Origin of the sequence: Streptomyces sp. NPDC059009 (genome assembly GCF_042740175.1) — a bacterium.
Classification (GTDB): Bacteria; Actinomycetota; Actinomycetes; order Streptomycetales; family Streptomycetaceae; genus Streptomyces.
On record NZ_JBHYJB010000063.1, the window covers coordinates 1 to 50,846 of the forward strand.

47 protein-coding genes and 2 pseudogenes are annotated in these 50,846 nt (G+C 68.4%); 19 read left to right on the plus strand and 30 right to left on the minus strand.

From position 1 onward, the window contains the following. Nucleotides 1-130: 130 nt before the first annotated feature. Nucleotides 131-421, plus strand: coding sequence for a toxin-antitoxin system HicB family antitoxin (locus ACFWYM_RS41270; RefSeq protein WP_384849669.1), 291 nt, complete (start codon nucleotides 131-133; stop codon nucleotides 419-421). Continuing rightward, the gene (locus tag ACFWYM_RS41275) at nucleotides 418-726 is read left to right on the plus strand and encodes a hypothetical protein (RefSeq protein ID WP_384849672.1); all 309 of its coding nucleotides are present in this window, start codon (nucleotides 418-420) and stop codon (nucleotides 724-726) included. Before ACFWYM_RS41270 ends, ACFWYM_RS41275 begins: the two co-directional genes overlap by 4 nt. A 152-nt stretch (nucleotides 727-878) precedes the next feature. Here ACFWYM_RS41275 and ACFWYM_RS41280 read toward each other — a convergent pair whose 3' ends face one another. Next, entirely contained in the window at nucleotides 879-1,184 is a 306-nt protein-coding gene (locus ACFWYM_RS41280; protein WP_384849674.1) for a hypothetical protein, read from the minus strand. A 131-nt stretch (nucleotides 1,185-1,315) separates the two neighbouring features. On the opposite strand from ACFWYM_RS41280, the gene ACFWYM_RS41285 reads away from it, so the two are divergent. After that, nucleotides 1,316-1,609: an RICIN domain-containing protein gene (locus ACFWYM_RS41285; protein ID WP_384849677.1), complete on the plus strand. Its 294-nt coding sequence runs from the start codon at nucleotides 1,316-1,318 to the stop codon at nucleotides 1,607-1,609. 245 nt (nucleotides 1,610-1,854) lie between these two features. On the opposite strand, the gene ACFWYM_RS41290 is transcribed toward ACFWYM_RS41285, so the two are convergent. From ACFWYM_RS41290 to ACFWYM_RS41340, 11 genes are all read right to left on the minus strand, one after another. Then, entirely contained in the window at nucleotides 1,855-2,406 is a 552-nt protein-coding gene (locus ACFWYM_RS41290) for a hypothetical protein (RefSeq protein ID WP_384849680.1), read from the minus strand. Nucleotides 2,407-2,523: 117 nt separating this feature from the next. Then, a complete protein-coding gene (locus ACFWYM_RS41295) occupies nucleotides 2,524-2,976 on the minus strand; it encodes a VOC family protein (protein WP_384849683.1) in 453 nt (150 codons plus the stop codon). A gap of 113 nt (nucleotides 2,977-3,089) precedes the next feature. Next, a complete protein-coding gene (locus ACFWYM_RS41300) occupies nucleotides 3,090-3,317 on the minus strand; it encodes a hypothetical protein (protein WP_384849686.1) in 228 nt (75 codons plus the stop codon). A 580-nt stretch (nucleotides 3,318-3,897) separates the two neighbouring features. Further along, nucleotides 3,898-4,581 (minus strand): transcriptional regulator, encoded by a 684-nt coding sequence (locus ACFWYM_RS41305; RefSeq protein WP_384849689.1) that lies wholly within the window; start codon nucleotides 4,579-4,581, stop codon nucleotides 3,898-3,900. A 140-nt stretch (nucleotides 4,582-4,721) separates the two neighbouring features. Further along, nucleotides 4,722-5,132: a hypothetical protein gene (locus ACFWYM_RS41310; protein ID WP_384849691.1), complete on the minus strand. Its 411-nt coding sequence runs from the start codon at nucleotides 5,130-5,132 to the stop codon at nucleotides 4,722-4,724. A 258-nt stretch (nucleotides 5,133-5,390) separates the two neighbouring features. After that, complete coding sequence (locus ACFWYM_RS41315) at nucleotides 5,391-6,257, minus strand: ABC transporter permease (protein WP_384849694.1); 867 nt, start codon at nucleotides 6,255-6,257, stop codon at nucleotides 5,391-5,393. Next, nucleotides 6,254-7,015 carry an ABC transporter ATP-binding protein gene (locus ACFWYM_RS41320; RefSeq protein WP_384849697.1) on the minus strand — a complete coding sequence of 254 codons (762 nt, stop codon included), beginning with the start codon at nucleotides 7,013-7,015 and terminating at the stop codon, nucleotides 6,254-6,256. The genes ACFWYM_RS41315 and ACFWYM_RS41320 overlap by 4 nt, the downstream gene beginning before the upstream one ends. Nucleotides 7,016-7,098: 83 nt before the next feature. After that, complete coding sequence (locus ACFWYM_RS41325) at nucleotides 7,099-7,884, minus strand: PIG-L deacetylase family protein (protein ID WP_384849700.1); 786 nt, start codon at nucleotides 7,882-7,884, stop codon at nucleotides 7,099-7,101. A gap of 42 nt (nucleotides 7,885-7,926) precedes the next feature. Next, nucleotides 7,927-8,565, minus strand: a complete 639-nt coding sequence (locus ACFWYM_RS41330; protein ID WP_384849702.1) for a papain-like cysteine peptidase — start codon at nucleotides 8,563-8,565, stop codon at nucleotides 7,927-7,929. An 85-nt stretch (nucleotides 8,566-8,650) separates the two neighbouring features. Further along, nucleotides 8,651-10,060: a glycoside hydrolase family 3 protein gene (locus ACFWYM_RS41335; protein ID WP_384849705.1), complete on the minus strand. Its 1,410-nt coding sequence runs from the start codon at nucleotides 10,058-10,060 to the stop codon at nucleotides 8,651-8,653. Nucleotides 10,061-10,221: 161 nt separating this feature from the next. After that, nucleotides 10,222-11,421, minus strand: a complete 1,200-nt coding sequence (locus tag ACFWYM_RS41340) for an SAM-dependent methyltransferase (protein ID WP_384849709.1) — start codon at nucleotides 11,419-11,421, stop codon at nucleotides 10,222-10,224. A gap of 672 nt (nucleotides 11,422-12,093) precedes the next feature. On the opposite strand from ACFWYM_RS41340, the gene ACFWYM_RS41345 reads away from it, so the two are divergent. Beyond that, nucleotides 12,094-12,555 carry a hypothetical protein gene (locus ACFWYM_RS41345; RefSeq protein ID WP_384849712.1) on the plus strand — a complete coding sequence of 154 codons (462 nt, stop codon included), beginning with the start codon at nucleotides 12,094-12,096 and terminating at the stop codon, nucleotides 12,553-12,555. Nucleotides 12,556-12,609: 54 nt separating this feature from the next. On the opposite strand, the gene ACFWYM_RS41350 is transcribed toward ACFWYM_RS41345, so the two are convergent. Next, the gene (locus ACFWYM_RS41350; protein WP_384849715.1) at nucleotides 12,610-13,695 is read right to left on the minus strand and encodes an RNA-guided endonuclease InsQ/TnpB family protein; all 1,086 of its coding nucleotides are present in this window, start codon (nucleotides 13,693-13,695) and stop codon (nucleotides 12,610-12,612) included. A gap of 91 nt (nucleotides 13,696-13,786) precedes the next feature. Further along, on the minus strand, nucleotides 13,787-14,251 hold the full coding sequence (locus ACFWYM_RS41355) for a helix-turn-helix domain-containing protein (protein WP_384849718.1): 465 nt from the start codon (nucleotides 14,249-14,251) through the stop codon (nucleotides 13,787-13,789). Nucleotides 14,252-14,666: 415 nt separating this feature from the next. On the opposite strand from ACFWYM_RS41355, the gene ACFWYM_RS41360 reads away from it, so the two are divergent. Continuing rightward, entirely contained in the window at nucleotides 14,667-14,843 is a 177-nt protein-coding gene (locus ACFWYM_RS41360) for a hypothetical protein (RefSeq protein WP_384849721.1), read from the plus strand. A gap of 114 nt (nucleotides 14,844-14,957) precedes the next feature. Beyond that, a complete protein-coding gene (locus ACFWYM_RS41365) occupies nucleotides 14,958-15,284 on the plus strand; it encodes a hypothetical protein (protein WP_384849724.1) in 327 nt (108 codons plus the stop codon). On the opposite strand, the gene ACFWYM_RS41370 is transcribed toward ACFWYM_RS41365, so the two are convergent. After that, complete coding sequence (locus ACFWYM_RS41370; RefSeq protein ID WP_384849727.1) at nucleotides 15,278-16,219, minus strand: MerR family transcriptional regulator; 942 nt, start codon at nucleotides 16,217-16,219, stop codon at nucleotides 15,278-15,280. The genes ACFWYM_RS41365 and ACFWYM_RS41370 overlap by 7 nt on opposite strands. Before the next feature lie 192 nt (nucleotides 16,220-16,411). Between ACFWYM_RS41370 and ACFWYM_RS41375 the strand changes: the two genes are divergently transcribed. Then, nucleotides 16,412-17,080 carry a molybdopterin-dependent oxidoreductase gene (locus ACFWYM_RS41375; RefSeq protein ID WP_384849730.1) on the plus strand — a complete coding sequence of 223 codons (669 nt, stop codon included), beginning with the start codon at nucleotides 16,412-16,414 and terminating at the stop codon, nucleotides 17,078-17,080. A 927-nt stretch (nucleotides 17,081-18,007) separates the two neighbouring features. Beyond that, nucleotides 18,008-18,424 carry a hypothetical protein gene (locus ACFWYM_RS41380; RefSeq protein WP_384849733.1) on the plus strand — a complete coding sequence of 139 codons (417 nt, stop codon included), beginning with the start codon at nucleotides 18,008-18,010 and terminating at the stop codon, nucleotides 18,422-18,424. Nucleotides 18,425-19,248: 824 nt separating this feature from the next. Here ACFWYM_RS41380 and ACFWYM_RS41385 read toward each other — a convergent pair. Then, the gene (locus ACFWYM_RS41385) at nucleotides 19,249-19,647 is read right to left on the minus strand and encodes an STAS domain-containing protein (RefSeq protein WP_384849736.1); all 399 of its coding nucleotides are present in this window, start codon (nucleotides 19,645-19,647) and stop codon (nucleotides 19,249-19,251) included. A 1,644-nt stretch (nucleotides 19,648-21,291) separates the two neighbouring features. Here ACFWYM_RS41385 and ACFWYM_RS41390 point away from each other — a divergent pair. Continuing rightward, nucleotides 21,292-22,449 carry a protoporphyrinogen/coproporphyrinogen oxidase gene (locus ACFWYM_RS41390; RefSeq protein ID WP_384849739.1) on the plus strand — a complete coding sequence of 386 codons (1,158 nt, stop codon included), beginning with the start codon at nucleotides 21,292-21,294 and terminating at the stop codon, nucleotides 22,447-22,449. Nucleotides 22,450-23,232: 783 nt separating this feature from the next. Beyond that, nucleotides 23,233-23,721: a hypothetical protein gene (locus ACFWYM_RS41395; protein ID WP_384849742.1), complete on the plus strand. Its 489-nt coding sequence runs from the start codon at nucleotides 23,233-23,235 to the stop codon at nucleotides 23,719-23,721. Nucleotides 23,722-24,988: 1,267 nt separating this feature from the next. Here ACFWYM_RS41395 and ACFWYM_RS41400 read toward each other — a convergent pair. Further along, nucleotides 24,989-25,190: pseudogene (locus ACFWYM_RS41400) on the minus strand (ATP-binding protein); the annotation flags it as partial. A gap of 783 nt (nucleotides 25,191-25,973) precedes the next feature. Here ACFWYM_RS41400 and ACFWYM_RS41405 point away from each other — a divergent pair. After that, entirely contained in the window at nucleotides 25,974-26,318 is a 345-nt protein-coding gene (locus tag ACFWYM_RS41405) for a transposase family protein (RefSeq protein ID WP_384849800.1), read from the plus strand. Here the strand turns inward: ACFWYM_RS41405 and ACFWYM_RS41410 are convergent. From ACFWYM_RS41410 to ACFWYM_RS41450, 9 genes are all read right to left on the minus strand, one after another. Further along, nucleotides 26,313-27,083 (minus strand): DUF1932 domain-containing protein, encoded by a 771-nt coding sequence (locus ACFWYM_RS41410; protein ID WP_384849745.1) that lies wholly within the window; start codon nucleotides 27,081-27,083, stop codon nucleotides 26,313-26,315. The two genes, ACFWYM_RS41405 and ACFWYM_RS41410, sit on opposite strands and share 6 nt — an antisense overlap. Nucleotides 27,084-27,256: 173 nt before the next feature. Further along, nucleotides 27,257-28,204: a branched-chain-amino-acid transaminase gene (gene ilvE, locus ACFWYM_RS41415; protein WP_384849748.1), complete on the minus strand. Its 948-nt coding sequence runs from the start codon at nucleotides 28,202-28,204 to the stop codon at nucleotides 27,257-27,259. Next, on the minus strand, nucleotides 28,197-29,120 hold the full coding sequence (locus tag ACFWYM_RS41420) for a DMT family transporter (protein WP_384849750.1): 924 nt from the start codon (nucleotides 29,118-29,120) through the stop codon (nucleotides 28,197-28,199). Before ACFWYM_RS41420 ends, ilvE begins: the two co-directional genes overlap by 8 nt. Further along, nucleotides 29,117-30,448, minus strand: a complete 1,332-nt coding sequence (locus tag ACFWYM_RS41425; RefSeq protein WP_384849753.1) for an acetyl-CoA carboxylase biotin carboxylase subunit family protein — start codon at nucleotides 30,446-30,448, stop codon at nucleotides 29,117-29,119. The genes ACFWYM_RS41420 and ACFWYM_RS41425 overlap by 4 nt, the downstream gene beginning before the upstream one ends. Further along, nucleotides 30,445-31,050, minus strand: a complete 606-nt coding sequence (locus tag ACFWYM_RS41430; RefSeq protein ID WP_384849756.1) for an HD domain-containing protein — start codon at nucleotides 31,048-31,050, stop codon at nucleotides 30,445-30,447. The genes ACFWYM_RS41425 and ACFWYM_RS41430 overlap by 4 nt, the downstream gene beginning before the upstream one ends. Beyond that, complete coding sequence (gene thiM / locus ACFWYM_RS41435; RefSeq protein ID WP_384849759.1) at nucleotides 31,047-31,868, minus strand: hydroxyethylthiazole kinase; 822 nt, start codon at nucleotides 31,866-31,868, stop codon at nucleotides 31,047-31,049. Before thiM ends, ACFWYM_RS41430 begins: the two co-directional genes overlap by 4 nt. Further along, nucleotides 31,865-33,109, minus strand: coding sequence for a glutamate-5-semialdehyde dehydrogenase (locus tag ACFWYM_RS41440; protein ID WP_384849762.1), 1,245 nt, complete (start codon nucleotides 33,107-33,109; stop codon nucleotides 31,865-31,867). The genes thiM and ACFWYM_RS41440 overlap by 4 nt, the downstream gene beginning before the upstream one ends. Then, nucleotides 33,106-34,317, minus strand: coding sequence for an aspartate aminotransferase family protein (locus ACFWYM_RS41445; protein WP_384849765.1), 1,212 nt, complete (start codon nucleotides 34,315-34,317; stop codon nucleotides 33,106-33,108). Before ACFWYM_RS41445 ends, ACFWYM_RS41440 begins: the two co-directional genes overlap by 4 nt. Next, the gene (locus tag ACFWYM_RS41450; RefSeq protein ID WP_384849768.1) at nucleotides 34,314-35,075 is read right to left on the minus strand and encodes a peptidase; all 762 of its coding nucleotides are present in this window, start codon (nucleotides 35,073-35,075) and stop codon (nucleotides 34,314-34,316) included. The genes ACFWYM_RS41445 and ACFWYM_RS41450 overlap by 4 nt, the downstream gene beginning before the upstream one ends. 447 nt (nucleotides 35,076-35,522) lie before the next feature. On the opposite strand from ACFWYM_RS41450, the gene ACFWYM_RS41455 reads away from it, so the two are divergent. Further along, nucleotides 35,523-36,635, plus strand: coding sequence for a transposase (locus ACFWYM_RS41455; RefSeq protein WP_384849771.1), 1,113 nt, complete (start codon nucleotides 35,523-35,525; stop codon nucleotides 36,633-36,635). Nucleotides 36,636-36,855: 220 nt separating this feature from the next. Here the strand turns inward: ACFWYM_RS41455 and ACFWYM_RS41460 are convergent, their stop codons facing one another. Continuing rightward, nucleotides 36,856-37,731, minus strand: coding sequence for a transporter substrate-binding domain-containing protein (locus ACFWYM_RS41460; RefSeq protein ID WP_384849774.1), 876 nt, complete (start codon nucleotides 37,729-37,731; stop codon nucleotides 36,856-36,858). 59 nt (nucleotides 37,732-37,790) lie between these two features. Next, a complete protein-coding gene (locus ACFWYM_RS41465) occupies nucleotides 37,791-38,549 on the minus strand; it encodes a hypothetical protein (protein ID WP_384849776.1) in 759 nt (252 codons plus the stop codon). 116 nt (nucleotides 38,550-38,665) lie between these two features. Between ACFWYM_RS41465 and ACFWYM_RS41470 the strand changes: the two are divergent. Then, nucleotides 38,666-38,865: pseudogene (locus tag ACFWYM_RS41470) on the plus strand (IS5/IS1182 family transposase); the annotation flags it as partial. 177 nt (nucleotides 38,866-39,042) lie between these two features. On the opposite strand, the gene ACFWYM_RS41475 reads toward ACFWYM_RS41470, so the two are convergent. Continuing rightward, nucleotides 39,043-39,975 (minus strand): LysR family transcriptional regulator, encoded by a 933-nt coding sequence (locus ACFWYM_RS41475; protein WP_384849779.1) that lies wholly within the window; start codon nucleotides 39,973-39,975, stop codon nucleotides 39,043-39,045. A gap of 126 nt (nucleotides 39,976-40,101) precedes the next feature. Between ACFWYM_RS41475 and ACFWYM_RS41480 the strand changes: the two genes are divergently transcribed. The 6 genes from ACFWYM_RS41480 (at nucleotide 40,102) to ACFWYM_RS41505 (ending at nucleotide 48,595) form a co-directional block, all read left to right on the plus strand. After that, nucleotides 40,102-40,947: an alpha/beta fold hydrolase gene (locus ACFWYM_RS41480; RefSeq protein WP_384849782.1), complete on the plus strand. Its 846-nt coding sequence runs from the start codon at nucleotides 40,102-40,104 to the stop codon at nucleotides 40,945-40,947. Between the two features lie 91 nt (nucleotides 40,948-41,038). Continuing rightward, the gene (locus ACFWYM_RS41485; protein WP_384849785.1) at nucleotides 41,039-41,170 is read left to right on the plus strand and encodes a hypothetical protein; all 132 of its coding nucleotides are present in this window, start codon (nucleotides 41,039-41,041) and stop codon (nucleotides 41,168-41,170) included. 1,146 nt (nucleotides 41,171-42,316) lie between these two features. Then, entirely contained in the window at nucleotides 42,317-42,775 is a 459-nt protein-coding gene (locus tag ACFWYM_RS41490; protein WP_384849787.1) for a pyridoxamine 5'-phosphate oxidase family protein, read from the plus strand. An 88-nt stretch (nucleotides 42,776-42,863) separates the two neighbouring features. Next, entirely contained in the window at nucleotides 42,864-46,055 is a 3,192-nt protein-coding gene (locus tag ACFWYM_RS41495; RefSeq protein WP_384849790.1) for an amino acid adenylation domain-containing protein, read from the plus strand. Next, entirely contained in the window at nucleotides 46,055-47,281 is a 1,227-nt protein-coding gene (locus tag ACFWYM_RS41500) for a cytochrome P450 (RefSeq protein WP_384849793.1), read from the plus strand. Before ACFWYM_RS41495 ends, ACFWYM_RS41500 begins: the two co-directional genes overlap by 1 nt. Before the next feature lie 63 nt (nucleotides 47,282-47,344). Then, nucleotides 47,345-48,595: a cytochrome P450 gene (locus tag ACFWYM_RS41505; RefSeq protein ID WP_384849796.1), complete on the plus strand. Its 1,251-nt coding sequence runs from the start codon at nucleotides 47,345-47,347 to the stop codon at nucleotides 48,593-48,595. A 1,293-nt stretch (nucleotides 48,596-49,888) separates the two neighbouring features. Here the strand turns inward: ACFWYM_RS41505 and ACFWYM_RS41510 are convergent. After that, nucleotides 49,889-50,434, minus strand: a complete 546-nt coding sequence (locus ACFWYM_RS41510; protein ID WP_384849799.1) for a hypothetical protein — start codon at nucleotides 50,432-50,434, stop codon at nucleotides 49,889-49,891. Between the last annotated feature and the right edge of the window lie 412 nt (nucleotides 50,435-50,846).

Genomic DNA, 50,846 nt, shown 5'->3' on the forward strand with positions numbered 1-50,846 from the left:
GTGAACCGCAGTGTGAAAGGGCTGCCCGGCCTGGGCAAGAGGGTCTGCCCCGCACCGGCCACCGTCGTACTCATCACCGGTCGAACCGGACCGGGTACGAGACCACCGGCTGCGGCGCCGGAGACGGGGCGTGCCAGCCCTCCCCGTCTCCGCGGGGACGGGCATCTGGCAGGAAACCTGCCACCATCTGACGCCACCGCATTCTGGTGTCTATTCTGGTGTCATGTCGATGACCACGATGACGCTCCGCGTCCCCGACGACCTCGCCCCTTCGATCAAGCAGGCGGCGAAGGCAGCCGGGCTGAGCGTGAACGCATACGTCGTCCGCGCCGCCCGCCGCGCCGCGACCCTGGACGCCGCACAACAGCTCGCCGCACTCGGCCTCGGACAGGACCTCGCGGGCGAGGGCGACACCCTGTGACCTCAGAGATCAAGCGGGGGGAGATCTGGGCCCTGCCCGATGGACGCGACGTCCTGGTCGTCTCCCTCACCGGCCTGGACGAGGCATACGGCGCCGTCCTCGCGATCGTGCTGCACCCGCCCGGCCGCTACCCCGACACCGCGATGTCCGTCGTCATCGACACCCCGATCGAGGCCACCGCCGTCGCCGTGAACCTCCAGCAGCTCCGCACCACGCGCTTCACCGACGCCACCCGCCGCGGCGACGTCGACCCCACCCTGATGTCCCGCGTCGACCAGGCCCTCCGTGCCGTCCTCGACCTCTGAGCCAACCGCTGCCAGAGACTGAAACAGCCAAGATCCGTGAGCGGATGGACCGCCCGCATCATCGCTTTCCATCTCCGCAGCCTGATGGCTGACCACATCAAGGGAACCCGAAACTGGCCCGAGGACCACGCACGCCAGGGTGTTGCGCCGCCCTAGCGAGGCCAGTCGAGGGTCTCGAATGTCTCTCGAGGGATAGGCCCGAGGATCACGTACGGCACGGTGACGCGGACCCCGAACGCCACCCCGCCATCGATCACCCCGGTACACACCGGCCCAAGCGGATCCAGCCGCTCAACGATTCCCTCCACGGCCGTGTCACGCACACTGCCCGCTTCCCGCAGCCGCGCACGAAGCTCCCGGTGATTGCTCCTGATCTCGACGCTGCCCTTCATCACGTGCGCTGCGATCTTCCTCTCCCGCACGACATCGCCATGCGCAAGCAGCACCACTGCGAACACGTCGCCCAGAATCCAGCCGCCCGACGTCACGGACTTGCAGACGTCGCTCTTCGCAACTGAAGCCGCTCGGGTTCGCGGATCCCCAACTCGGAGGGATCTACCACATCAGCCTGCCCGGCACCGACAAGTGCGTGGACGTGGACAACGGGCTGCGCGGGGGCCGCGGTGACTACCTCAACCTGTGGGAGTGCCATCCCGAGACCTGGCCGGGCAGCTCCCAGAACTTCACCATCAAGGTGCCCGACCCGCGCTTTCCGGACCAGATCGAGCTGATCAACTACCGGACCGGGCTGGCCGTCAACGTTCTGCGAGACCTCCCGGGCGACGACCGGTGGCTCGGCCTGTGGGACGACACGGGTGAGCGCAACGAACTGTTCCACCTGCACCCACCCACCCCCCAGTTGGAAAGCGCCGACAGGAAGTAGAGGCGGCTCTCACCGTTCCGCGCCAGCCAGCCCGCACCGTCAACACCGGTGCGGGCTGCTGAGCGACAGTCTCAGTCGCCACCGTCCACCCACCAGTTCGTCATCCCCGTCGACTCGATGGCCCCAGCATGAGAGCGGAGCGCGGCCGTCACCGGCCACACCCGGCCGGTCACCGACCCAGACGACCCGGCCGCCTTCGTGTGCTTGATCCGTGCGGTCAGCGCGCCTGGCCTCTTCCATCACCCTCACACGCCGAAACTCTGCCGCCAGTGGGACGACTTGTCGCGCAGCTCGGTCCATTCCGCGGTGCTCGCAGCTCCGGGCTCGAGGTGTTGCAGGACCTGGTCGACCGCGGCGAGCGCGGCGCGGCCGCGACGGCGCTGGACAGCGGTGCGCGCCTGGGTCAGGAGGCGCTCTCGCTCGTCGGCCGCCGCGGCCTTGCGGTGCAGGGCCGTGATCCGGGACATGCGCTCGGCCAGGATGCGCGTCAACTGCCGGTCGGCACAGGCCCGCACGACGGCGCGGCGGCCGAGGTGGAAGGCGAACAGGCCGCCCGTCATCCATGCAGGGACCATCACCGCGCGGATCACCGACGTCCCGGCCTGCGGAATCAGACCAGTGAGCACCAGGACGCCGTAGGGAATGAGCGGGCCCGCAACAACCATGATCCAGGTCAGGGGCTCGAGCCGGGACCAGCGCAGGCAGCCGTCCGCGAGGCGCACCATGGCCGCGACCATCACCATCCCGACCAGCATCAGCCACGCCACTTCCGCGGCGAGCGCTCGTACATCCTGCACCAGTTCTCTCCACCCTCACCCCAACTCCCTGGTTGAGCCCGGCCGTAACGCACCCTTGGCGACAGCGGCTCGCGGACTGTGTCACCGCAGGAGCGGGTTCGCTGGAGGTGCGCCCAGCTACTTTCCCCTCATGGGTGGCGGTTCCTCCCCGAACACCCAGGGAGCCAGGACGAGTTCGCGGCCGTCAGGGTCGAGGAAGGTGATCGCGTTGTTGAGGTCCCAGTACTGGTACTGCGCCGTCGGCTTGTAGCCGGCCTCGGTGATGCGGTGTGCCACGACATCACGGGCGGGCTCACCCGAGAAGTAGAGCACCAGCTCCTCATGCCGGTCGATTGCCACCGGTTCGAGGGCCTCGACCAGTTCGAAGGTCGCCCTTGTGCCGGGCAGGCCGAAGATGGCACAGCCGAAGTCGTCCGGACCGGTCTCGGCGAGATAGACGAGAGGCAGCCCTACCACGTCGTGATAGAAGGCTACGGATTCTTCGTACCGGTTACAGCGGCGGCCGATCCTCGTAGCCCCTACCGCCAAGCCATCCGGCCAACCTGGCCCCTCGTTCATGGACACCCCCATGGGAAACACCTCAGCATAGAAGTCTGGAGCTCTGCCCGACCGGAGGGTAGCCGCCCGCGGCGGCACTCTGTCACATGATCCCAACGTGCCATGTCGGCATCACAAGCAGGTACTCAGCCGTCGGGGGTAGCGGTGAACATCTGCGTGGTGGTGAGGTCGTAATGACGGTGACCGGTGAGGCCCGCATGTCCGAGGCACCATTCCTGGGCTTCTTGCGGAGATGTCCGTGGCGTGGAGTCCTGCCCGCATTCGGGGGTCCGGCACGCGCCGGTGAAGGTGAGCACATCGCGGTGGCCTATCAGCCGCCACATCGCCATCTGGTAGCGCGCCCGCACGGTCATCGTGACTCTCCGATGCCCGTGGCCCGCTCCGGCTCTGAAGCATCGGTGTTCTCGCCCCGCGCCCCTGGCGGACTCGCCTGCCGTCCCTCGACTCCGTCTGCCCTTTCCTCTTCTGTCTGTCGTGGACCTTGTACCGCTTCGAAGGCCGCGCGGAGTGTCATCGTCGTGGTGAAGCCTTGGTCGAAGGGGATGAGCCAGTACGGTCCGGGAGGGGTCGCACGGCCGTGGGGTGGCAGTACGACGTGGGCTGCTGTGCCGAGGGCCGTGGTCTGCGGAACTTCCCATGCCGAAGCGGTGCCCGCCGCCACGAAGAAGTAGAAGGTGGGCGCGCCGCCGGGGTCGACGGCAACGGCGCCCGGTTCGGCGATCCGCTCAAGCACCTGAAGGCCGAGGTACTGGGGGGGCTTTGATGAGGTCCCAGGCGATTCCGGCGGGCATGATCCGCATGCCTGCCGCGCTCGGGGTTCCGCTTTCGGTGGTGCTCATGTCTGCGTCCTTCACTGCCTGGTGTGCGGTGAAGGTAGCGCCGGGTGAACTCCGCGACCCGAACTGCCAGTTCGGGTGAACAACAGGCTCGGCTTCAGGCGATGTACAGCCGGTCAGCCAGGTCGGTGACCTGGCCTCGGAAGGTGGGGCGGACCCGCTTGCGCAGGCTTCTGATCATGTCTTGGGCAAGTGGGCTGCGCGCGAGGTCCTCCGGGGCGAGCTCCTCCAGCTGGAGGAGGTGGACGAGTACCGCGGCGTCCTCACGGCGCAGGTCGTGGCAGCGCGCGACTTCCAGGCAGGTGAACTGGCGTTCGCGGCTGGGCAGGTGGGTGGTGTCGATGTGGTCGGCGACCTTGAGGCCCGTCGCGGCTTGACCTGCCATCATCTCGATGCTCATGGCGTGCAGGCCGACGTTGGTCGGGCCGAACACGGTCCAGTGAGCATTGCCTTCTCCTACGGCGCGGGCGAGGGGTTCGGCCTTGGTGTGCAGGCGGTCGCGGGCCTGCTCGGGACGCCGGCGCCGGGCGTCGGCGACCACGGCCACCAGTTCCAGGGCTCCTTGTACGGCTCGGGCGTCCTTCGTGGGGGCGGGCTGGCGCCGCAGTTCGTCGACTGCCGCCAGCGCGACGTCCTTGGCCTCGTCGGCGGCGTCCAGGTCCGGGTGGGAGAGCAGGACGTGTCCGAGGTTCCAGCGGGCGGCCGCGATCCGCACCGGGTCGTCGGCATCCTGGGCAGCGCGGACGGCACGGTCGGCGACCAGCAGGGTCAAAAAGCCCACAAACTCGACGGCAGTGCCAAGTGCGAAACCAATCTGGTGCCAACTATCGCGCTCAGCACAGTGCGCCATCGCAGGCCAGGGCGTCACCGCAGTGCCATCTATCGCTCACAGTCACATGCGTGTGGTTCTGGAGGTAGCACCTAGCCCCACTGGTGGCAGTAGTACAGGTATCCCCTTTTCAAAAGGCAGACGCGGACCAAGACGGTATTGGTCTTGGTGAACGCAGTGGTTACCGTCTTGGCGGTCCCCTTCGGGCATGCTGGAGAATCGGAGATGTCCCAAACCTCTCCGTCGTTCCACACCTGGGCGACGACGCAGTAGCCATCGCCCTCCAAGTCCTCGATGTGGCCCTTGACCGTCCCCTTGTAGCCACCATGGCTGTCAGGGGAGTAGGTGACCCTCACGGACATATAGCCACCGGGTGAGGCGTCCGAGGTCTTCTGCGTGACGTTCCGCCCCGCCGCAACGTCGGCGGAGCTGGCCGGTGCTGCAAGACCTGCTACTAGAAGCGCGGCCAGTCCCGTGGCCGCGCTGAAGAGCTTGAGGCGCATACCTAACCCTCCGTTTGATGGCGGACGTTCAAGGCAATGCCCACGCTCACATGCCCTCAGGCGCGAGAGCGTCCACCCGGTGGTTGATACGAGGTAAACCCTCGCGGTATCGCCTAAAGCGTGTTGCACAACAACCGAACGGTCTTCGAGTACTGCCTCGCAGCGCCTTCCAGACTGGTAAAAACGGGTGCACTTACGGGCAGTTGACTTCGCCGCAGGCAGCCGGATCTGAGCATGATCGCAGTTGTGCAACACGCTTTAGGAGTAGCGCGTCACCAACCCCCGCCTGCGGAACGTCCGCAGCAGCCGGCGCAGCGCGTACACGCTGAGCACCAGGAGCAGCAGGGTGCCCGCCGCCGCCAGGGACAGCTCGCGCCAGGGCATGCCCCCTCCCCCGGCCAGAGCCCGCCCGGCCGCGAAGACATGGGTCGTGGGCAGGACTTCGGCGATCGGGCGCAGCGCGGCGGGGAGCGTGGAGACCGGGTAGAACACGCCGGACAGTGGCATCACCACGGACAGCGCGCCCCAGACCAGCGCCTCGGCCCCGCTGCCGTACCGCAGCACCAGGCCCACCACGAGCAGCGCCACCGACCAGCCGCAGGCGAGCAGCAGCGCGGCCACCGGGATCAGGCCGAGGCCGAGCGTGGTGACGTCGAAGGCGTACGCGGTGAAGGCGAGCACCGCGACGGCGCTCGTGCTGGCCGCCATGCGGACCAGGGCGAACAGGCCGACTCCGGCCAGGTACTCCCAGTCCCGCATGGGCGTGGCCATCAGGCCGAGCACATTGCGCGACCAGGTCTCCTCCAGGAACCCCGTGGCCAGTGAGATCTGCGTCTGGTGCACCAGGTGCCACAGCACGGTCCCGCTGAGCAGATAGACGGCGACGGTCGTGCCGGTGCCCGGGCTGCCTTTGGCGGACTGCGCCGCCTGCGCGGCGAACAGCCCGATCGAGCCGTACAAGAGGGTGTCGACCAGCGGCCACACCAGCACGTCGAAGAACCTGTGCGGGCTGCGTTTGAGGACCAGCCAGTGGCGGCGCGCGACCGCCAGGACCCGGTGCAGGGAGGCGGAGGCCGGGGTACGCAGGGCCGGGGGCGCCTCCACGGCGTTCGGAGGTGTTGTCATCGGGCCGCTGTCCCCTCCGCCGTACGGTCCGCGAGGTCCGCGCGGTCCGTACCGTCCTTGCTGTCCTTACCGACCGCCCGGCCCGCACGGTCGCGCTCCTCTGCCAGGTGCAGGAACACGCCCTCCAGGTCCTGCCGCCCGAAGCCGCGCGCCACCTCCTGCGGGGTGCCGTCGGCGGCCACGCGCCCGGCGTGCAGGAAGACGACCCGCTCGCACAGCCGCTCCACCTCCACCATGTCGTGGCTGGTGACCAGGAGGGCCGTGCCCTGCTCCCGCGACAGGGCGAGCAGCGCGGTACGTACGCGCAGCGCCACGTCCGGGTCGAGCGAGGCGGTCGGCTCGTCCAGGACCATCAGCCGCGGTCGGTGCAGGGCAGCTTTGGCGATGCCCACCAACGTGCGCTGTCCGCTGGAGAGTTCGGTGCCGATGGCGTGCGCCAGATGGTCGATGCCGAAGCGCTCCAGGGCCGCCTCGACGGCGGCGGCGGGCGCGGCGAGCCCGTACAGGTCGGCGTACAGGCGCAGGTACTCGCGCACCCGCACCCGGTCCGGCAGGGGCAGATACCCGGCGACGAACCCGACGCCCTCAAGGGCTCGCGCGCGGCGGGCGGGCAGCGGGTGTCCGAGGATCTCGACCGAGCCCTCGTCCGGCTCGACCACGCCGAGGCACATCAGCAGAGTGGTGGTCTTGCCCGCGCCGTTCGGGCCGAGCAGCCCAAGCCGCTCGCCCTCCCCCAAGATCAGGTCCACGCCGTCCACGGCCCGGCCCCTGCGGTACTCCTTGACGAGCCCTCTGGCCGCGAGGGCCGCAGGCGGGGAAACGGCACCAGGGTGGGCGGGGCTCAGCACGAGGCGCCCGAGGAGGCATCACGAAGGGCGCCAACAGGGCTGATCGACCAGGTGAGTTCGGAGCTGACTGGGCCGGTGCGGGCCAGGAACGCGCCGTGGTCGATGGAGACCGGCGCGAGCTGCGAGCCGTAGCAGAGCACGGCCGCGCGCTTGGCGGCCCACTGCTCGTCGTCGAGGGTCACCGCGTCGCGGACGGCGGTGCGGTATTCGTGCAGCATCCCCTGGTAGGCCGGTCCGTACGGCTCGCTGGTGGCCAGCGCCTCGCTCGCCTCCGGCCGGCCCCACTCGGGCAGATGGCCGGTGTAGGGCAGATCGGCGTACACGATCGGCAGCGGGGCGCCCAGGTCCGCGAGGACGCTCAGCGCGCGGCGACGTACAGCCTCGTGGTCGCGCTGATTGGTGCCGAGCGGGACATAGACGTCGGTGCCGAGCTCCAGCTTCGCCAAGTAGGCGTCCAACTCGGCGAGTTCGGAGCCGGGCGCGGCGTACGGCCCGTCGGGGTGGTCGAGCGCCACCTGACGGGCGCCGAGCAGCGCGCATGCGGCGGCGTCCTCGGCGAGCCGGACGCGGTGCGCCTCGTGCGCGGAGGAGAACCCGGAGGTGCTGTCCCACCAGGAGACGAGGGTGCCGGGCGCGGGCGCGCCGCCGTACACCGTGACGATGTCGACGGGCCCGGGCAGGCGCGCGATGAGCCCGCCGAGCGAGAGGGCGGCGTCGTCGAAGTGCGGGGACAGGACGACCGTGCGCGGGGCGGCGGTCTCGGAAGGATTCTGGGGCATGATGCGTGGTTCCTCAGATCTGATGCAGGGTCAGGTACGAGTTCAGGCGCGGGACTTGGTCGCGGGCGTGGCGCGGTGGCGCAGCGGCAGGGCTGACAGGACGCGGTCCCAGGCGAGGTCATCGCCCTCCCAGCGGCCCTCGACGAGGGGCACGGTGTCCCAGTGGACGCCGGGCGGCAGTCCGTCGACGTCCGGCGGCGGGGTGCGCCGTAGCCAGAGCAGTCCGAAGCGGTGGTCGGGGTGCTGCGCGGCGAGCACCTCACGCAGCCGCAGTACGTCGGACGCGCCGATCTCGTCGAAGGCGTCGTGGTGAACGTAGAGGACGTGCGCGGACGACGCGGTCATCGCGCGCCAACGCTCGGCGAGGTAGGTGAACTTCTCGCGTACGCGCGGAAGCTGGCGGTGGATGTCGGGCGGCGCGAGGGGCCGTCCCGGCTCGGCGTGGAAGTCGTGGAAGAAGCGGATGTTGGAGGGTCGGTCCAGGGCGCAGCGGCCGTCGCTGAAGGGCACGACCGGGCCGGTGCGCAGCACGTCCCGGAAGTCGCCGCGGATCGTGTCGACGACCGAGCCGAAGTCCAGGTCGAGCCAGTCGAAGAAGCGCGCGCGCTCGTCGCCTGTGTGGCGGCGCAGCTGATAGGTGGACTCGCAGTGGTAGCCGAGCCCGACGCAGAGGTCGTACACGGGATTTCCTTGAGGCTGTTGAGGCCGTTCAGGCGGTTGAAGTTCCTGACGTTGTGTGACGGGAGCGGATCCGGATGACTTGCCGTCATGGGCGCAGTGGGCCCAACCAGCTGTGTCCGGTGAGGAGTTCGGCGGCGGCCACGGCGTTGGCCAGGCCCGCGCCGCGCGTGTACAGGGCGGCGTCATCGCGGAGCGTCGCGTTCGGAGCATCTTCGTCGCGGGCCGCATGCAGGCCCATCTCGACGGCCACCAGGTCCGGCCTGCGCGCCCGCAGCGCATGGAGCGCCGTGCGCTGCCAGGGGTCGCGCGCCGCGTCCCGGACGACGACAGCGACCGGGCCGTCGGCGGGCAGGGAGACGGTGGTGGGGTCGGCGCCCGGTTCGACATCGGTGGCCGAGGCCAGCAGGCCGAGGCGGGCGAGGGGCTGCTCCAGGCCCCAAGGGGCCGTTCCCACCGCCATGTTGGCCTCGCTCAGCAGTCGTACGGTGTGCCAGGCCGTGCCCGGTGCGGGGGCCACGTCGCCCGTCGCGGCGAGGGCTCGGCGGGCGGCGTGCAGGCCGATGTCCGCCGACGCCCCCGACGTGGGGACGGCCGTGGCCCAGGCACGCAGCGCGGTGACCCGGGCGGCGGCCTCCTGGAGCCGCTCGACCGTCAACTCGCCCTTGCACAGGGCGGATTCCACGGCCGCGTACACCTCGGGCAGCGCCCGGTCGTCACCGCTCGGGCCGAGCAGGACCAGGTCCGTACCGGCCGCCCAGGCGAGGACGGCCGCGCCGCCGAAGCCCCAGCGGTCCCGTACGGGAGCCATCTCCAGGGCGTCGGTGATCACAACGCCGTCGTAGCCGAGCTGCTCGCGCAGCAGCCCGGTGACCACGCGGCGGCTGAGGGTCGCGGGGAGTTCCGCGAGGTGGGGCAGCCGGATGTGGCCGGTCATCACTGCCTTGGCGCCGGCCGCCGCACCGGCCGCGAACGGCGGCAGCTCCACGGCGTTCAGGGCGTCGAGGGGCCGGCCGATGTCGGGCAGCGCGTCGTGGGAGTCCACGCCGGTGTCGCCGTGCCCGGGGAAATGCTTGAGCGTGGCGGCGACGCGGTGTTCCTGCAGTCCCTCGACGAAGGCGGCCGTGTGCCGCGCGACGAGCGCGGGATCGGCGCCGAAGGAGCGTACGCCGATGATGGGGTTGTCCGGTTGGGAGTTGACGTCGGCGCAGGGCCCGAGGCACAGGTTGATCCCCTCGGCGACCAGGTCGGAGCCGATCGCCCCGGCCACCTCGCGAGTGAGCGCGGTGTCGTCGACGGCACCGAGGGCATGGTTGCCCGGGTAGGCGCTGCCGCGCTGGTAGTCGAGGCGGGTGACGTCGCCGCCCTCCTCGTCGAGGGCGATCAGGACATCGGGGCGTACGGCCCGCAGTGGCTCGGCTACGTCCTCGCGCAGCGAGCCGTGGGCGACGCCGTCGGCGGGCGTGAGGTTGGTGCCGAAGAGCCCCACGCCGGCCATGCCCTCGTCGAGGGCGCGCAGAAGCCAGGCGGGCGGTACGCGACCGGGGTAGGCAGGCGTTGACCAGGGCGGTGAGCTGGGCGGGTGAGGGCAGGGCGGAACGGCTCATGTGCGTGATCCTTTTGGTCCTCAGCGTCAGGTACTGCTGTACGGGCGGTGGTTCAGCGGGTCGCGCGGCGCAGGACCACGCCGGTGCTGCCGCGCTTGCGCAGATAGGCGCGGCCTCCGCAGACGCCCTCCAGCGCAGGCCGTACCAGGACCGTCTCGTCGACGGCCGACCACTGGGCGCTCTTGTCGAGCCAGGGACGCAGCCGGGTGTCCAGGGCCTCGGGTTCGAGGGCGACCAGGACGAGGTCGCCGGGAAGGGCGTCGAGCAGGTCCAGGTCCTGGCCGTAGTAGAGCATCTCGATCAGGAGGTACGCGGATCCAGGCACCCCCCGCTGCTCGGCCCCCACCCCAGCTCCGGCTTCAGCTCCGGCCAGTTGCTCCAAGGAGTGGTCGTAGAGGTCGAGTTGGGGCGAACCCGCGCCCAGATGCCGGTGCAGGCGCTCGCGGAAGACCGGGTTGGGTTCGGTGGCGGCGACTCGGAAGCCCTTGTCGACCAGGCGTGTGGTCAACGCACCCTCACAGGCGCCGACTTCCACGAGCGTCCCGTTGTCCGGGGAGACGGAGCGGGCGATCCAGGCGGTTGTGGCGTCCAGGCGCCGCTGTTCGTACGCCGAGGTGGCGAACTCCCAGGGGTCGGACACGGCCGCCGCCTCGTCGTCGAGGCTCGCCATCAGCGCGTACAGCCGCTCGCGCTCCTCGGCGCCGCCCGAGGCGAAGAACCGCTCGGTGGACGGCACTCGGCCGGTGTGGAGCATGTGCTGCGGTGACTCGGTGTCGAGGAGGTGCGCGCAGTGGTCGTTGACGAAGCGGAGCTTGTCGGCGCAGCCCTGGCGGTCAAGGGGCCGGTCCAGGTCGCTGACGAACTGAAGGAAGGGCGAGTAGCCGACGGCGTGCCGCACGGACAGCCCGAGCTCCTCGGCGGCGAGCCCGACGTCGCGCCCGACCCGGCCGCGGCTGCGCCGGGTGTCGGCGGCGGAGTGGGTCCACACCATCGTCCCGTTTCCGCCGCCCAGTTGGCGCAGGTGCGCCGCGAGGGCGTCGGGACCGGGCGAGGCGACGGACTCGTCCGCCAGGCGGACGCGGGCGGCGAGCGCCGCGAGGCGTTCGGCGGTACCGGTCCCGGGCGCGAACTCCAGTGCCTCACCGGTGTCGCAGAGCAGGACGTGGGTGGTGGCGGTGCCCGTCGGGGCGAGTACGGAGAGGAAGTCGACGACGGCGTCCTCGGCCCTGAGCACCACGAGGATGTTGTTCACGAGCGGGTCCTTCCAGGGGGCGAGCAGGCAGGGCGGATCGAAGGCGGGCAGGGGTGGGTGACGGGGAGGAAGATCCGGAGGTCGGCCTTGCAGCCGACCGAGCAGACCTGTGCGGATCTGCGCGGACCGGTGCGCTCCGTGGAGCGACGTTAGCCACTACTCGACGGTATGGTCTAGACCAGTATGTCGGCCATTGATCATCGGGTTCCAGCCACGCGGCGCGTACTCCTCGCCGCAGGCCATGCCGGTATGCAATCTCGCGCGCGGGCCGCCATCCGTTGTGGAGGTAGCGGAGCCAGCGTCGACGGCGGCGGTGAAGCGGGGCCGGATGCGATCGCCGAGCCGTGCGCGGGCAATGTCCAGGGCGACGGCTCGGCGTTACGCCGAGCCCGGTGTGCGGGGTCCTTGGGGCGGGCCTCGACCAGCCACAGCTGTCCGTCCCCTCGCAGCATGGAAGAACTCTGCTCTGTGCCCCGCCGGGTACCGCGAAAGTTGTACGGAACCTTGGCCATACCACGAAGGTTTCAGTTTCAGTCAACCCTGCGCTGACGACGCATGCCATGCATCCCTCTACGGTGATCAAGACGCAGCACCCGCTGCGAGTGTGCGCAGGACACAACCTGATCACCGGCTCTGCTGGGCCGGGGCCAAGAAGACAGACGGGGGAGCACTATGGCAATACGTGTGAAGGCCGCAGCGCTTGCTCTCGCGGCGGGAGCCGGACTGGCTCTCACCCAGAGCGGAACGGCTGCCGCGGCAGGCCACTGGGTACCCGGACTCCACCAGAGTCACGACCACTCCCGAGATGTGGACACCGGTATGAACGGAGTGGAGGTCCACGGCAGGATCTACTGGAGCGACATCTACAAAATCAGCATCGCCGGTGTAGTCCAGGACAACGCGCGCGACGGCAAGGGAGCAGTAGCCGAGGTCGGTTACTACTACCAAGGCTCCAACGGGTGGACCTGGACGACGCGTACCGCCGCAAAGGCATCAGGTGGCTACGGTTCCTCCACCCAGTTCAAAGCTCGGAACTACACCTCCGGCCTCCACAACGGCGTGTGGATGAAGGGCGTGAAGTTGCGTGCCTGCCTGGAGACCTCGCAGGCCCGCGTCTGTGGCGCCTGGAGGTAACCCGGGGCGCGTGGCAGGAGATCGCTGAGGAGCTGGCCAGCCCAGGGTCCGTCCCTACGTGAGAGGGGCGCGCCGCACCTCGCGGCGGAAGCGGCGCTGGAACTCCGGTCCGTCCCTACGTGCGAGGAGCGCGCCCTCGGCAACCTGCTGCTTCTCCGCGTGCATCGTCGCGGATTCCGCATTCGCGGGGACGGTCAGGAGATTGCTCTCACGAGGTGGCCCGGCCGGTACTGGGTCTTCCCGCTTCAACGCGGCCTGCCTTCCACCCTGTGGGGTGGTGGGTCTTGTGGCTGCTCCACGGGCGTTTTGCGTCTCCTCCGTACCGGGGGCGACGGTGCCGGGGACCGGCACGGGTATGGCGTGGGCGGCGATGTTCCGGGCTGCGTTGAGGTCTCGGTCGACCACCAAGTGGCACTGGGTGCAGGTGAATACGCGGTCGGCCAGGGTCAGGCGTGGGTTTTGCCACCCGCAGGCCGAGCACGTCTTGCTGGACGGGAACCACCGGTCGCACACGGCGAGCTGGGACCCGTACCAGAAGGACTTGTAGGTGAGTTGTCGCCGGATCTCTGCCGGGGATACATCAAGGATCGATCGGTTGAGTCCAGCCTTCTGTCGGACGTTCTTGCCCGAGTCGGCGAGGGTGCCGCGCGAGGATGCCGACATCCCGGCCACGTTGAGGTCTTCCACCGCGACCGTCGCGTACGTGGTGGCCAGGAGCTTGGTGACCGTGTGCAGATACGTGGCGCGTCGCTCCGCGACCCAGTGGTGAATCGCACCGAGGTGGCGGGCGGCCTTACGGCGCCGACGCGAGCCCTTGACCGTCCGCGAGAGGTTCCGCTGTGCTTTGGCCAGCCGTTTCGTATCGGCGGCAAGGTGCCGGGGGTTGGGCACCAGCAGACGGGGAGCCTGGCCGGGCATGGTGATCGGCGCGGACAGCGCGGCGGGCGTCTTGCCCCCCAGGTCGACCCCGACCGCACCTGCCCCCCGTTGCCGCCGCGAGGGCCGGTCCGGCAGGTCCTGCTCGACGCGGGCCAGGACGGAGGCGTACCAGTGGTGGCCGGCCCGGCTGATGGTGACCGACTGCACCGCCGCATGCCCCCGGTCCACCAGACGAGCGAGGCGCTTGGCGGAGTTGTGCACACGGACCGACCCCAGGCGCGGCACCTGGAGACGCCGCTATCCCGTGAGGCGAATCGTCGGCTTCTTCACGTCGTGGTGCAGACGGAATGAATCACGGCACCGGCCCTTCTTCTTGAACCGCGGGTGGCCGACTCTCCGGCCACCGCCCGGCCAGCGATTCCAGCCAGTTCGCCCACGCCCGATCCGCATCCCGAAAGGCCGATTGGAACGCGTACGTGGAGACCTCATGCCACCACGGACACGGCCGCTCCGGGCCATACGCATTCTCGGGCAGCCCTCCCGCCCGCGAATCCCCCTTGATCAGGTTCAGATGCTTCTGGACCGACGCCGCCGTCGGCACCGCCACCCGGACCCTCTTCCGCGCAAGAGACTCCGGCACCTCCCGGCCCACAAGCTCCTGCATCTGCGTGCGCCACTGCCGGTGCGCGGCCACCTTCATGCCCAGCGCGTGGTTGAACGCCCACCGGGCCGCACCCGCATGCCGCTCAAACGCCTCGACCTGCCCCGGGGTGGGATCAAGCGCGAACCGAAATGCTCGAAGAACTTCAGCCTGCACGACACCCACCTCCTTCAACTCGGCCTTGTGGACGTCCTGTTGAGAACATTAGAGGGTGCCACTGACAGTCACGGCCAAGACGGAATGCTCCCGGTCCTTCCCTGGCACAGGGGGCGTTCGCCAGGTCAGTCACCGCGGGCGTTCTTCGCGACGGCGTACCGGCACAGGCGCTGCCCGTAGAGGTCAAGGGCGTCGTCAGGGTCGTCGGCATAATGCTCAGCCACAGTCGGCCAATTGTCCCAGGACATTCGAGCAGCGGCCCGGTCCTCGTCCGTGCGACGTCGTGCGTCCACAGCCTCGGCCTCCAGGCGCTGCTTGGGCTCGACCCACGCCGCCCACTCGCCATGCTCATCGGTGCGGCGCCCTCGACGACGTCAGCGTTCTCCTCGAGGAGCTGCTCGTCGGACCGACTCCCGTGCGGGGCCAGGACCAGCTCTACGAGATCCGCCACGGCACCCACGTCAGCAACCGTGCGGGCGTGACACTGATGACGGACTGGCTGGACGAGTGGCTCGCCGGCCTCGACCACACCCACCTCACGGAGAAGACCTACCGCTCCCGCGTCGAGACCCACATACGCCCCTACTTCTAGTTCGCGCACAAGACCGTCGCGGAGATCGACGTCCTCGCCTACCGCTCCTTCGCGAAGCACGTCAGCAGGTCGGTCTCCAGGGGCACCGCACAGAACGTGATCATGGTCTTGCGGATGGCCCTCGACGACGCCGTGCCCCGGCTACTCAAGACCTCCCCCGCCGAACACAAGCAACGCCGCGGCTGCTACACACCCAAGCGCCCCGAACGCCTCTACCTGGTCCGGCATGGCCACAAGCAGTGGCTGGACGAAGACGGCCATCCCAGGATCGCGATCGAGGCCCGAATGGGGCACTGGCTGCCGGGGATGGAGGGCATCTACGGGAGTGTGACCGTTGCGATGGAACGAGCCATCATGGCGGCCCGGCAGCTGCGCTGGGAGCGGCTGCAGCAGAGGCTGCTCCAACGCAGATCTGTAAGGGCGCACTGCCAGGTTCACTGACCTTGCTGATCCCCTGCCACACCGGATGGATGCCGCTTCACCGCACCGTGTCCGTGCTCGGTGATCACCCCATCCACGAGCCAGCAGTGCGTCCTGCCCAGACTCGTCCCGGAGGCGGCGGTGAGCGCGTCCCGATGTTCCCAGTAGCGGCGGAACAGTGGAACGGTGGTCTGCATGTCCGCGGCCATGAACGCCCGGAAGCCGGGTGTGTCCTCCGTGTCATGGCCGCGAGCACAGGCGCGGCAAAAAGCGTCCAGCGCCTCGCACCCGTGCGGTGCACGGCCGGCTGCGACGTCGGGAATGGCAGCGTGCGAGGCGTCGAGCAACGCCGCGTACAACGATGCTTGGTCCTGGACGTGGGAGACGGCCCAGTAGCTCAAGAAGGCGGGTTGAGCGACGAGAAAGTGAAGCTCGGCATAGGCGAGCACCGATGCGGGTGTAGGTTCGCGCGGCACCTCGGGAACGGCCTGTGCGGTGATCGCCGCCGCCATGCGCGGCGGCAGGCTCACGGGCAGGACGCGCTGCCATGCACGGGTGAAGTCCCCCTCGGCCTGCTGCCGGAGCTGGACCTTGGCCAGCACCCGCAGCCGGCGTAGCCGCTCCTGACCCGAGCATTCCTCCAGTGCCTGTAACGCCGCTTCGCGCCAGCGGAGTTCCGCCAGCTCTGTCCGTGTGTTCTCCAAGAGCTTGGTCACCAGTTCGTCCAGGCGCCGGCCACCGGTGGCGACCTCGGTGATAGCCGCGATCGGCACGTCCAGCGCACGCAGCTGCCGTATCAGCTGCAACTGTTCCAGCGCCTGCGGCGGATAGCGTCGATGCCCTCCTTGGCTGCGCGAGACCGTCGGCAGCAGGCCGATGTCGGTGTAGTAGCGGATCGCCTTCACCGACACCCCAGAACGCGCGGCAAGTTCCCCGATCGTCCAAGTGACTTGCATCTCAGCCCCTTGAATCTCCCGTGCGGTGGAGGTCCTAGCGTACGAAGCACCAGCCCGAAGGGGCGAGGCGGGTCGCATGCCCGGCTGCGGTGAACCACGGGGCAGTTCACCGCGACCGGGCACAATCACCCCTCCCGTCCGCCCCGCACGGAACCGAAGGGCCAAGGGGCCCGTACCCATTGGAGGACCGACATGACGCTTCCCCCGGGCCAACGGGCCGTCGACGGATTCCCACGCTTCGGCACCCACATCCATCACCCGCCTCCGCCGCTCCCCAGCGACCCGGTGATCGAGATCGGCGGAGCGGTGACCCGGACCGTCCGCCTCTTCGTCGCTGACCTCGCGAAGCTGCCGCGCCGAGAGCTCCGCGCAGACTTCCATTGCGTCGCCGGATGGACGGCGACCGGCCTGCTGTGGGAGGGAGTCACCTTCGAGAGCCTCTACCGCGCCCAGGTCCAACCGCTGCTCGAGCCGGACGCGTCCATCAGCCACGTCGTCTTCGAAGGGCTCGACGCATACCGGTCGATCGTGTTGCTGGAGGACGCCTTGGGCGCTGACGTGTTGATCGCCGACCGCCTCAACGACCAGCCCCTCGACGGCGACCACGGCGCTCCGGTACGGCTGGTCAGCCCCAGCCAGTACGGCTTCATCAGCACGAAACACCTCTGCCGCATCGAGCTCCACGCAACCGAGCCCCCGACCCCCGACCGCTTCTCGCCCATCGCTGCGCATCGCAGGGCGCGGGTCTGGCAGGAGGAACGGCACCGCCGTCTTCCCGGGCGTGTGGTGCGTCCGGTCTACCGAACTCTGATCGGGCCAATCCGCGCGCTGAGCGCCCGAGGCAGTCACACAAGGCCATGATGATCCCACGCACCTGCCCATCCAGCAGGCGAGGAACCTCACCAACTGGCCCTGCCGACCTTGGCCACCACATACGACGAACTCCAGTTGGCCAGCAGGCCGCCTTGCTGAGCACGGTGCCGCAGAACGGGCAGAGAGGGCTACAGGCAATGCTCGTGTCCGGACACGAGGTGACGACGCTCGACAAGCCGGAGTCCGGGCAGTCTTTCCAAAAACTGAGTTTCGAGTCGTGGAATGCGTTCGATCAGGGTGACCAGCCAGCGGCTCTGCGCCTTCTGCATGGAGCGGTGCCAGCGATGGGACGGCAGTTCACCGATGCTGAGGCGCGCGGGTCGACAAGACGAACGGGGGGACCCTGACGATGGCCTTTGGGGTGAGGCATGCTCCGACTGCAGTGCCTCGGTGAGGGAATGCGAGCACTCCGTTCGGGGAGAGTGATCGAGACACCTAGGGACCACGACGAGTTCTGCATCCTGGTTTCCCAGCAGATGGAAAACGACGGTCCCGCTGAAGCAACCACTCGGTGACCGAAAGGTCGTGAGCGACGGCACTCGTGCCGCGTCAGGGTTAGGCCCTAGGAATTGCGACCTCACCAGGTAGGACGCGGTCTTCGCAGTGATTGAGATAGTCCCCCAGACAGCCCGTAGTGGGCAGCCTGGGGGACTGTCCTTGCGTTTCTGGGGCCCATAAGAAAGTAGTTGCGGTCCTCGCCATGGTGTCCACTTGCTGCGCCGCCGTTCCCCGATTGGGATGGCCAAGGCTGCACCGAACCGCCATTCAGGTGAGCGGCGACGACGCGTGGCGAAACCTTTGTGCTGAGGTGTGCGGGCCCCGTCTTCCAGGACGAACACGCCAGAAAGTCAGGTTCGTTTCATGCATCTTCCTCGTTCCCTCGTCGCCCTCGCAGCCTTTTCGACATGCCTTGGAATGGCCTCGCCCGCAGCCTCCGAAAGCGCACCGAAGCCGGACCCCTCCGCCAGAGCACGCACGCTGTGCGGTGGCGGCTATGAGTTGCGGCAGAGCCACCCCTTCACCGAGGACGGAGTCGTCGAAGCCACCACCTTCCTCGCCTACGACAAGGGCCGTGCCATGGCCTGCGCCGTCACCCTGCGCACGACCCCGGCCGCCCAGTACGCCGACGTGCCGTACATGAGCGCCTACATCCAGCCCGCCGGAACCTCTGCAGTGCGGAGCAGCGGCAACTACCGCAGCTACGCCGGCCCTGCTCGCGCCCATGACTCCGAAGGATGTCTGCGCTGGGGCGGCCGGTATCGCACCCAGGTCTGGCATGCCCAGACCCCCACCACGCCAGAGACACAAGCGTCCTGCCCTGCCACCAAGTAGCCGCCGCATCAGTGACGAGTCGTTGATCGCGTCCTGCGGAGTGGTGTGGTGGCTCGATCATGGCGCCGCTCTACGACTCCGACTGGCGCCGGAGCGGGCTACTGCGCACGGGTGGCTCGAGGACCCGCCATGTCGCCTCGATCGCTCCCCTGTCCGCGAGGAGGACCTCTCCCTGGGGCCTCGTTCGTCAGCAGCCGTGAGGGTCGGTGACGGACATGGATCGGCTTGTTGAAGTCGCTAAAGGTGAGGGTGAAGGTGTACGTCTTGGCTCCCTGCTGTGCCGCCATCTTGACCGGGTACGGCTTGCCCGCCGTTGCGACGTACGCCTGGCCCTCCATGTGGCTGTCCTTGAAGTTCAGTGTGACCACTCTGGTTCCGCCGACCGTGGTGGTAGCGCCCTTGGCCACGGTCTCCCCTCCGGCTGTCCCCGAGCCTCGGAATGTGCCGGCGTAGCCCTGGTGGACGTCTTGCACGGCCTGATTCGGTTGCGTCCGCCATCTTGTCGGGGCGCTGGGACGCTGTGCCCGGGACTGTCCCGTGCGCAGTCGGCGGCGATGCGGGACGGCGGGCTCTGGAGCAGTCACGTCAGAGTGCTGTGTGGGCCCTGACGGACTTGGCTCCTTTGCCCGCTCAGGGCCCACTCCTCGACGCGTGTTCAGAGAGAACCGGACGTACCCCTGCGCGTGCTGCCACGCCCCGAGGCCCCCTCCTCCCGTCTGCTTTACGGAATCAGGTCGGCCACACCGGCGGAAACAAGCCGTTCCGGTGACCTGAGGGGACGGAGTGCTTCGCGCAGCGGTCTGTGTCCGGTGGGTACCAGTTGTTCAGGGGTGAGGGTCGTTGGGTTGACCGGGGTTGGGGAAGAAGAGGGCGGCGGTTCCGGTGATGTCGAGCAGATGCCGGATGGGGAGGGAGACGTCCACGAGGCTGAGCGTGCCGCCCTTGGCGGCGGCATGGCGGTAGTGCCTGGTCAACAGGTTCAAGGCGGTGGAGTCGGCGAAGGTGACCTGCGACAGGCCCAGTTCACAGTGCCTTTGCTCAACGAGTCTGAGAACGCAGGACAGTTCGGGGGCAGTGTCGACGTCGAGTTCACTGACGACCTGGACCAGGACCGTATCCAGAACATCGACCGCATCCACCGAGAAGGGAAGCCCTGATGTCACGCTCGGCCACCCCTTCACGTCTGCCAGTTGAGCGTGCGGAGCAAGGCTCGTGCGGCTCACGCGCCGACTCTGCCGCAAACGTACGCCCGGTGCACGGCGAACTGCCCCTCTGCGTCGAGCAGGTGCGCCAATGCAACCAATTCGACGTTCAAGTGGTGCGGGTCTCGGGTGTTCGGGTGGACATTCCGCGGTGGTGGTACCCGTCCCTCATCGACTGCCCGCCATGGGCGTACAAGCGCCCACGGGCACAGGGTCCAGCTCTCACGCCGTCACGCCCGTGACCACAGTGATGGTGGGGTTCTTGGGGTTAAACCTGGCCTGCCGTGATGTTCGCCCCATTGCGTGGTGGGAGAGGATGACCGAACTCCCCCTCAATGGCGGGTCGTTGAAGAAGGCGTGAGTATCCACGAACCTCAGATCCCGAAGCCGGAGGCCCGTCTACTGGAGGCGTACTGGCTCGATTCCCCTGTCCTCAGACACGAGACGTGTGGCTGTGCACAGCCGCGCGACGCGAAGGCCGAGACGGCGCCTCAAGGCGCCAGTGCCGGCGTTGCGCGATTCACGATGGCCGGCCTCGCAGTGTCTGCGGCATAACACCCAGCCACAGGTACGCAGTTCAACGTGTGTAGGCCGCAGAAGCCGGGGCACACGGCGCCTTGGCACCCGGTGGTGCTCGCCCCGAGCAGACCTGTGGCTCGGACTGCCACCGGTATCCGGGGCTCCCGTAGGCCGGGCGGACTCCCGCACGCTGCGGCCCGCGGTTGAGGCGGGCCCGGCCGCACGTAAGGGGGAGCCGAGTGCGGCCGGGCCCGCCCCGCGGGGCGGAGGACGCCGCGGCCCGCCCGAGAATCCCGGCACGGGGCAGGCACAGGCACCGGTGCACGGGACCATACGAGGCGCGTCAAGTACGCATCGTGTGGCGCATACCGTCGGGTGGTGCGTACGGGTCGTTCCCGCCTCGATGCGAAGTCGGCCACCTGGCTCGGACGCGCGTTGATGATCCTCACCCAGCACGAATTCGCCCACTGACCGACGATCTCGGCAGTAGACCTCCCCCAACAACCAGCTCGAGCACAGCATCACCCATCCACGCTACGCACCTGACCTGCACATTCGGGTTGGACGCAGCCCTGTGGCCCGGCAGTCCGCTGCCGCGGCGGGCGTGGGCCCGACTACCTCGCAGCCCGGCGGCCACCAAGCCACACCCCTGAGTGGAACACCTCAGGGGCCTGCTCGGCCTCTGCATCAGAGGACCGCCCACGATTGCACACGCGGAGCCGCACTTACTGCGAAACCCCTGCCTGGTCATCAGACGCCCGAATGGCACCGCCGCCGGCGACCAGCTGAGGCAGGCAATGCTGCGCAGGGACGCCCTCAGGTACAGCGTTCATAACTTCATGGTGACCATCACAGCCACCCCGCACCAGGCTCCACCAGACACCCTCCTCGGATCAACAGGACCTACTTTCAGAGCGTCCACACAATGGAGGTCGCCTCAGACGTCCTCCGTGCTGGGGAGCGTGCACCCCGACCGCGAATGCGCCGTCTGCCTCGTTTCCTCCGGCGAGCGGACGGGAGAGCCGTTTCTACTCCAGAGGGGGTTGGGCAGGTGCTCGTCAAAGACATCACAGTGAGGATCCGATCCACACATACCGCCGACTGTGGGGCTAGAGCCCGGCTCCCTGGGTGACAAGGAGGCCCTTCGTGGATTCCACGCGGACCGACGGGGCAACAGACACCCTTGCGGGGCAACGCGTCGTTGTGGTGGGCGCCGGGATCAGCGGCCTGACTTCCGCATTCCACCTCCAGCGTCTGGGCGCGGAAGTGCTGGTCCTGGAGAAAGCCCAAAAGGTGGGCGGCAGGATGTCCACTGTCGAACACGACGGGTTTCGGATCGATACCGGAGCCTGTTTCCTCATGAGCTGTTACCGGGAGATGGTGCAGCTGATTGATCTGGCGGGACTCAGGGCTCAGACTCTGCCCACGAGTGACTTGCTCGGGTTTCTCCGTGAAGGGCACATCCATCGGATTCATACGTCAGCGCGGCGCGAGTGGGCGAGAAGCCCGCTGCTGGGACTGCGCTCCAAGTTGGCGCTCGCGCATCCGATCGCCAAAGTGCTGCGCCATCACGGGGCGTTGCGGTGGTCGGATCTGTCGGGCGCTGGTCCGCTGGACAGCGAGGACGTCGCCTCCTACGCACGGCGTCATCTCCCTGGTGAGGCGTTCGAGTACCTCTTTGATCCTCTCCACGAGACCCTCAACCTTGCTCCGTCCGACCAGGTCAGCGCGCTTGAGTTGTTCTTCTATCTGGCGCACTTCCCCGGCACCCGCTTCTTCAACGGGAGGCGTGGGATCGATTTTCTGCCCCGGGGGCTGGCGGCCCAGGTTCCCGTGACGGTCGACGCGGAGGTCACATCCGTTACGGAACGGCGCGATGAGGTCACTGTCACATGGCGTCGCCCCGGGCAGGCCGAGCGGACCGAGACGGCCTCTGCGGCGGTTGTCGTGTTGCCCGCGCCGCTCGTCAGCGCCATCCACCCGGGCTTGTCCCGGCCCCCGGCCCGTGCCACCACCGCCCCGCAATACGGAATCGGCGTCTACAGCATGGTCCCCCGCGCCACCCCGCTGCTCATCGCCTCGACCTTGCGGGCCCACGGCCAGCTCCTCGACCTGTGCCTGCGCCACGAGGGCCTCCCGTACCTGTACGGGGCACACCATCCGCTGGGCGACGTCCTGCGACGATGCTTCGACGCCCAGGACCTGGACCAACTGACAGCCCTGCGCGACACATACAGCCTGGAGGCATTGCCGCACCTGACCGAACCCATCTGCCCAGTCCCTGCAAGATCCATCCAGGAGTGAGGCTCATGCTCGCTTTCCGGACGACTGCCAGGAGCGTTACTGACGTTCTGAGCGTGATGTCGTGGTGAGCTGCCAGGTCGAGGCTGTCGCGGTATGCCTCGACTATGAGGTGTCCGCAGGGCGGCGGCCTAACGGCTGAGCGGCGGGTATTTCGTGAGCGTGTCCACCTGGCAGCGGCTGACTAGTCCCTATAGGGCCGCTCGAAGTCGCTCAGCTTGAGCCTTAACCTGTTGCTACTCCGTGCCAGCGGAACCAAGCGCGGTCTTGGTCGATGCGGAGCACCGCGCTCGGCTTGCGCCCCTCGCCCTTGGCCTGGCGTGATCGCCCCTGGTGAGCTGGATGTGCTTCATCATGCCGTCGCAACGGTTGGCCCCTTGCCCAGGCTGAACGTCGGGAACAGGGCTGGGAGGAGTCGCTCACGAGTCGGGACGGCTGGCCCACTCGGCCATGGGCCGGCGCAAAGGCGCACGACGAGGGGCTCTTATGACGAGACCAGGGTTCGAGCCTATGAAAGCTGAGCTGGTCCCTGGGCCTGGGTCGGCCCGGCCCCTCCCCGCACACGCGGGCGTCGCTATGTATACGTCCTATGAGGAACGCAGCACTAGGTGGCCTTGGTGAAGTGCAGTGCTCGGAGCCCGCCTAGCTTTCCGGCGTCGGACGAGGGTCCGCGTCACCCGGGCGGCGGCGTCGAGGGGGCGGCCGGGGAACGCGTGAGCGAGGGTAAAGCTGCCTCGGGGAACCAGCATCCACACCAGCCAGCACTCACGGTAAGGACCCCTCCCCATGCCCCAAGCCGCCCGCCTCACCGCCACCGCCCTCGCCGCCGCCGTCCTCGCCACCGGGGCAGCCGCCCCTGCCCTGGCTGCCACAGGCGTGCACCACATCCCGAAGGCCGTGGCCGCGGACGACCACACCCGCCAGGCGGTGAAGACTTTCCTCGCCCGATACGCCCCCGAGCTGTCCGCGGACCAGACCGCTAAGCTCATCGGGGCCATCGACGCCACCACCAGCCCGCTCCTCAAGCGTCCGGACCTCCAACCGGTGATCGCCAAGACCCGGCTTGCCGCCGAGCAGTGGCAGAAGGCCCAATTCAGCCCCGCCGATGTGAACAAGGTCCTCGCCGCATTCATCGAGGAGTCGGCGAAGGCCAAACTGCTGGACGACCAGACCCGCCAGACCGTCCAGTGGCTCGCAGCCAAGTCGGTCGTGGACGTGGTCCACCTCAACGCCATCTCCGAGTTCGCCCTGGCGATCCTCAAACCCACGCGCTGACGGCTCCGGGCCCCCGCCCTCAGCGCGCGGGGTGACGTGACACTGCCGCCTGGCTCGGACGTTGTTTAGCGGCTCCGGCAGGAGCTACGCTCCAGGCGCCGCGGACGATCTCAATTGGGTGTGGCTCCTTGAAGGGACGGCCTCACCAGCACGGACGTGCGGATCCGCAGGCGGTACGTGATCCTTCCGGCCGCTGCGAGCCGCCCCGCGTTCACCAGCGTCGGTCGGGCCGCCGGCCTTCATCGTGACTGACGCGACGACCTGCGGCGTTCACTTGGGGGTCACGTGCGCTGCGCGCCATCGACCAGGCGAATTCCCAGCTCAGTCTGTCCCTCCAAAGGAGCCACACCCATCCCAGATCAGGCTTCTCGCCAGAAAGCCGCACCCAAGCCGAATAGGAGCTCGTTCCTTCGGCCCCAGCCCGTCCAGGGCTCGCCACACCTGTTCCGTCCTGGGTAGTGCGGACGCGTCCCCGCGCAGCGGCCTGATGAGGCAGCGGCGTTGGCCCGACGAACGTCAAGGCTTGAAGATGCGCAGGATCGAGGCGACGGAGGCCACGGTGCAACGCCGACCGCTCAGCTCACGGGAGGTCTTGAGGTCCCGGCTTCGCGTGTCTGCTGTGTTCCTTTCGTGCAGAAGTGAGTATTCAGGCCAGGTAGGCAGCGGAATCCGACATTCTCTGGAATGAACTCAACATTCCGGCCTCATGGTTTGCGGTACCTGCCAAGGTGAGGGCATGAAACCCCTACAGCGGACCTTCGCGATCATCGCTTCCGCACTCTTCGCATTACTCGCCTTCACTATTCCCGCCGGTGCTGCTCAAGAACGCCCGGATTCCGCATCCTTAACAGCCAACGAAACCACTGGCAGGAAGAGCCCTGTCCCAGATGCATCCTGCCCGTTCACCTTCGGAAGAGACAGTGGGCGGATCGTCTGTGGCACCTCCCCCTGGTACTACACCAGCAGCTCTGGCTGGAGGGCGGCCTTCGTCGTCGGAACCGACCATGCCGTGTGGTACACAGATGGCAGTGGCTCCGGATTCGATTCACTCGGCGGATGGGCCTCCGACGGAGTGTGGGGAGCTGGCCAGCACACCGACTATCCCTGGATCTGGGTGGTCGGTCGAGACGGCGCTACGTGGTGCAACAAAGTAAAGCCCAACGACCAGTGGTCGGGCTGGTACCGGGCAAGCAACGGAAAGTGTTGAGACGAGGCGTCGAATCCCTCAACTTTGGTAGGACGGGGCAGAACTGATGAGCTCAGTGTGGCGGGCTGTCTCGCCGACGAGTCGCCACCATGGCGGCCAGTGACGGAAGTTGTCCGTCGCGGACAGCCCAAGTGCGATATCGATGAGTGCCCGCCGACCTTCTCGGTGTCGAACACCGGTGAATCAGGGATCAGCTGGGCTGCACGAGTGCACTGGCCGTCCTCTTGCCTGCACTGTAGGTGCCGTTGAGCCATACGATCATGGGCCCTCACGCTATTTCCGTACGGGCCGAGGAAGCGAGCACAGCCGAAATCCCGTACGTCGTCGAAACTCCTCGAGGGAATAACCACCAAGGGCTGCAGCAAGATGTGGTCGCGGATCTGCGCGTAGGACCAGTAGTCGGCGACGCCGCCGTCGAAGGCCACCACCTCGTCGCCGTCCGGCTCTTGGACGCGTCCGACCGGGCCCGACCACGATCACAACGGCGTCACATCTGGCGCATCCAGTGCGCCGCACCTGGCTGACGGTGCTGGTAGAACCCGACCATCGGCCATGTGCCCGCCTCGACCACCGCCTCCCCGGCCCCGACCATCGCAGGTCGAAGCGCTGCGCAATCCGATGCGCCTCATCGTGGCCGTGCGAGACGCCTGCCGTTCAACGGGCTGTCGCTGCTGGGTGGTTGGTGCTCAAGGTGCGGTGCGCACGCCGTCGATCGCCGGACTGCGCACACGCAGGGCCCCAGCGAGGAGAACAGCAACTCGGCGAGTTGCGGCCATACTTCGTTCACGGCGCAGCACTGTCGGCCACACCGCACACCGACCGAGCGATTTTCGGGCTGTCTCAGCCGTCGTCACGAGAAGATCGACAGTCACGCTGTGTACGCGACCATGAGAAGTGGCTCTGTCGCTGACTTGAGGGCTACGGCTGCCGGTTGGCTCAGGGGAATCACCTGTGTGTGGAAGGGCATGGGCACGTCGCCGATCTCCTTGTTCCTGGTGCGGAGGTTGAGGTGGACCAGCTGTGGCTGACGAAGCATGCAGTGCTTGTGACGGCGCACCCCCAGAGGCGTGAAGGAACGTGCCCGGAGTGTGGGCAGAGATCTTCTCAGGTGCACTGCTCCTACGAGCGGTGTCTTGCAGATCAGCCCGTTGCCGGGTGTAGATCAGAAGTCCGCCTGCGGGTAAGACGGTTCACCTGCAGCAACTCCGCTTGCTCACATCGCACGTTCGCCGAACAGATACCGGCGCTGACAAGACGTCGCCCCGCAATCAGCGACAGAGCCCGAGAATCTTGCGAGACCCACCCGAACCGTCCGCTCACCCGGATGTCGCGCTGTCCGTGGACAGGCGAAGGACTGGCGCGCAGCCGATGGATCAGCCGTCGGCTATGACTTCCTCCGGATCAGCCGCAGTAGTGCCTGTTCTGCAGCGCTGGACATCTCACTCGGAACGCCCAGGGAGTCCAGATAGCCGACCGTCGCTCGCATCTCGGCCGACCGGCGCTCGGCGTGCTGCCTGGTGCCAGTGAGGAACCGGTCGATCATGACCGGTCCGTCGGTGCCCAGTTGGTCCGTGATCTGCTCGCGCATCCACTCATAGCAGCCCGCCGCGCGAGCGGCCTCCACTGCTTCGCAGATCACCAAGGCGAGCGGCTTCATCAGCACGCTGCGCAGCAGTTTACGGGCGGCGGCAGCACCGGCGGGAGACGTCAGCAGCTCGACGGGTGCGCCGAGTCCCTGCAGTACCCCGGCGACGGCAGAGCCGCCAGGGCCGCTGACGACCACGGCCGTACGTGCGCCCGTAAGCGGTACCGTGCCGAGGATCGCGACATCGGCGAAGGACACCGGCGCATCGGCGAAGACCTCGGCGGCTTCGGTCATCGTGGACGGGGAAGCCGCGGTCAGATCTGCCCAGCAGGCGCCCGGGGCGAGATCGGGGCGGGCCTGCGTCGCCAGGCGGACACTCAGTGACGCCGAGGTGAGCAGCAGGACCAGCGCGGCGTCGCGTACGGCGTCGGCCAGGTCTGCGGCGCGGTGGACACCGCCGGGGGTGGCGACGGGGCCGGGGTCGAATCCGGTCGTCTCGTGTCCGGCGGCGGCCAAGGCCGTTGCGTAACGGGAGCCGGCCTCACCGAGTCCGACCACAGCGACATGCATCTTCGTCTCCTTCAACGGTGTTGAAGCGGCGCTCGTCGGCCACCGGTGGCCATCGCATGGAGTCCTTCTGGCGGAGATGACTTCGGCGGACGGCGGACCGTTCCCCACCAGGGAACCCACGCCCGTCCTGGGTCGGACCGCGCACGGCTCAGGTCGCCCTGAGCTCGGTGAGATCACCTCACCGGTGTGAGCCAGTAGGAGTAGTCGGCCATCTCACCTCGTACGACGCGGCGATATGCCTGGGCGAGTTCGGTGCCGACCGGTCCCGGCTTGCCGCTCCCGACGAGCAGGCCGTCGACTTCCGTGATCGGGAGCAGTTCCCAGCCGGTGCCGAGGAAGAACGCCTCGTCCGCCACCGCCAGTTCAGCCCGGTCGATGTCGCGTTCGACGGTGCGCATACCCAGGTGCTCGGCGGCCAGAGTCAGCATCGTGTCCCTGGTGATGCTGTCCAGGACCCCGGCGCTCAGTGGGGGTGTGACCATGCAGCCTCTGCGCATCAGTGCGATGCAGGCTCCGCTGCCCTCCGACACGTGTCCTCGCTCGTTGAGGAACAGCGGCAGGTCGTAGCCGGCCTGGCGAGCTTCGGCCGCTGCGATTCTGGCTTGGTGGTAGTTCGCGAAAGCCTTGATCCTCGGGCTCATCTGCTGGTCGCTGATCCGTCGCCAGGAGCTGGTTGCTACCCGGGCCCCGGTGACCTCGGTCGGTGCGGGGGGCGACGGCCAGGTGTCGATGACCGTTTCGGTCGGGGCGTCGGCCGACGTGATCAGCTCGGAGACCACTCCGGCGACGAAGGTCCACGGCCGGATGTAGGTGTCTGCTCGGTAGCTGTTGGCCCGCAGCACCGTGAGCACGGCTTCGGCCAGCTCGGGCGTGGTCCAGTTCATGTGCAGGCGGGCGAGCCGGGCCGATTCCACCAGCCGGTCGAGGTGCTCGGTGAGGCGGAACACGAAGAGCTGCTGGTCACGCGGTGCCCAGTACGCCCGTACTCCTTCGAACACGGCGGACACCGATGCGTGCCCCACCGAGCGGACGTGCGTGGTGGCCTCCTGCCATGGCACGAGTTCGCCGTTTCGCCACAGCACTTCGGCGTGGTTGCCGTCAGGAGTCGCGATACTAGGCATCGACTCGTTCACGCTCCTGTCGGCTCACTGCACGTTCCGGTCGGCTGGGCACGGGTTCCGGCCGACCCGTCGCACTCAGGATCACACCCACCAACGCCAGTGCTCCTCCCGTGAGTTGGGACCAGATCAGCGGTGCTCCGGTCAGCACCGCGAACAGATAGCCGACGGCTGGGATGCCGCCGGTGAACGTGCCTGCCACGGATGCCGGCACCTTGCGCAGGGCGAAGGTCCACAGCAGCAGGGTGAGGCCGGACGCCACTACACCGAGGTAGGTGATCGCGAGCCAGCCGTCGGTGGACGGCGGCCGGAACCCCTTCTCACCGATCTCCCACCCCAGCCACGGTGTCAGGAACACCAGGCCCCACAAGCTGGACGCCGAGGCCAGTACGACCGGCTTGAGATGGGTGCAGAAGCGCCGTACGTAGGCGGTGTAATACGCATATGCGGCGACGCCGCCGAGCACGATCGCATGGCCGAGCAGGTCGAATTGGGGCCCGCCGTGCCGGACCACCAGCAGCACGCCGAGCACCGCCAGCGCCAGTCCCACTGCCCGGCCGGCACGGAGCCGCTCGCCCAGCCACAGCAGGCCCAGCATCGCGGTGAGCACCGGCAGTGCCGCCTGCAGGAGTGCGGCACTGTCGGGTGAGGTGAACAGCAGTCCCAGGTTCTGCAGGCCGTAGTACAGGGCGACGCCGGTGAGCCCGCACACCACGTACGCGGACCGGAACAGGTCACGCACCCGCAGCCCACCGACGATGCCGAACGGGAGGAGCACCAGGGCTCCGATGGCGAACCGTAGGAACGTGAGCTGGGCCGGTCCGGTCTCGGCCAGCACGCGGTCGCTCACGATGAAGGTCGAGGCCCAGATCAGCACGGTGGTCGACAGTGCGAGCAGCGCGGAACCCTGACCCTTCACTCGTCCTCCGGCACTAGTTGCAGCTCCCGGCGCACTCGCGTCACCGAGTCCCGCAGCTCGACGAGGGAGGTGCTCTGCAGATGGAGTTGCGCGAGCCAGTACGGCTGCTCGTGCACCCGATCCTCGACGATCCAGCCACGCTCCCGCTCGGCGTAGCCCGCGATCCGCACCGTCGGGTTCAGAAGCTCGGCCGGGTGTGCGGCGAAGCCACCGAACCGGACGGGGGTCTGATGGGTTCCCAGACACTCGCTGCCATAGAGATGGACGGTGGCCGCGGCCCGCGACGGCTCCGCGTCGGGATCGAAGCGCCCAGTGGTGCACGTGCCGTGCAGCAACGCGTCCGCGAGGGCGCCGACCAGGTCGCAGCCGTAGGCGAAGTCCGTCTCCGGGATGATCGTGCGGCCCGCGTAGCGAGCCGCGATCTCCACCACGGCACAGCTGCCGTCGGGCATGAGCTTGAGCTCGGCATGCGTGCCGCATGTGTCAAGTCCCAGTGCGGCGACGGCCCGTTCGGCTGTGTCGATCACCCGGCGGCGGGCGTCCACGTCCATGGACGTCGGTGAGATGTGACCGCTCTGTGTGAGTGGAGGCACTTTCGGGGTCACGTCGGTGATGGCGACCGGTACGTATTCGCCGGCTACCACCATGCCTTCGACACAGACCTGGTCGCTGAAGCCCGGTACCGGGTACCACAGGTCCGGATCGCCGTGGAGCAGTTCCTCCACCAGGAAGGCCGCTTCGGCGTCGGCCGGAACGTCGAAACCGGCCAGCGACTCCCGTGCCGAGGCGAACACCTGCTGCGCCTGGTCGGCTCGGTCGACCCGCTGGATGCCGGCCGCGGACATACCGCGCCGTGGCTTGATCAGCACGGGACCGCCCACTTCGGACATCAGGGCGACGATGTCCTCCTCCGACCGCAGCGGACGGTAGCGCACATTCGTCAGCCCCCCTGCCGTGAGGGCATCCCGCATCAGGAGTTTGTCCCTGGCCCGTTCGGCACCGGCCGTGCCGGGACCGCGCAGCCCCAGCTTTTCTGCCGCGCCGGCCGTCTGCGTGGCGTAGAGCTCGCTGAAGCACACGAGAGCGTCGGCATGCCAGTCCTGCGCTGCAGCGACGACGCGTCGTTCGGTCTCCTGCTCGTCCCGCCGGTCCCATGTGTCGTCGTCCAGGAGAACGCGTTCCGCTCCGGCGGTGAGCAGGGCATGCTCCACCGGGTCGAGGCGTTCGGGGCGCGGCACGTAGACCGAGATGCGGGCCCGCGCACGCAGCACGGGCAGAGAGTACGACAGCGGCGGGCCGCCGTAGTCGTAGACGATGAGCACCCTCATGATGCGCCCCCCGGGGAGTAGTAAAAGGCTCGCTCTTGCGGCACGTTCGGGAACAGTGCCTCCCGCATCACGTCGTAGGTCGCCCAGTCCGCCCAGTGCACCAGCGCCGACTCCTTGCTGCGCTTGGTGTGCTCCCCCTCGACGGAGTGGGTCGCGATGATGTGCACCACCTCGGTCGGCAGACCCATCTCCTCGGCCAGCCGCGCGCCTGTGTACGGGTGGCGCAGCAGCAGCGGTTGACGCAATACGGGCACCGCCGGTTCGGTCGGGCTTTTCGGTCCGAAGAGCTCGAACAGGCCGACGTCGTGCAGCAGTCCGCCGGCCAGAACGTGGTCCACCATGGTGCGGGAGCCCACGACCCGGTTGCACTGCTCCGCCATGTCGGCCGCGGCAGCCGCCACCAGCTGGAGGTGGTCGACCAGCTTCACCTCCGTGCGGACGACCGGTGGCGCTCCGGACGCGGTCTCCTCGACGTACGACATGATGCTCGGGTCGGCCCAGCCACCGCGTCGCGCGGCCTCGGTCAGCACGTCAACGGTCCTGTCCCGCAGGCCGTCGTCACCGATCCTGGTGAGCTCGGGCAGCCACTCCACCCACTTCACGATGCCTCCCTGGGGGCGGACGTGGTGACCTGCGACCGGGTCGCGACCGTCTCGTCATCGATGACGGACAGCTGATTGCAGAGCTCGGGCAGGAAGTAGCCGGGTCCTCGGCCGGTGGCCGCCGCCAGCTCACCGGCGATGCCGTAGGCGCAGACCCCGGTGACCGTCGCGGTGAACATGTCCTCACCCGCGACGGCCGCGAAGGCGCCGAGCACCGCGGACCGTGCACTGCCGGTGCCGACCACCTGCCCCATGACCGGATGTCCGTTGGCGATCGCGGCCAGCTGCCGTCCGTCGCCGACGTAGTCGGTGCGGCCGGAGACAGCGGCGGCGACCTGAGCGGACTCCGCCAGTTTCTGGCATATCTCATCGGCTGGTGCTGTGGTGCTGACGGCGTCGGCGCCACGTATCACGGACGGGACACCGCACAGGTCCGCCAGCTCGGCGACATTGCCGGACACTATGCGGACGGCTCCGGTGTCGAGCAGCGCCCTGGCGAGGTTCGAGCGGAACCGGCTGGCCCCGGAGCCCAGCGGATCAAGGACGACGGGGATCGACCGTGCCGCACATGCCTCGGCCACCTGCAGCACGGTCCGGTCCATCCCCGGCACAGAGGTCCCGACGTTGAGCACGACCGCGTCCGCCGTCTCGGCGATCTCCGCCGCCTCCTCAGCCACGTGCGCGAAGATGGTCGCGGCGCCCAGCGACTTCACGGTCTGCGCACAGGCAGCCATCGACACCAGGTTGGTGATCATGTGTACGAGCGGGCGGCGCTCGCGGATCGTGGCGATCAGCCCGTCACCGGCCGGCCCGCTCATGGCGCCGTCCGCAACTGACCGGCACCCGTCACGACGAACTTCCTCGACGTGAGGTCGGTGACGCCGATCGGCCCCCGCGCGTGCAGCTTCTGCGTGGAGATGCCGAGCATCGGGCCGAGACCGAACTCGTAGCCGTAGGTGAACCGGGTCGATGCGTTGACGAAGACGGCGGCCGCGTCCACCGTGTACTGGAACTCGCGGGCGTTCGCCAGGTCGGCCGTGACGATCGCCTCCGAGTGCCCGGTGCCGTACGTGTTGATGTGGTCGACGGCGGTCGCCAGGTCCGGTACCACGCGCATGGCCACGGTCGGACCGAGGTACTCCGTACTCCAGTCCTCGTCGTCGGCCCGGGTGGCCTCGGGGGCTGCCGCGCATACCTGGAGGCAGCCATGCACGGCGACCTCGGCCCGGCTCAGTTCGGCGACCAGTTTGCTGACGTAGCCCGGCGCGTGAGCGGCGTGCACCAGCACGGTCTCCACCGCGTTGCACATGGTCGGCGCGGAGAGTTTCGCATTGAGCACGATCCGGGTCGCCGAGTCGAGGTCCGCCGACTCGTCGACGTAGATGTGGCAGTTGCCGCCGCCGGACGCGAGGACCGGCCAGGGAGAGCGCCGCCGCACCTCGGCGATGAAGGCGTCGCTGCCCCTGGCCACGACCAGGTCGATCGGGTTGTCGCCGCTGAGCAGCTCCCACAGCGCCTCCCGTGACGGATCGTCGACGTACCGGGTGATGCCTGGTGGGACACCGACGTCCTTCAGGCAGTCCTGGATGATCCGCACCAGTAGCTGGTTCGTCCGCGTCGACTCCCTGCCACCCCGGAGAACGATGGCGTTGCCGCTCTTCAGCGCCATCGCCGAGGCCTCAAGGGTCACCTCGGGACGGCTCTCGTACACGGCGGCGACGACTCCGAGCGGAACGCGCATCCGGCCGACCAGGAGGCCGTTCGGCTGCGGGCGGAGTTCAGAGATCTCTCCCACCGGATCCGGGCACTCGGCGAGCCACCGGACACCGTCGATGATCCGGTCGAATCGGGGGCGTTCCACCAGCATCCGCCGCAGCGCCTTGCCCGTGACCGAGCCCGCACGCTCCGCCCGTGCGAACTCTTCCTTGTTCGTCGCGGCGATCTCGCCGAACCGCTCCGCCATCGCCTCCGCCACCGCGTGCAGGGCGGCGCGCTTCTCGTCTCCCGTCAACCGTGCCGCTGCCGCCGCGGCCGACCTGTCGAGCACATCCGCGCTCACCGGCGCACCACCTCGTCGAACACGGCGAGCGTGGTGCTCTCCAGGAGCTTGAGGTCTTCGGAGGTGATGTTGAGCGGCGGGGTGAGACGCACGACCGAGCGTCGCTGGCCGCCGATGCCCACGAGGACGCCGCGCGCCATCATCTGGCGCCGGAACGCCATGGCCTGATCGGGCGACCGCCACTCCAGGCCGATGAGCAGTCCTTGCCCGCGCACCTCGACGTCAGCCGGCGCCGCGGAACGCAGCGCGTCCATCAGCTGGTTGCCCGCTCGTTCCGATGCGTCCGCCAGGCCGCCCGCGGCCAATTCACCGAGCACCGCCTTGCCCACCGCGCCCACCAGGGCGCCGTTCCCGCCGAAGGTGGTCGAGTGGTCGACGGGCGCCCAGCATGAGCCGATGTCGTCCGGGGTCAGGACGGCGCCGACCGGTAGGCCGGCGCCGAGCGGCTTGCCGACCACCAGGATGTCCGGCCGCACCCCGGAGCGCTCGAAGGCGAACGTCGTTCCTGTCCTGCCGAGTCCGGTGAAGATCTCGTCGAAGATCAGCAGCGCACCCCGTGCATCGCACAGTTCGCGCAGTGCGTGGAGGAAGCCATCCGGCGGCACGATCACCCCGCCGACCCCCAGCACCGGTTCGGCGACGACGGCGAGCAGGTCGTCCTGGGACCGCGCGTCCAGTTGGCGTCCCAGCTCGTCGAGGTCCACCTCGCCGGTTCGGGGCACCGGCAGGTGCACGATGCCCGGATAAAGACTGAAACCGGGCAGCCCGGTCTTGTAAATATTCATCCCGGTGAGCGCGAGCGCGATACCGGACCGCCCGTGATAACCGTCCTCCAGCGCGGCGATGGAATGACCGAACCTGCCGCGAACAGCCTGGAACTTCTTGGCCAGCTTGACCGCGGTCTCGATCGCTTCGGAGCCGCTGTTGGAGAAAAAGACCCGCCGAAACGAGCCACCGGCCAGTTTGGTGAGTTCCTCCGCCAACTCAATTACCGGTTCATTGAGTTGGAAACTCGAATGAATGAGTTCCCCCGCTTGCCGCTCGATTGCCGAGATCACCGCCGGATGACCGTGACCCAGCAGATGCACACCAGGCCCCGCGACACAGTCCAGATAGCGGTTTCCCTCGATGTCGACGAGCCAGGAGCCACTGCCACTGCGCATGACCGGACCATCGAGCAGGGTGGCCACCAGCGCCGGATGCGTCATCGCATGCTCCCGGCCGGCTCCTCGCCCACAGCTCGGGGGGAAACCGCGAGCCCCAGTGCTGATGACCCCGCAGGACTCTGCGCGAATTCGGATGCGAACCGCTGTACCGTCTCCAGCGTGATGGATGCCTGATCTGCCATCCTCTCCCCGTCCTCGGCTCCGGTGAACTGGCCGTGCGCACCGACCATTGAATTTCCCGTCTTCAGAAATACCGGCCGAGCGACGCGCACGATGTCGGGCGCCTCGTACGTCCTGATGAACCCGCCGGATGACGGCGGGTTGTCGGTATGCACGTCGAGCGGCACGGCAATGTGCTGCCGGACAGCCGCGATGGCGGGCAGCGGCAGGTCCCTGACCGGGTTGATGCTGTCGGCTCCGAGTTCCTCCAGCATCGAGATGCTGATCGGATTGGCGTAGCCGAGGTGCGCGGACGCCTTGAACGTGGTGTCCGCCGGCAACAGGCCCCCCTTCCTGGCCTGCCCGAGCGTCTTCAGCAATCCCTCGTCGTACACGACGAACGACCGGCAGCCCAATTCGAGGCCCCGCAGCACGTCGTCGAGCGCGCGCCGGATCTGGTCGGCCCCGCGCAGCCGGTACCCGAGGAAACTGCCGTGCTGAGTCAATCGGGTGGGGCTCGTGTCGTACGTGGCGCGCGGGCCCACCGAGAAAACCGTGGTGATGCCTTCGTCCGCGGCCAGCCTGAGATAGTCGGTCAGTTCTTCTCGAGTGTGCCGGAAGAGACCGACCGTCTCAGTCACTCGGTTCACGGTCATGCCCCTGTGCCGAGCCCGCTTCACCAGTGCTCGGAAGGTGCTGAAACTGTTGACAACCGGCACTTCAATCCGGAAGTCGGCACCATCTGGGAAGGAATGCGGTGAACAACTGAGGCTGTAGTCGTCCTGCTCTGGAAGCCCCAGCTTCCGTAATATCTCCACGGCTAACAATGAGTGTTCCCTTCGCGAGCCCGAACAGGGGCTGGGCGGATGATGGGTAGACGCTGATGACTGTGCCGGTCAGGACCCCAGCCGTGAGCAGGGTCTTTCGTATGAATGGGTCTCGCGTGGTGGTGCTCTGTGCGGCATGGTGTCGGGCCGTGAGTGTTGATCTGACGCAACGGTTGGTACCCGATGAACTGCGGGAGATGGTCGCTCCGTTGCTGCCTGCCTTCTCTGCCCGTCCGCAGGGCGGTGGGCCCGCTCCGGTTGATGAGCGAGCGGTGTTCACGGCCGTGGTGCAGTCCTCACCAGCGGGTGCTCCTGGCGGCATCTGCCGGAGACGTTCGGGATCTCCCCTGCCACGGCACATGCGGTCTCGGTACGCGCGAAAAGGAGGGCTCGCTGACCGGGCGAAACCCGACCGGTCGCGGCAACAAGGGCAGCAAGATGCATGTGCTCTTCCAGGTCCGAGGCATCCCGCAGGCCCTCGTCGTCTCCGCGGCGAACACCCATGACATCCAGGCGCTCCCGCTCTGGGCGCTCGGAGTTCCCGCCGTGTGCTCGTGGCGCGGGCCCCGCGGGCGCCACCTCGCCAAGCTCCGCGCCGACACGGCGAACTGCTCCGCCGAACACCTCGCCTGGCTGCGGGAGCGCAACATCGTCCCGCGCATCGTCCGCCGCGGGATCGACTCCAGCGAGCGGCTCGGGAGGCACCGCTGGAAGATCGAGCGGTCGCTCTCGTGGCTGTTCGGCTGCCGCCGCCTCACCGTGCAATACGAGCGCAAGGGACCCCCCACTTCCTCGCCCTCCTCGGCCTCGCAGCCGCTGATACGGCGCCAAAGTAACTGTGGAAGGCCGCCCTCAGACCCTCATTTTGGGCCATCACGAGAGGCGGCTAAATTGGGCCAGGAACCGGCACCGCAACACTTCACGATCACGGTGACATTTGAATGTGAAATCACCGACGCGCAGGCGTTGATCGAGAATGTGCGCCGTTACCGCCTTCCATCTCCGCATGAGCCGGTGGGGCTACGAAGACGGTATGGGGGGACGTTCTGCACGATCAAGAGCACTCTCGTGCACTACCGGAACAGGAAGATCGCGTGGGGTCCGGGCGCATTCACCACTGATCAGGAGTGCACCAAGACCACAGGACGATCAGGCGGCGCACGTTCCCCTCGAACGACACGACTTGGTCAGGCACACCCCCGTTCGATCGGTCGGCCTCAGGGGTCGGACGGCGCAACAGGCCCGGCGCCGCCGCCGGTCGAGGTACCCGCCTGGCGACCGGCCAGCACGAAGTCTCGGTACTCCCCCGGCGCCATACCGACGTTGACCCACCGCCCGCGGACCGCCCCAGCGGCCGTGCCGCCGTGGTGCTGATCTTCGTCGTGCTCGCCGTCGCGCGCTCTGGCTCCGTCCGCTCGGATGCGGGGACTTGCGGCCGGGATGACGGCGGCGTGCCGCTCCCCCACGGGTACTTCGCGCAGGACGCGGGCGACGCCCTGCCGACCTGGCTCGCCGCGATCGGCCTGGGCGGCGTGCTCGCGTCGCGGCGGCGGCGACCGGGTCTTCCCTGTTCGAGCGAAGCGGAGAATGGCGGTCAGGCCCGGCAGGACGAGTACGTGTTCAGGTCCTCCGGATCCGGCTTGAAGCGGTTCTCCCAGTTCCCGGGGTACGTGGCGACGAGCGCGGGAAGCTGCGCCTTGATGTCGCTCGACCACTCCTCGACGAGGTACTTCCGCAGGGCCTTGAGGATCCGCCTGCAGTCGTCCGGGTGGCCCTTCGGGATTCCGATGCCGTAGCGGTTGAGGAGGCCCATGTTGACGTTCGGAACCACCTTCAGGGGAACCTTGGTGTTCTTCTTCTGCTCCACGTACCCGTAGAGGAGCGCCTCGTCGCTGAACACCGCGTCGACGCCGCCCTGTTGGAGCTTGCGGACGCAGGTCGAGTAGTCGGGGGCCTCGTTCATGACGGTGCGGCTCGGCATCTTGACGCGGGAAGGCGTGGTGCCCTCGACGGCGCACAGGGTCTTGCCGTCGATGTCCTTCTCCTTCTTGATGGCGTCGTAGTCCTTGCGCACCAGGAAGCCCTGCGAGGTCATCAGGTACGGGCCGACGAAGTCGATCTTCTTCTCGCGCTCCGGCGTGATCGAGTACGTGGAGATGACCATCCCGGCGGAGCCCTCCTGGAGTTCACGCTCGCGCTGGGCGTGCGTCACGTCCTGGAACTTCGGGGTGAAGCCCAGCTCCTCGCCCAGGTAGAAGGCGATGTCCATGTCGAAGCCGCGGTAGTGGTGGCTGTTGAACAGGTTGAAGCCGGGCTGGTCGAACGCGGTGGCGATGTGGACAGTCCCGGTCTCGCCCTCGGGGAGGACCGACTTGTCGTCGTCCTTGCCGCCTCCGCAGGCCGACGCCGCGACGAGCGCCACGGCCGCCGCCAGCGCGAGCCCGGCCCGAGTCGTGAGTGTCTGCGCCATGGTTGTCGTCTCCGTCAGTCACGTCAGTTCCGGCAGTTCCGGCAGTTGTGTCAGTCGTGTCAGTCGTCCACCCGCGCCGAAGCGACCGAGAGGTCGAGCGCGCAGTTGGGTTCCGCCGTCATCCGGACGGCGAGGCGGATGTCCTGGTGGTTCCGGCCCAGTTCGAAGGTGAACTCCTCGCCGGGCCGCCCCGTCTGCGGGCCGCCGCGCTGCGGGCCCGAACGGAGCGCCACGTGGAGCCTGCTGGAGGGGGCGCAGACGGGAGATTCCGGGTCGTACTCGGATGCCGCGAACGTGATGAAGAGGCGGGACTTGGGGTGGCCGGTGTGGGCCTTCGCGATCACCGTCATGCCCTGCTCGAAGGGGCCCGAGGGGGTGAGCTCGAACTCGTGGGTGAGGTCCACGGGGCGCGTGTCCCGGTAGATCGACCAGCCCAGGGCAGGCAGCCCGACGGCGAGCACCGCGACCGGCACGACCAGCAGCATCAGTGGCGGCCACAGCGGCTTCTCCGCGTCGGCCTGGCCACGGCCCCTGATGAGCGACAACATGCTGCTACTCAAGAGCAGGAGCGCCCCGACGACCCCGCCGACCAGGGAGGTGTCGCCACCCCGTGCGTACCAGACGGCGCCGGTACCGAAGATCACGACCAGGTTGGTCAGGAACGTCACCGCGAGGAGCCCTGTGTTGTCCGACAGGAGCTGCCGCATGCGTGTCGCGGCGCGCACCAGCCGGCCCGGGGGCGGGGCGTCCGGTGGGTCCGGCGGTGGGTCCGGCGGTGGGTCCGCAGCACCGGGAGGGACCGGGAAGTTGTCGGTCACCCGGCGTAGCTTACGAGTTGCCGGGCCGCTCAACAGCCGGTTGTCGCAACCACGTTGGGCCTCCCGTGTCGACGTCGGCGTCCAACTGATCGTCTCAGAATGAGTTGCGCTGTCCGGATCTCGACGACTACGCCGTGGACGGCACGCATGTCCGGGCGCTCAAGGGGGCCTGTCGGCCCCTCACCCGTCCACCGGGCCCGTCCCGGCGGCAACCGGCACGATGCCACCCAGCTTCTGACTCTGCTCGACGCGGTCCCGCACGCAGATCCGGGGACTTCGCGGACACCCCCGGCGCAAGCCCCGACGCCTGGATGCCCTCCAGGTCTGAGCTCAGCCGCTTCGGTGACTGCGGCGAGTGGTGACGGTGCCGGGCATGCGGGCCGACGCAACGTTCTGAGCCTCGCTCGCGTACGCCGTAGCCGTGTGCCTCACGCCGAAGCCGACCCGTGCCGGAAGGCCGGACACACGCAGGCAAAGGGAAGACCGGCCCGCATCAAGTGTGGGGCCGGAGCCGGTCGTTGAGCGCGGCACCGACGTCGGGGCAATTCTTCCGGATGGTGTCGAGGAAGGCGCGCAGCACCGGGGAGTGATCGTGGGCCGCGAAGGACAGGACGAGATCGGGCAGGGGCGTGCGCGGGGTCACTTCGCAGAACCGCACTTCCGGACGCGGGACCGCCCTCATGCGGGACGGCCCCAGGCCGACGCCCACGCCCGAGGCGGCGAGGCCGATGATCGTGTGCACGTCCCTCGCGACGGTCGCGCCGCCGAGAGCCGATGAGTCCGTGCCCAACAGGGTGCGCAGTCCGGCGACGACAGCAGGCTCGTCCTCGCCCGCCGACACGATCAGCTGCTGTCGCCGCAACTGATCGGCACTTACCGACGGTTGACCCGCGTACGGGTGCACCGTACTGACCACAGCGATCACGTGGTCGCGTCCGACCGGGACGGACACGAGATGCTCGGCTCCGGCACCCCGTGGCGGGCCGAGGGTGAGGGCCACGTCCAGCTCCCCGGCGACGAGAGCCGAGCTGCTGCGGCTGGTCGCCATCTCGTGCAGTTCCAGTCTCACGTCGGGCCGTTCGCGGCCGAACCGGCTCAGGACGCCCGGCAGCGGGTCGAGCAGTGCCGAGGCGATGAAGCCGAGGCGCAGACGTCCCGTCTCGCCGCGCGCGGCCCGGCCCGCGTCGACCGTGGCTGCCGCGATTTCGTCGAGCGCCCGGCGCGCCCGCACGAGGAACGCCTCGCCGGCGGCGGTCGGGAACACCCCCTGACGTGTGCGGTCGAACAGCCGGGCCCCGACCTCGCGCTCCAGGTCGGCGATCTGCTTGGACAGGGGCGGCTGCGCGATGCCCAATTCACCGGCCGCCCGGCCGAAGTGTTCGTGCTCGGCGAGAGCAACCGCGTACCGCAGGTGTCGCGCTTCCATGACCCGCCCTCCATCCCATCGGTCCCATCGGTCCCATCAACTGCTGGCAATACCTCAGAAGTATCGCCATGCCACTTACCAGATCTATGGATGGATGACGCTGTGGCTCCTGTCTGGAATGGAGTCATGAAGAACGTATCCCTGACCGACACTGTCTTCGTCTTCGTGCACGGCGCCTGGCACAGCTCCGGACAGTGGGCGGCGACGCAGCGCGCGCTGGCCGGACTGGGCGCCGCAAGCGTGGCCGTCGACATGCCGGGGCACGGCTTCGACGCACCCCTGCCCACCGGATACCTGCTGCCCGGCCAGCCGGGCCTGTTGACCGAGAAGTCACAGCTCGCCGCCCTGACGATGGACGACTGCGCCGAGGCAGTACTGAGCGTGCTGCACCAGGTGCGTCACCATCGCACTGTCGTGCTCGTCGCGCACAGCGCGGGCGGCGGTCCCGCGTCCCTGGCCGCGGAGTTGGCGCCCGAGCTGGTGGACCGGATCGTCTACCTGTCCGCGTTCGTCCCGGGCGGGCGGCCGCGGTTCTTCGACTATCTGGGCTCGCCCGAGAACGCCACCGCGCTGGGCCAGAACCTGAACCTCGGCGACCCCGAGGCCCTGGGCGCCGTACGGATCAATCCGCTCTCGCCGGATCCCGTCTACCTCGACGAACTGCGGGAAACCCACTACCACGACACCCCCTTGGACCGCTTTGACCGGTGGCGGTCCGCGCTGAGCCCTGATCTGCCCCTGGCGATCCCGACGGCTCCGGTCACCCTGACCGCGGCACGCTGGGGACGAATCCCACGAACTTTCCTGCGCTGCGCCGAGGACCGGGCGCTGGCACCGGCTGCGCAGGACTTGATGATCGCGGAAGCCGACCGGGCCTTCCCCGGTAACCCGTTCACCGTGCGTAGCCTGCCCGGCAGCCACAGCCCGTTCGCCGCCCGGCCGGGCGAACTCGCCGCTGTCCTCGCCTCGTGAGTCGGCATCAGCGCATGAAGGGGGTTCCCCGTCCCTGAGCGGGGGGGGGCGGCGCACGGCCGGTGGCGGCGGGCGGCTCGTACTGCCGGTCGTGGTGAGCGCGACATTCGTGCAGTTGCTCAACGTCACCTTCGCGCAGATCGCCGCCCCGGCGATCCGGGCCGACCTGGGTGCCGGCTCAGGTGCCGTGCAGCTGATCCTGGCCGGGTACACCCTGACCTGACCCTGCTTGCTCATCACGGCCGCGCGCCTCGGCGACCGGTACGGCTACCACCGGTTGTTCGCGCTGGGCCCGCCGACCGCCAAAGTTCGAACCGACATGTTCCGATCCGCCCGTTGATGGATCAACGCCCTTTGCTGTAGCGGATATTGGTGTCTTCAGAAAGTCGCGGTGGGCAGCGACGCAGGTTTCCACAGCCCGGCCGATGACTTGCCAGAGGTGGAACCGGTCGGCGACCCGGAACGCGGTGGGCGCGCCGAGTCGGGCGCCCTCGGCGTGGGTGCCGGCCCGTCCGGCGAGCGCGAGTCCGACGCGTTCCCGGACGCGGCTGAGGCACGTGGCGAAGCGTGCCTATGAGACGGTCCATTGCTCGAACGACTCGGCGAACGTACGGCGCGGGCCAGCCGTCCGTCTCATTCGACGTCCACGTCGTCGAATGCCGTCGAACACGAGCGAGACGCAGAACGCAGTGTCGGCCTGCATGGCAAGCACAATCCCCGACGCCTGCTGAGGGCTGTGGACAGAGCTGATGGAACATCATTCCCAGTCCCAGGACGGGAAGACGTACGCGTTCCAACACCGGGGCGAGCTCTCGCACTCGCACACCGCCGTGACGCTCCGCCACTACCCCCGAGATCTGCGCCAGAGCCCAGATCTCTGCACGTCAGCCGCCGAGTTCGTGCGCCGTGTCCGATGAACTCTGCTCGCTGCTCAAGCCGTTCCTGTCCACGGTTGGCGTCGACGTCCCCATGGCCACCTCACTCGCGGTCAGGGCGGCCTTGCTCGCCCATGCTCCGTGGCGCCCTCTCGGCCATCGTCACTCCGTGACGCCCCAAGCGAATGCCGCAACAGGTTTCACAGCAGTCCGCCGCGCAACAGCAAACCCGGAGCGCTGACCGCGGCTTCGCAGCGCCCGTCGCGACGCCAGCAAGAGCACCCTGCGAATCAGCCTCTTTTGGGCCACGCCGGCGGACCGTTCGTTGACAGAAGATCATCGGGCGATCACTCTCGGCTGCCGAACGACCAGCTATAGCAGTACTGTTAGTGATAAGTCGCTCAACTACCTTGATTTGCTGGCTTTTTACTAATGGTCCTGCCTTGGGGAGCTCTGCGAGAGTTCCAGAAAGAGAGCACACCATGGTTCCTGCCATGCAGGCCGACGAACGTGAGCGCTTCCTGGCCGACCTGCACGTCGGAGTCCTCGGCGTCACCGACACCCGGGGCACCCGGGCGCCTCTGGTGGTGCCGGTCTGGTACCGCTATGAGCCCGGTGGCGAGGTCGTGGTACAGACCGGCCGGGACACGATCAAGGCGCAACTCCTGCGCCCCGCAGGCAGGTTCAGCCTCTGCGTCCAGGACGAGAACCCGCCCTACCGCTACGTCAGCGTGGAGGGCCCCATCACCGAGATCATCGACCCCCTGGACCCGGCCGAGCACGCAGCCCTCGCCCACCGCTATCTGCCCGCTGAGCAGGCGCGCGCCTATCTGAAGGCGACTGCCCACCAGTTGGCGGAGGACATCGTCTTCAAGATGCGCCCGCAGCGCTGGCGCACGGCGAATTTCGCGGCCTTCGCGGCCGGCTTCGCCACGCCGGACAGCGTCGGCTGACGCCATGTCCCTCCCGTACACCAGGCGTGACACAGCACGGGCCACCCTGCGCCACGCCACGGCCCACACCCCACCCAAGCAGGAATTAGTGACAGACATCGACGATTCCGTACGACCGGCTCCCCCCAGCACACCCCTCCGTGACTACCCCCGTGATCACGGCCTGGCGGATCTCTTCGAGGCCCGGGCCACAACTCAGCCGCAGGCACCCGCGGCCCGCCACCACGGCCGCACCCTGACCTACGGGCAGCTCGACGACCTGGCCGGCCGGCTCGCCGAGCGCCTGCGTGCCCAGGGCGTTGCCCCCGGATCGTTGGTCGGCGTGTGCGGCAGCCGCTCCCTGGAAGCTCTGGTCGCCCTGGTGGGCATCATCAAGGCGGGCTGTGCGTACGTGCCACTGGACGAGGACCTGCCGCCGGATCGATTACGGGCCATGGCCGAGGACACCGAACTGCGAGCCGCCGTCGTCCTGCCGGGCAGCGCAGGGCGCGTGCGCGGGCTGGGTGTGAGGATCGAGTTGGCGGCCGTCACCGGCGCCGCGCCTGACGGGCGGGACGGGGCCGCGCACGCCAGCGCGCCGACCGTGGACGCGGCGATGTCCGAGGGCGCGAACGCACGTTCCGCAGTGACCGGTTCCGCTCGCCCCGGCCCCTCCCCCATGGACTGCGCCTACGTGGTGTTCACCTCCGGGTCCTCCGGCCGCCCCAAGCCCGTGGCCATTCCGCATCGGGGCGTGGTCCGTCTGGTGATGTCGGACCGGCAGTTTCCCCCGCCCGGCCCCGACGACCGGATCCTGCACGCCTACGGCCTGTCCTCCGACGCCTCCACCATCGAGATCTGGGGCGCCCTGCTCACCGGCGCCTGCCTGATCCTGGCCGATCGCGAGGAACTCCTGTCGCCCACTGCTCTGGCGGAGCTTCTGCGTATTCAGCAGGTCACCGTCGCTTATCTCACCACCAGCGTCTTCCATTTACTGGCCCGGACCACACCGCAGGCGCTGAGCGGGCTGCGCTTCGTCTCCGCGGGCGGCGAGGCCATGGACCCGGACCTGGCCCGGGCCGTCCTGGCCGCCTGCCCCACCACCACGGTGGTCAACTTCTATGGCCCGACGGAGAATTCAGTCGTCTCCACCGCCTATGCGGTACGCGACCTGCCCGCCGACGCCACCGCGGTGCCCATCGGCCGCCCCTACGGCGCCTCCACCTGCCATGTCCTGCGTCCCGACAACTCCCCGGCGAACCCGGGCGAGAGGGGTGAGCTGTATGTCGGCGGGGACGGCCTGGCCCTGGGATATCTGGGGGACCGGGAGCTGACCTCTGAGCGGTTCGTCCGCCTGCCCGCCGTCGAGCCACACGGTCTGCTGTACCGCACCGGCGACCGGGTGGTGTGCGGCGCCGACGGGCTGCTGGAATTCCATGGCCGACTGGACCGCCAGGTCAAGCTGCGCGGCGTACGCATCGAACTCGACGAGGTCGAGGCCCGGTTGCGGACGCACCCCGAAGTCGGCGAGGCGGTCGTGGAGGCCGACTCCGGAACGCTGACCGCGTATGTCACGCCTGCCGAGGCCGGTCAGGAACTCCAGCTGGACGGACTGCGCGCATACTGCGCCCAGTGGCTGCCCGCCCAGGCCGTCCCGGCGCTGACCGTCATGGACAGCTTCCCCGTCACCAGCGGCGGCAAGGTGGACCGAGGGCGTCTGCCGGCGGGCGCGCGCAGCGCCGCCGCGGCCCGGACCGCCCAGGACGGGGTCCCCGCCGTCGCCTCCCCCGTGGCAGGGCTCCGCACCGCCCTCGCCGAGATCTGGCATCAGGTGCTGCGCGTACGTCCCCTGCCCGACGACGACTTCTTCCTGCTCGGCGGGGACTCTCTGCTGGCCGCTGAGGCCGTCACCCGAACCGTCGCGGTGGTCGGCCTCGATCCCTCGCTGGGCTCCTCCCTGATCCGGGCGCTGCTGGCGACGCCCACCTTTGAGGGCTTCGCCACTGCCGTACGCGAACTGCGCAGCAAGACCGCAGGTGCGGCGTCCTCCGGGACGGTCGTCGACTGGGAGCGCGAGAGCGAACTCGGCTTTGACCTCCCGGCCGTCCAGGGGCCGCCGCCCTGCCCGCAGGACCCATCACAGGTGCTGCTGACCGGAGCCTCCGGCTTCGTCGGCGCGTTCTTGCTGGACCGGCTGCTGCGCACCACCTCCGCGAGGATCCACTGCCCCGTTCGGGCCACCGGCCGCGCCCATGCCAAGCAGCGAGTGCGGGCCGCGCTGAGCCGCTACGGCCTGCACCCGGAGCCCGCGGCGTGGCAGCGCGTGGAGTGCTTCCCCGGCGATCTGACGCAGCCCGGTCTCGGTCTGCCCGCGGAGCAAGCCGCCGAGCTGGCCGCCTGCCTGGACCTGGTGCTGCACAACGGCGCCCACGTCAACTTCCTCTACCCCTACCAGTCCCTGCGGCGCGCGAATGTGGACGGTACCCGTGAGGTCGTCCGTATCGCGGCGCCCCGACGCGTCCCCCTGCACTTCATATCCACCGTCGCCGTGGTCGCCGGGTTCGGTACGGCCGGGGTGCGAAAGGTGGCCGAGGATCTGCCGCTGGCGCACGCGGACCGGCTGACGATGGGCTATGCGGAGAGCAAGTGGGTGGCCGAAAGGCTGCTGCATCGGGCCGCCGAGCAGGGCCTGCCGATCTCGATCCACCGGCCCTACGAGGTCACTGGCGACCGGGAGCACGGCATCTGCAACACCGAGACAGCCATCTGCTCGCTGTTCAAGACGATCGCCGAGACGGGTGTGGCACCTGAGATGGCGCTGCCGATGGACTTCGTGCCCGTCGATCACCTGGCCGCGGCCGTGGTGCACATCGCCACCCATGAAGACGCGAAGGCGCAGGTCTACCACGTCACCAACCCCCACCCGGCCACGCTGTCCGACGTACTGGACCGGATGCGGGCCGCGGGCCTCGAGCTGCGGATCCTCCCGTACGGCGAGTGGGTGGGCGAGCTCGTGCGGCACGTCAGCGCGCACCCGACCAGTCCTACCGCGCCGTTCGTGTCGCTGTGTGTGGACCGCGGCAACAAGACCGACATCTCCGTCAAGGAGATGTACGTGGCGGGCACATTCCCCGAGCTGGGCCGGGACAACGCCGAACAGGCCCTTGAGGGGAGTGGGTTGGACTGCCCGCCGGTGGACGCGGAGCTGCTCGACCGCTACCTGGAGTTCTTCTTCACCTCCGGCTACATCGCACGACCGGCGTCGGCCGACGGGGTCGGGACGGACGGGGTGAGCCGGTGATGAACGCCTCCGAGCCGGTCATCCCGGTCCCGGTGCCCGATCCCGGCACCGCCGGACCGCCCTGCGCCTACGCCGCCCTACGGACCGAACACCCTGTCGTCAAGGCCCAGTTGGACAACGGCGAGACGGGCTGGCTGCTCAGCCGCTACGCCGACACGCGCGCCGCGCTGGCCGACCCCCGGCTGATCCGGCCGCTGCTGTCCGCCTGGCCGCCGCGCCAAGGAGCCGACGCCCCGCCGCCGTGCCTGCCCACCTTTCTGGAGATGAGAGGCGCGCACCATGAGCGGGTCCGACGCGCGGTGCTGCCGCTCTTCGGCCGTAAGCGGCTGGGGTTCATGGCCCCGCGTATCCGGGCCATGGCGGAGGAACTGATCGACACCATGGCCGCCGGAGCCCAGGACAGCACCGCCGACCTCATCCCCGCCTACGTTGATCCGCTGCCACTGCGGGTGCTGTGCGCGACGGTGGGACTCCCCTACGAGGACCGCGACATCTACGTTCCCCACACCCTCACCCTCCTCAGCGCCGCCGGACTGCCCATGGAGGAGGTGCTCGCCGCGCTGTACGCGCTCCAGAGCTACGCGACCGAGCTCATCGGCCGCAAAGAGAAGGAGGAACCGGCGGAGGAAGGCGACAGGGGCGACTACATCCGGCTGCTGCTCGCCGAGAGCCGGAGCCCCGGCAGCGGTCTCACCCGTGAGGACGTGGTCAGCTTTGTCGTCACCATGCTCATGGCCGGCTACAAGACCAATATCCAGCACACCGCCAACGCCCTGCTGACCCTGCTCACCCACCCTGAGCAGTTGCGGGCCCTGCGGGACGCACCCGAGCGGACCGAAGCGGCCGTGGAGGAGCTGCTGCGCCATGTCCCACTGATGAACGCCATCAACATCCTCGTCGCCGAGGAGGACTTCACCCTGCACGGGCAGCGGATCCGCGCCGGAGACGCCGTCCTGCCGGTGATCGCCTCCGCCAACCGCGACCCGGCTACCTTCACCGACCCTGATCGCCTCGACCTCACCCGCTCCCCCAACGCCCACACAGCCTTCGGGCACGGGCCGCACGCCTGCACCGGCGCCCATCTGACCCGGCTTCAACTCGACATCGTCATACGGGTATTGCTGGAGAAGCTGCCCGGCATCGAGCTCGCCGAACCGCCCGAGACCCTGCCCTGGGACGAGTCCACGCCACTGCGCGCCCCCGCGCGCCTGCCGGTCCGCTGGTGACTGGAGTCAGGCGGCACGAGAATCCACCGTCCACCGGGCGAGAGTCTTGAGAAGGGACTTGAGTTGTCCGCATCTGAACCGTCAACACCTGACAGGGTCCTGCCGCACTACCCCTTCAGCGACCGCGGCGACCGGCTCGCACCCGAACTGCGTCACCTGCAGGCCCGCTGCCCCGTCGCCAAGGTCTCCACCAACTCCGGCGGCGAGGCATGGCTGGTCACTCAGTACGAGCTCGCCCGGCGTGTGCTGCGCGAGCGGCCGTTCGCCCGCTCCTTGCTGGCCGAGTCGGGCAGCCCGTCCCAGGACGCCCCCATCCTGGCGCCCGAACTGCTGGACGCCATGGGCTACTTGCAGCGCGCCGGGCTGCGTGACGAGGTCCTGAAGGCACTCGGCCGGGACCAGCCGGAGCTCCCGCCCGACTGGGTGGCCCAGATCACCCGCGAGGGGTTGAAGGCCATGGTCACCGAAGGCGGGCCGGGCGACCTGCAGCGGCACTTCGCCGAGTGGGTCGCCGCCCAGTGCATGTGCCGGCTGCTGGGGCTGCCCTTCGAGGACCACCAGTGGCTCGCCGCGCACGCCGGCGTCGACCTCACCATGAGGACGTACGACGACGAGGAACTCGCCCGCAACTGGGAGGAGATCCGCTGCTACGTGGAGGAGTACCTCGCCGCCCGGCCGCGGCAGCCACGCGGCCTGCTGGACCGTCTCGCCGACCTCAACGCGCACCGGGGCCGCCCCTCGCAGAGCGGTGCGGGCCCGGACCACCACAGGCACGGCCTCACCGACCGGCAGTTGTCCAACGTCGCGGTCGTTCTCTTCATCTCCGGGTACGAGGACTTCGCCGGCTTCCTGGGCGTTGCGGCCGTCCACCTCCTCCAGCGCCCCCAGGTGGTGGAGGAGGTACGCGCTCACCCGGAGCGGATGGCACGTTGCGTCGAGGAGTTGCTGCGCGTCGGCGTCGTGCTGGGCAACGCCATCCCTCGCTTCGTCACCCAGGACACCACTCTCGGTGGCACGGAGATCAAGCAGGGTGACCTGGTACTGCTCTCCCTCGACGCGGTCAACTACGACCCCGACGCCTTCACCGAGCCCGACTCCTTCGACCCGTCCCGCTCCCCCAACCCCCACCTGCGCTTCGGGTACGGACGCCACCACTGCCCCGGGGCACACCTGGTGCGCCGCCAGTCCGAGACCGCCTTCCACACGCTGCTGGAGATGCTGCCCGGGGTCCGGTTGGCGGTACCCGCCGACCAGGTGCCGTGGGTCCCCAACCGCATGGCCATCATGCCCGAACGTATCCCCGTCACCTGGTGAGCCGGGCGAGGGGCACCGCGCGATCCTCAACCCGTCCCCTCAGTGGCTGGAGTCCGTCACCACGCGGTTGCAGGGCTGCGCCGATCTGTTCGCCCGTTGGCCACCGTCGAGGCGGCCGCGGCAGCACTACGGTGACAGCAGTCCGCGTGACCGCCAAGGGAGTTCACGCGCCGTCGTACGCCGCCCAACGCCACAACGGCCGTTGGCACTCAACCACTCTCATGTGTCTGGACGAGACGCGGGCAGCGGCTACGTCGGCACACTCAACAACCACATCTGCCGAGCCCGCCCAAGAAGCCATCGAAACCGGCACCGAGATCATCAACCCAGCCCCTCCTCGACACCATCAACACCGGCCTCACCCCCTCTCACCCAGAACGAGCCGGCGATCTTCCACGACGAGCTCGTCGTGCCGCTGGCGGCGCTGCGCCTGGTTCCGCTCAACTTCCAGCCGCGCGATGGGCAAGGCCAACTCGTGGTTCTGCTCTTCTTGTCGCATCTGGCGTTCGTGCGCTTTCTCCTCTCGTGCCAGCTGAAGTTCACGGTCCCTCTTCAGCGGATACCGGTCTGTGGTCCGGCTGTGGTTGCGGACCGGGCGGCGCGCAGGTCAGGCGCCGCCTCTGAGTAGCAGTGCCGGACGGGCCTGATCTCGACGTAGCGGACACCAGGACGCACCGGTGAACCGGCAGGCCCCAGGAACTGCTCGACCCCACAGCCCCTTCTCAACGCCCCAAGACCGAAGGACTCTGCCAGGTAGCGCACGGGGCCCAGCGTAGGGCCCCATCCCTTGCTGGGTGGAGGGCTTCCGCGGCGGCTCGCCTCCGGCCGACGGCCGCGCGAAACGGGCGTGCCGCTGCTCCCTCGCCCAGGGCCCTCTGACGATCACCTGAGAGCAATGGCACCGGCCTCCGGTGAGTCAGGGGCCGCGTTCTCGGGTTCAGGTTCGTCCTCGGGTTCCGGCCGCGGATAGCCTCGCGTCGTAGTGCGGCCCCGTCGGGCGGTTTGATTGGGGACCGGCGGAGAGTGCCGCTCGATCGGGTAGGGGGATGAATCGGTGCAGCAGTGGCCCGAGGGTCCCGCAGCTGATCCGTCGGAGGTGAGGCCCCGACGTTGTGGCGGGGCCTGCGCATCACCGGACATCGAGGGCGAAGACCTGGGGCCTGCCTCAGCGGCCCTGCCGACCTGACGGTCGGCAGGGCCGCTAGGAGCCGCTACGAGCCGCTCAACCAACGTATCGGAACGACCTGCAGGGCAACGGCTCGGCATTCACAAGCGGCGAGTCTCTACGAGTCTCTATTCTTCGAATTTCTTGTAGGCGCACTGAACAGGCGTGGTGTCGCTCGCGCCGTCGACGGTGCAGATCCTCATGCGATAGGTATAGCCGTCGATGATGTCGCGGAACATTACGGCGTAGCTGGGTGCGGGGTCGCCGTTGTACTTGGACTTCAGGTTTCGCCAGGTCCCGGTCTCCAAAATCTGGAGAGTTCCCCGGACGCCATGGCCATCGGACTTCGAGTCCTTTATGTAGACTTTGTCCGGATCCGGGTCCAGATGCAGCATGGATGCGGCCAGGTCATTTGACCTGTCGTAGAGAACCACCTGAGTGTTTCCCGCCACTGCTGTGCCCGCGGTGCCGGCGACCAACATCGCCGTCAGAGCTGTCGGAATCCCGATACGAACAGGTAATTTCCCCCGCACCACCTTCCCCCTATCCCATAAACTCATGGTCCCGAACTGCCGCCCAGGAATTGGCCGCCCAGCGTAGTGAGACGGCAGCAAGCAATCAAGATGTCGGCGCTTTTGAATTCCCGGAATCATCAGTTCCTGAGGATTTGTCAAGCCATCGGCAATATTTGATGGAGTATCACCGTTTTGTGCAGGCCCCGCGACACAATCGAGGTGTGCCCTGCCGCTCCCATGGCCGCGCCGGCCCTTCCATGCGGCGGTTCATCGATATTGCCCGAAGGGTCAACTCGAAGGGGTAACTCGTAGGGTTTCCGGCATCGGGTCCGCTCTCTGGTCCTGATCGTCCCGCTCGCCGCGGTCCACTGCTGGACGAGTGTCGGCAGCTCGTTATCGCGATGGTCGCCGCGTGGCGTTGGGAGCTCGGCGACCAGTTGCCGAATGGGAGGCGATTCGGAGAGGAATTCCTGCGCTTGCCCCCGTGCGCCACCCGAGGGCCGGCGAAAGGAGAACACCAGGCAGGCTCGAGGCCCGCAGGGCGTCCAGACCTCCTCACCACAGAGGCCGT

Bases quoted from the DNA above. Each gene is read 5' to 3' on its own strand.
- ACFWYM_RS41455 (WP_384849771.1), top strand. From the start codon at position 35,523: ATGAGCGAGCGGTGTTCACGGCCGTGGTGCAGTCCTCACCAGCGGGTG.
- ACFWYM_RS41500 (WP_384849793.1), top strand. From the start codon at position 46,055: ATGAACGCCTCCGAGCCGGTCATCCCGGTCCCGGTGCCCGATCCCGGC.
- ACFWYM_RS41410 (WP_384849745.1), bottom strand. From the start codon at position 27,083: ATGCATGTCGCTGTGGTCGGACTCGGTGAGGCCGGCTCCCGTTACGCA.
- ACFWYM_RS41380 (WP_384849733.1), top strand. From the start codon at position 18,008: ATGGCCTCGCCCGCAGCCTCCGAAAGCGCACCGAAGCCGGACCCCTCC.
- ACFWYM_RS41335 (WP_384849705.1), bottom strand. From the start codon at position 10,060: ATGGCCGGCGTGGGGCTCTTCGGCACCAACCTCACGCCCGCCGACGGC.
- ACFWYM_RS41310 (WP_384849691.1), bottom strand. From the start codon at position 5,132: ATGCGCCTCAAGCTCTTCAGCGCGGCCACGGGACTGGCCGCGCTTCTA.
- ACFWYM_RS41370 (WP_384849727.1), bottom strand. From the start codon at position 16,219: ATGCAAGTCACTTGGACGATCGGGGAACTTGCCGCGCGTTCTGGGGTG.
- ACFWYM_RS41375 (WP_384849730.1), top strand. From the start codon at position 16,412: ATGACGCTTCCCCCGGGCCAACGGGCCGTCGACGGATTCCCACGCTTC.
- ACFWYM_RS41445 (WP_384849765.1), bottom strand. From the start codon at position 34,317: ATGACGCATCCGGCGCTGGTGGCCACCCTGCTCGATGGTCCGGTCATG.
- ACFWYM_RS41365 (WP_384849724.1), top strand. From the start codon at position 14,958: ATGGCCCTCGACGACGCCGTGCCCCGGCTACTCAAGACCTCCCCCGCC.
- ACFWYM_RS41475 (WP_384849779.1), bottom strand. From the start codon at position 39,975: ATGGAAGCGCGACACCTGCGGTACGCGGTTGCTCTCGCCGAGCACGAA.
- ACFWYM_RS41295 (WP_384849683.1), bottom strand. From the start codon at position 2,976: ATGGGGGTGTCCATGAACGAGGGGCCAGGTTGGCCGGATGGCTTGGCG.
- ACFWYM_RS41300 (WP_384849686.1), bottom strand. From the start codon at position 3,317: ATGACCGTGCGGGCGCGCTACCAGATGGCGATGTGGCGGCTGATAGGC.
- ACFWYM_RS41425 (WP_384849753.1), bottom strand. From the start codon at position 30,448: ATGAGGGTGCTCATCGTCTACGACTACGGCGGCCCGCCGCTGTCGTAC.
- ACFWYM_RS41395 (WP_384849742.1), top strand. From the start codon at position 23,233: ATGCCCCAAGCCGCCCGCCTCACCGCCACCGCCCTCGCCGCCGCCGTC.
- ACFWYM_RS41480 (WP_384849782.1), top strand. From the start codon at position 40,102: ATGAAGAACGTATCCCTGACCGACACTGTCTTCGTCTTCGTGCACGGC.
- thiM (WP_384849759.1), bottom strand. From the start codon at position 31,868: ATGAGCGGGCCGGCCGGTGACGGGCTGATCGCCACGATCCGCGAGCGC.
- ilvE (WP_384849748.1), bottom strand. From the start codon at position 28,204: ATGCCTAGTATCGCGACTCCTGACGGCAACCACGCCGAAGTGCTGTGG.
- ACFWYM_RS41490 (WP_384849787.1), top strand. From the start codon at position 42,317: ATGCAGGCCGACGAACGTGAGCGCTTCCTGGCCGACCTGCACGTCGGA.
- ACFWYM_RS41345 (WP_384849712.1), top strand. From the start codon at position 12,094: ATGGCAATACGTGTGAAGGCCGCAGCGCTTGCTCTCGCGGCGGGAGCC.
- ACFWYM_RS41315 (WP_384849694.1), bottom strand. From the start codon at position 6,257: ATGACAACACCTCCGAACGCCGTGGAGGCGCCCCCGGCCCTGCGTACC.
- ACFWYM_RS41325 (WP_384849700.1), bottom strand. From the start codon at position 7,884: ATGCCCCAGAATCCTTCCGAGACCGCCGCCCCGCGCACGGTCGTCCTG.
- ACFWYM_RS41460 (WP_384849774.1), bottom strand. From the start codon at position 37,731: ATGGCGCAGACACTCACGACTCGGGCCGGGCTCGCGCTGGCGGCGGCC.